The organism is Solimonas terrae (genome assembly GCF_011067135.1).
Classification (GTDB): Bacteria; Pseudomonadota; Gammaproteobacteria; order Nevskiales; family Nevskiaceae; genus Solimonas; species Solimonas terrae.
In genome coordinates this window covers 284,162-336,718 of record NZ_JAAMOW010000007.1, presented here as the reverse complement: position 1 = coordinate 336,718, position 52,557 = coordinate 284,162, and the positions used below count along the sequence as shown (strand labels likewise).

Sequence of the window (52,557 nt, the reverse complement as noted above, 5' to 3'; positions counted from 1 at the left end):
AAATGGTGATGCCGGGTGACAACGTGCAGATGACGGTGGAGCTGATCAACCCGATCGCGATGGAAGACGGTGTGCGCTTCGCGATCCGCGAAGGCGGCCGCACCGTCGGCGCCGGCGTCGTCACGAAGATTCTCGCGTAAACCCGTTTTTCGTCTTTACTTTTCCCGGGGGCGCGACTAATATTCGCGCCCCTTTTGTTCCTCGCTCTTTAAACCGGAAACCACAGCATGGCCGCGACCAGCCAATCTATTCGCATCCGGCTCAAGGCTTTTGACCATCGCCTGATCGACAAATCGGCGAAGGAAATCGTCGAGACCGCGAAGCGCACCGGTGCCGTCGTGCGCGGGCCGATTCCTCTGCCCACGCGCAAGGAACGTTACACCGTTCTCGCTTCGCCGCACGTCGACAAGGACGCGCGTGACCAGTACGAAATCCGCACGCACAAGCGGCTCATGCAGATCGTCGATCCGACGGAAAAGACCGTCGACGCACTGTCCAAACTCGACCTGCCTGCGGGCGTCGAAGTCCAGATCTCGCTGAGCTAAGGAGATAACGGACATGACGATTGCAATCGTGGGCCGCAAGGCAGGCATGACGCGCATCTTCACCGAAGACGGCGCATCGATTCCGGTAACTGTCATCGAGTGCACGCCCAACCGCGTTGCGCAGGTGAAGACGGTGGAAACCGACGGCTACCGTGCTGTACAGGTGGCGGTGGGTGAGCAGAAGCCGGGTCGCGTCAACAAGGCGCTGACCGGGCATTACAAGAAGGCGGGCGTTGCCGCCGGCCGTGGTCTCTGGGAAATCCGTCTCGCCGATGGCGAGGGTGCGGACCTGGCGACCGGCGCCGAGATCAAGGTGGATCAGTTCGACGGCATCAAGGCCGTTGACGTCACCGGCGTCTCCAAGGGCAAGGGCTTCGCCGGCGTGCAGAAGCGCTGGAATTTCGGTGGCGGCCGCGCTACCCACGGCAACTCGCTGTCGCATCGCGCTCCCGGCTCCATCGGTCAGCGCCAGGCACCGGGTCGCGTGTTCAAGGGCAAGAAGATGGCCGGACACATGGGTTCAGATCGCGTCACCGCGCTGAACCTGGACTTGGTCCGGATTGATGTGGATCGCAACCTTCTGCTGGTGAAGGGCGCGGTGCCGGGTGCCACGAATGGTGATGTCATCGTGCGCCCCACGGTGAAGGCATAACGTTCACTGGGGAAAAACGGCCATGGATATTCAAGTACATAACAGCACCAACAAACTGAACGTTTCCGACGTCGTCTTCGGCGCCGAGTACAACGAGCCTCTGATCCACCAGGTGGTCAGCGCCTACATGGCGGCTGGCCGCTCGGGCACCAAGGCCCAGCTCGCCAAGGGCGAAGTACGCGGCGGCGGCAAGAAGCCGTGGAAGCAGAAGGGCACCGGCCGCGCGCGCGCCGGCAGCATCCGCTCGCCCCTGTGGCGTGGCGGCGGCACGACCTTCGCGGCTTCGCCGCGCGACTATTCGCAGAAGGTCAACCGCAAGATGTATCGCGGCGCGATCCGCTCGATCGTCGCCGAGCTGGCCCGCCAGAACCATCTCGTGATCGTCGAATCGATCACGACGGCAGCCGCCAAGACCAAGGATCTCGTTGCCCGGCTCAAGCAGCTTGGCTCCGACGACATCCTGATCGTCACCGGCGAGCTCGACCAGAACCTGTTCCTTTCGGCGCGCAACATTCCGCATGTCGCGGTTTGCGATGTCGAAGCCCTCAATCCGGTCTCGCTGCTGCGCCATGAAAAGGTGCTGATGACGGCGGACGCGGTCAAGAAGCTGGAGGCGTGGCTGCAATGAACGTCGATCGTCTGCACCAGGTGATCATCGCCCCGGTCGTTTCCGAGAAGAGCACGCGCGTCGCCGAAAAGGCGAACCAGGCGGTCTTCAAGGTCGCCCGCGATGCCGAGAAGCCGGAGATCAAGGAAGCCGTCGAGAAGCTCTTCAACGTCAAGGTTGACGAGGTTCGCACGCTCATGGTCAAGGGCAAGAGCAAGCGTTTCGGCCGGTTCTCGGGCAAGCGCTCGGACTGGAAGAAAGCGTATGTCACGCTCGCGAAAGGTCAGGAAATCGATTTCCTGAGCGGCGCCGGCGCATAACAAGGACACGACGATGCCATTGGTCCAACTCAAGCCGACATCCGCGGGCACGCGCCACCAGGTCAAGGTGGTCACCCCGGGTCTTTGGAAGGGCGAGCCGTACGCGCCGCTGCTGGAAAAGCAGAAGAGCACGGGCGGCCGCAACAACAACGGTCACATCACCACGCGTCACAAGGGCGGCGGTGAGAAGCAGCACTACCGTCTGATCGACTTCAAGCGCAACAAGGATGGCGTTGCCGCCAAGGTCGAGCGCGTCGAATACGATCCGAACCGCAGCGCCCATATCGCGCTGCTGTGCTACAAGGATGGCGAACGCCGGTACATCATCGCGCCGCGCGGCGTGAAGGCCGGCGATGTGCTGCAGTCGGGCACCGACGCGCCGATCAAGCCGGGCAATGCCCTGCCGCTGCGCAACATCCCGATCGGTTCGACCGTGCACTGCGTCGAGATGCGTCCGGGCAAGGGTGCGCAGATCGCACGCTCGGCCGGTGCCGCCGTACAGCTGGTCGCCCGTGACGGCGAGTACGCGACGATCCGTCTGCGTTCCGGCGAAATGCGCAAGGTGCTCGCGGAGTGCCGTGCGGTCGTCGGTGAAGTCGGCAACAACGAGCACAACCTGCGCCAGTACGGCAAGGCCGGCGCCAAGCGCCACAAGGGCATCCGTCCGACAGTCCGCGGCGTGGTCATGAACCCGGTCGACCATCCGCACGGCGGTGGTGAAGGCCGCAGCGGCCAGGGCAACCCGCATCCGGTGACGCCGTGGGGCCAGCAGACCAAGGGCCTCAAGACCCGCAACAACAAGCGCACGCAGAAGTTCATCGTGCGTAGCCGCCATTCGAAGAAGTAAGCAGGGACTGTCATGCCTCGTTCCGTCAAGAAGGGTCCGTTCGTCGACCACCACCTCGCCAAGAAGGTGGAGGCTGCGGCTGGCCAGCGCGTGAAGAAGCCGATCAAGACCTGGTCGCGCCGTTCGATGATCACCCCGGATTTCGTCGGTCTGACGGTCCAGGTCCACAACGGCAAGACGCATCTGCCGGTTTTCATCACTGACAACATGGTTGGCCACAAGCTCGGTGAGTTCTCGCCGACGCGGACCTTCAAGGGTCACGCCGACAAGAGCACCAAGAAGTGAGTGCCATGCAGACGCAAGCCATCCTCAAGTTCGTTCGTCTCTCGCCCAAGAAGGCGCGGGCCATTGCCGATCTGGTCCGCGGCAAGCCCGTCGACGAGGCCCGCAACATCCTCAAGTACTCCACGCGCAAGCCGGCCCGCATCCTGTTCAAGGTGCTGGAGTCCGCGATCGCCAACGCCGAGAACAATCACGGCGCCGACGTCGACGAGCTGCGCGTCAAGGAGATCTACATCGATCAGGGTCCGGTCCTGAAGCGCATCATGCCGCGTGCCAAGGGCCGCGCCGATCGCATCGTCAAGCCGACCAGCCACATCACGATCAAGGTCTCGGACGGCCAGTAGGCCGCCGCGTCGGACAGAGAGAAAACGCATGGGTCATAAAGTCAATCCGAACGGTTTCCGCCTTGGCATCACGACGTCCTGGACGTCGAACTGGTATGCCGAGCGCAAGGCATATGGCGAAAATCTGCTGAAGGACATGCAGGTCCGCACCTTCCTGCGCAAGAAGCTGGCGCAGGCCTCGGTGTCGCGTATCCAGATCGATCGCCCGTCGAAGTCGGCGCGCGTCACGATCCACACCGCCCGCCCCGGCATCGTCATCGGCAAGAAGGGCGAGGACATCGAGAAGCTGAAGCAGGAAGTCGCCAAGCGCATGGGTCTGAAGGCCGATTCCGTGCACATCTCCGTCGAGGAAATCCGCAAGCCGGAACTCGATGCACAGCTGGTGGCCGACAGCATTGCCCAGCAGCTCGAACGCCGCATCATGTTCCGCCGCGCGATGAAGCGCTCGGTGCAGAACGCCATGCGCCTCGGCGCCGGCGGCATCAAGATCCAGGTTGGCGGTCGTCTGAACGGCGCCGAAATCGCCCGCACCGAGTGGTATCGCGAAGGCCGCGTGCCGCTGCACACGCTGCGCGCCAATGTCGATTACGCCGTCGGTGAGGCGCGTACGACGTACGGCATCATCGGCGTCAAGGTCTGGGTATTCACCGGCGAGGTGTTCGACACCAGCCGCCAGGAAAAGACTGAAACCACCGAAGCCCGCGCGGCCTGAGGTCGGAGAACACAGCCATGATGCAGCCTAAGCGAACCAAATTCCGCAAGCAGCGCAAGGGATCCAATACCGGTATGGCCTTGGTGGGTAACAAGGTCAGCTTCGGTGAATGGGGCCTCAAGACGATGGAGCCGGGCCGTATCACGGCTCGCCAGATCGAAGCAGCCCGTCGCGTCATCACGCGTTACATCAAGCGTGGCGGCAAGGTGTGGATCCGCATGTTCCCGGACGTGCCGGTCACCAAGAAGCCTCTCGAAGTCCGCATGGGCTCCGGCAAGGGCAACGTCGAGTACTGGGTCGCCAAGGTGCAGCCCGGCAAGGTGCTCTACGAAATGGAAGGCGTCGATGAAGTGACTGCGCGCGAGGCCTTCCGCCTCGCCGCCGCGAAGCTGCCGGTCAAGACCAGCTTCGTCAACCGGACGATCATGTGATGAACAACTCCGAATATGTGAAGAGCCTGCGCGGCAAGGACGCGAAGGCGCTCGACGAGGAACTCGCCGCGCTGCGTCGCGAGCAGTTCAACCTGCGCATGCAGCAGGCCGCCGGGCAGGCCACCAAGCCGCATCTGATGCGCGACGCGCGCAAGAAGATCGCCAAGGTGAAAACGATTGCGCGTCAGGTGAAGGCGTCATGAGCGAACAGAGCGAAAAGAAGTCGGGCGGCCATCGCGTCGTCGGCCGCGTCGTCAGCGACAAGGGCGACAAGACCATCACCGTGCTGGTCGAGCGCATCGAGCGTCACGCGCTGTACGGCAAGATGCTGCGCCGTTCGACCAAGCTGCGTGCGCACGACGAAAGCAATCAGGCGAAGGAAGGCGACATGGTGGCGATCGTCGAGACGCGCCCGCTGTCGGCGACCAAGCGCTTCCGTCTCGTTGAAGTGCTCAAGACCGGCCACGCCGGCTAAGCGGAGAGCGAAACCATGATCCAACAGGAAAGCTTTCTGCTCGTCGCCGACAACAGCGGCGCCCGCGAAGTGCAGGTCATCCAGGTCAAGGGTTCGACCTATCGCCGCTATGCCGGCGTCGGCGACCTGATCAAGGTCACCGTCAAGGACGCGATCCCGCGCGGCAAGGTCAAGAAGGGCGAGGTGCACGACGCCGTCGTCGTCCGCACGCGCTTCCCGATCAAGCGCGCCGACGGTTCGGTGATCCGCTTCGACACCAATGCCGCCGTGCTGCTGACCAACAAGCTGGAACCGCTGGGCACCCGTATCTTCGGGCCGGTGACGCGCGAACTGCGTGACCGTTTCATGAAGATCGTGTCGCTGGCGCCCGAAGTGATCTGAAGAGGCCATAGATCATGAGCAAGATCCACAAAGGCGACGAAATCGTCGTCACCACCGGCAAGGACAAGGGTCGTCGCGGCAAGGTCGCGCAGGTCCTGGCTTCCGGAAAACTCGTCGTCGAAGGCGTCAATGTCGCGAAGAAGCATCAGCGCGGCAACCCGAACGCGGGCGTCGCCGGCGGCATCGTCGAAAAGGAAATGCCGATCGACATTTCGAACGTCGCGATCTGGAACGCGAAAACCGGCAAGGGCGACCGCGTCGGCTACAAGTTCGAAGGTGAAGGCGAAAAGCGCCGCAAGGTGCGCGTGTTCAAGTCCAACAGCGAACTGGTGGACTAAGGTAGAAAGCCATGGCGAACCTGCAAACTGTTTACAGCGAGAAGCTCGCACCCGCACTGAAGGCCTCGCTCGGGGTCGGTGCGATGGAAGTGCCGCGCATCACCAAGATCACCCTCAACATGGGTGTCGGTGAAGCAACGGCCGATCGCAAGATCCTGGAAAAGGCGGTCGAGGAAATGACCGCGATCGCCGGCCAGAAGCCGGTCATCACCAAGACCCGCATCGCGATCGCGGCCTTCAAGGTCCGCGAGAACTACCCGGTCGGCGTCAAGGTGACGCTGCGCCGCGAGAAGATGTACGAATTCCTGGAGCGCCTGATTGTCGTCGCGCTGCCGCGCATCCGTGACTTCCGCGGCATTTCGGCGCGCGGTTTCGACGGCAACGGCAACTTCAACTTCGGCGTGACCGAGCAGATCATCTTTCCGGAAATCGAGTACGAAAAGGTCGACGCGCTGCGCGGCATGAACATCACCATCACCACGACGGCGAAGAACGACGAGCAGGGCAAGGCGTTGCTCGACGCGTTCAACTTCCCGTTCCGCAAGTAAGGCAGGCGAGACCCATGGCCAAGACCAACATGATCGAGCGCGAGAAGAAGCGCGCCGCACTCGCTGCCCGTTACGCGAAGAAGCGTGCATCGCTGAAGGAAACGATCTCCAGCGTGACCGCGTCGGACGAAGAGAAGGAAAAGGCGGTCGTCGCGCTGCAGAAGCTGCCGCGCGACTCGAGCAAGAGCCGCCAGCGCAACCGTTGCCAGCTCACCGGCCGTTCGCGCGGTGTCTACAAGAAGTTCGGCCTCGGCCGTCACAAGCTGCGTGAAGCGGCCAACCGCGGCGAAGTGCCGGGTCTGAAAAAGGCCAGCTGGTAAGAGGATTATTGATTATGAGCATGACCGATCCTATCGCCGACTTCCTGACCCGCATCCGCAACGCGCAGGCCGCCCGCAAGAAGCAGGTGTCCGCGCCGTCGTCGAAGGTCAAGGAAGCGATCGCCGCCGTCCTCAAGGACGAAGGCTACATCACCGACTTCAACGTCACCGCCGATGGTGCCAAGAAGACCATCACGCTGGCCCTCAAGTATTTCCAGGGCAAGCCGGTGATCGAGCACATCCAGCGCGTGTCCAAGCCGGCGCTGCGCGTGTACAAGGGCAAGGACGAGCTGCCGAAGGTCCTCGGCGGTCTCGGCGTCGCCATCGTCTCCACGCCGAAGGGTGTGGTCAGCGACAGCAAGGCGCGTGCGGCCGGTCTCGGCGGCGAAGTGCTCTGCATCGTTTCTTAAGGAAAGCACCATGTCCCGCGTAGCCAAAATGCCGGTGAAACTACCGGCCGGCGTCCAGGTCAGCAAGGCCAATGGCCAGCTGACCGTCAAGAGCGCCAAGACCAGCCTGACGATCAACGTGCCGCCGAAGGTCGAGATCGATGTCAACGGTGACGTGATCACCGTTGCGGCCGCCTCGGTGACCGCCGACAAGATGCAGGCCGGCACGTTCCGCGCGCTGCTGAACAATGCCGTGGTCGGCGTGTCGGCCGGTTACGAGAAGAAGCTGCAGCTGGTCGGCGTCGGTTATCGCGCCGCTGCCGCGGGCAGGAAGGTCAATCTCTCGCTCGGCTTCTCGCACCCCATTGAATATCCGGTTCCGGACGGCATCACGGTGGAAACGCCGACGCAGACCGAAGTGATCGTCAAGGGTGCAGACAAGAAGATGGTCGGCCAGGTTGCCGCCGACATCCGCGGTTTCCGCCCGCCGGAGCCTTACAAGGGCAAGGGCGTGCGTTATTCCACCGAGAAGGTGGAACTCAAGGAAGCGAAGAAGAAATAACGCGTTCGCGTGGCGGGTCCCCCTTCGGACCGCGCTGCGCACATGGACCGGATTACTTCTCGCAAACATTTTGGTATCGACCAGAAAGTTGGAATCATGAAGGACAAGAAGCAGACCCGCATTCGCCGCGCCCGCCGCACGCGCGCTCATATCCGCGAGCTGGGCGTGCATCGCCTGGCGATCCACCGCACGCCGCAGCACATCTATGCGCAGATCATCGCGCCGGACGCGTCGGTCACGGTGGTCAGCGCCTCGACCGTGGAAAAGGCGGTTGCCGAAGGCCTGGAGGGTACGGGCAACGTCGCCGCCGCCAAGAAGGTTGGCGAAGCGATCGCGACGCGTGCCAAGGAAAAGGGCATCACCAAGGTGGCCTTCGACCGTGCGGGTTTCCAATATCACGGCCGCATCAAGGCCCTGGCCGATGCCGCGCGTGAAGCCGGCCTGGAGTTCTAAGAAATGGCGAACCAACACAGCTACGACAGCCAGCAGGGCAGCGATTTCAAGGAAAAGCTGATTACCGTCAATCGCGTGTCGAAGACGGTCAAGGGCGGCAAGCAGTTCGCGTTCACCGCGCTGACGGTCGTCGGTGACGGCGCCGGCCGCGTCGGCTTCGGCTACGGCAAGGCGCGCGAAGTGCCGCAGGCCATCTCGAAGGCGATGGACCAGGCTCGCAAGAACATGGTGTCGGTCGCACTCAAGGGCCTGACCGTGCAGCACGAGATCTGGGGCCAGCACGGTGCCGCCAAGGTGTTCGTGCGTCCGGCCTCCGACGGTACCGGCGTGATCGCCGGTGGCGCGATGCGTGCCGTGTTCGAAGTCGCCGGTGTGCAGAACGTGCTCGCCAAGGCGCTCGGCTCGCGCAACCCGATCAATCTGGTGCGCGCGACGATGGATGCGCTGACCAAGATGAACATTCCGTCGGAAATGGCCGCGAAGCGCGGCAAGACCGTCGAAGAACTCCTCGGCTAAAGAACGAGAACGACCATGACCGCTCCCAAGCAGATCAAGCTGACGCTGATCCGTAGCCTTGCCAAGCGTCTGCCCAAGCATCAGGCCTGCGTGCGCGGCCTGGGCCTCAGCCGCATGCACCAGTCGCGCATTGTTGCCGCCACGCCCGAGAACATGGGCATGGTGAACAAGGTGTCGTACATGCTGCGCATCGAAGAAGTCGCCTGAACGCGACCTCGACAGGATCCACGGAAATGAAACTGAATAGCATCAAGCCGGGCAAGGGCGCCAAGACCAAGAAGGTCCGCGTTGCCCGTGGTATCGGCTCGGGCCTGGGCAAGACCGCAGGCCGCGGCCACAAGGGTCAGACCGCGCGCTCGGGCGGCTATCACAAGGTCGGCTTCGAGGGCGGCCAGATGCCGATCCAGCGCCGCCTGCCGAAGCGTGGCTTCAAGTCGCCGATCAAGTCGCTGACCGCGGAAGTGCGTCTCTCGGAAATCGAGAAGATGACCGTGACGGAGATCGATCTCGCCGTGCTCAAGGCGGCGAACATCGTGCCGGCCGGCACGCAGACCGCCAAGATCATCAAGTCCGGCGAGCTGAGCCGCAAGGTCGCGCTCAAGGGCGTGCTTGTCACCAAGGGTGCCCGCGAAGTGATCACCGCCGCCGGCGGTTCGATCGCCGAGTAAGGACGAACCACGGTCATGGCCAAGAACCCGGGCATGTCAGGCGGCGCGATGCCGGACCTGAGCAGAATGAGCGAGGTGCGCAATCGCCTGCTCTTCCTGCTCGGTGCGATCATCGTCTACCGCATCGGCAGCTTCATCCCGGTGCCGGGTATCGATCCGGTGCAGCTGGCGGCCCTGTTCAATCAGAGCAAGGGCACGATCCTGGACATGTTCAACATGTTCTCGGGTGGTGCGCTGCGGCGCCTGTCGATCTTCGCGCTCGGCGTGATGCCGTACATCTCGGCCAGCATCATCGTGCAGCTGATGGCGACGGTCGTGCCGCAGCTCAAGGATCTGAAGAAGGAAGGCGAGTCCGGTCGCCGCCAGATCACCAAGTACACGCGCTACGGCACGTTGGGTCTGGCGATCTTCCAGTCGTTCGGCGCGGCGCTGGCCCTGCAGAAGTCCGGCGTGGCAATCAACGTCGGCTTCGGCTTCCTGTTCGTGGCGACGATCAGCCTCGTCACCGGCACCATGTTCCTGATGTGGCTCGGTGAGCAGATCACCGAGCGCGGCGTCGGCAACGGCATCTCGATGATCATCTTCGCCGGCATCGTCGCCGGTTTTCCGCGGGCGCTGGGTGCGACCGCGCAGCTGGTCAGTGAAGGCTCGATCGGCGGCTTCACGGTCATCGCCGTGCTGGGTCTGGTTGCCGTGGTGACCTGGGGGGTGGTGTTTTTCGAGAGTGCGCAGCGGCGCATCCCGATTCACCATGCGCGTCGCCAGCAGGGTCGCAAGATCTTTGCCGCGCAGACCCAGCATCTGCCGCTGAAGCTGAACATGTCGGGCGTCATTCCGCCGATCTTCGCGTCGTCGATCATCCTGTTTCCTGCCTCGCTGGTACAGTTCTTCGGCAACGGTGGCGCCTCCGGTGCGAGCGGCGTGCTGCAGAAGGTGGCCAATGCGCTGTCGCCGGGCCAGCCGCTGTACACCTTGCTGTACGGTCTGCTGATCATTTTCTTCTGCTTCTTCTACACGGCGCTGGTGTTCGACTCGCGCGAAACCGCCGACAACCTGAAGAAGTCCGGCGCCTTCATTCCGGGCGTGCGTCCGGGGGCGATGACGGCGAAGTACATCGACACGGTGCTGACGCGCCTGACGGTGGTCGGATCGCTGTACATCCTGGTGATCTGCCTGGTGCCGGAAATCCTGCGGACCTTCGTCAGCAGCATTCCGTTCTACTTCGGCGGCACGTCGCTGCTGATTACGGTGGTGGTGGTGATGGATTTCATGGCGCAGCTGCAGGCGCACATGACCTCGCACCAGTACGAAGGCCTGATGAAGAAGGCCAACCTGAAGTCTCTGGGACCGGCGCAGAGCCGTTAGTCCCGATTACCTAGTCCAGAGGTCAGTCATGAAAGTCCGTGCATCGGTCAAGAAAATCTGCCGGAACTGCAAGGTCGTCCGTCGCAATGGCGTCGTGCGCATCCTCTGCACCGATCCGCGTCACAAGCAGCGCCAGGGCTGAAGCCCGTCGCTGTTTGATTCGGTCCCAGTGAATCAATATAATGTGCGGCTTTTCGCGCGTTAGGCATCAATCGAGGTAGGACATGGCACGTATCGCGGGCGTCAACATCCCGGATAGAAAGCACACGGTGATCGCGCTGCAGTCGATCTACGGCATCGGCAAGACGCGCAGCAAGCAGATCTGCGCGGCGGCCGGTATCGATCCGGCAGTGCAGATCCGTTCGCTGACCGAAGGCGAGCTGGAAAAGCTGCGCACCGAAATCGGCAAGCTCATCGTCGAAGGTGACCTGCGCCGCGAAGTGTCGATGAGCATCAAGCGACTGATCGACCTCGGTTCCTACCGTGGGCTGCGTCATCGCCGTGGTCTGCCGGTGCGCGGTCAGCGTACCCGTACCAATGCGCGCACCCGCAAGGGTCCTCGTCGCGGCACCGTCGCGACCGCCAAGAAATAATCTGAGAGCCGGACAAGTACATGGCTAACCCGTCTGCCGCCAACACGGCCAAGCGCAAGAAGGTCAAGAAGAACGTCACCGATGCGGTGGCGCATATTCATGCCTCTTTCAACAACACGATCATCCTGATCACCGACCGCCAGGGCAATGCCCTGTCGTGGAGCACGGCCGGCGCGGCGGGCTTCAAGGGTTCGCGCAAGTCGACGCCGTTCGCGGCGCAGGTTGCAGCCGACAAGGCCGGCCAGGCGGCCGCCGAACACGGCGTCAAGAACATCGAAGTCCGCGTCAAGGGCCCTGGCCCGGGTCGCGAATCGGCCGTGCGCGCGCTCAATGCCGCCGGTTTCAAGATCACCAACATCACCGACGTCACGCCGATTCCGCATAACGGCTGCCGGCCGGCCAAGCGCCGCCGCGTGTAAGGAGAGAAACCATGGCTCGTTACATTGGACCGAAGTGCAAGCTGTCCCGCCGCGCCGGCACCGATCTGCTGCTGAAGTCGCGTGCCCGTTCGATCGACAGCAAGTGCAACATGGAGACCCGTCCGGGTCAGCATGGTGCCGCCAAGACCCGTCTGTCGGATTACGCCCTGCAGCTGCGCGAGAAGCAGAAGCTCAAGCAGATGTACGGCGTGCTCGAAAAGCAGTTCCGCAACTACTACCTGAAGGCTTCTTCGAAGAAGGGCTCGACGGGCGTGCTGCTGCTGCAGATGCTCGAGTCGCGTCTCGACAACGTCGTCTACCGCATGGGGTTCTCGCGTACCCGCGCCGAAGCCCGTCAGCTGGTGTCGCACAAGTCGGTGGTCGTCAACGGCAAGCTCGTCAACATCGCGTCGTACCAGGTCAAATCCGGTGACGTCGTCGAGATCCGCGAAGCGTCGCGCAACCAGTCGCGCATCGTCGAAGCGCTGTCGATCGCCACGCAGGCCGGTCTGGCCGACTGGGTCGACGTCGACGAGAAGGGTCTGAAGGGCACCTTCAAGGCCGTGCCGACGCGCGATCAGATCCTGCCGGACATCAACGAGGCGCTGGTCGTCGAGTTGTACTCGAAGTAGTCGTTCGAGTCCTCGTCAGCCAAGCCCGTTTCACGAATAGAGGTACATCATGCAGAACGTTGTCGCAGACCTGCTCAAGCCGCGCCAGATCGACGTCGAAGTCGTTTCGCCGAGCCACGCGCGTGTCGCGCTGGAACCGATGGAACGCGGCTTCGGCCATACGCTGGGCAATGCCCTGCGCCGCATCCTGCTGTCGTCGATCCCGGGCGCCGCGATCACCGAAGTGCAGATCGACGGTGTCGTGCACGAGTACAGTGCGGTCGAAGGCGTGCAGGAAGACGTCCTCGACATCCTGTTGAACATCAAGAACATCGCGATCCGCATGCACTCGCGCGAAGAAGCGACGCTGCGTCTCGAGAAGTCGGGCACGGGCCCGGTCACCGCCGGCGACATCAAGCTCGACCACGATGTCGAGATCGTCAATCCGGAACTGGTGCTCGCCAACCTCACCGGCGGCAAGCTGAACGTGACGCTGAAAGTCACGCGCGGCCGCGGCTACGTGCCGGCCGCCAGCGCGACGCGCGAAGAAGATGTCCGCGGCGTTGGCGTGCTGAAGCTGGATGCCAGCTACAGCCCGGTGCGTCGCGTCAGCTACGCGGTCGAGCGCGCCCGCGTTGCCCAGCGCACCGACCTCGACAAGCTGATCCTGGATGTCGACACGAATGGCGGCATCGAGCCGGCGGAAGCCGTGCGCCTGGCGGCGCGCATCCTGCGTGACCAGCTGTCGGTGTTCGTCGACCTCGAGGCCGAAGCTGCGCAGGCCGCTGCGGTGCCGGGCAAGAAGGAGCTGTCGCCGATCCTGTTCCGTCCGATCGATGATCTCGAACTGACGGTGCGTTCGGCCAATTGCCTCAAGGCCGAGAACATCTACTACATCGGTGATCTGGTGCAGCGCACCGAGATGGAACTGATGAAGACGCCGAACCTCGGCAAGAAGTCGCTCAACGAAATCAAGGAAGCCCTTCGCTCGCACGAACTGGATCTCGGCATGAAGCTCGAGAACTGGTCGTCGCCGAAAGTGCCCGCCTAAGTAGAAGCTTTTAGGGAAACCCAGCCATGCGTCACAAGATGTCGGGCCGCGCTTTCGGCCGCACTCCCAGCCACCGCAAAGCGACGATGCAGGCGATCGCGGTTGCGCTGTTCGAGCACGAGCTCATCAAGACCACGCTGCCGAAGGCCAAGGAGCTGCGCCGTCTGGCCGAGCCGTTGATCACCCGCGCGAAGACCGATTCGGTCCATAACCGCCGCCTGGCGTTCGCGCGCCTGCGCGATCGCGATGCGGTGCAGAAGCTGTTCAATGAGCTGGGCCCGCGCTACAACACGCGCCCGGGCGGCTATCTGCGCATTCTCAAGTGCGGCTTCCGTGCCGGCGACGATGCGCCGATGGCCTACGTCGAGCTCGTCGACCGTCCGGCCGGTGCCGGGGCTGCTGCTGCCGAGTGATATCGGTTTTTGCGGTGCAAGGAACGGGCGCTTCGGCGCCCGTTTTGCTTTCTGCACTTCCTTCAGAACCCGGCGATCGGCCGCCCCGGGCGTCACAGCGCGGGGCCGGCCGCCGCGTCGTCAGCGTGTGCCCGGGACGCCCGCGGCCAGCGCGCTGCGCAAGCTGAGGTTCAGGGCCTGCGCCGCAGCGGCGTAGGCAGCGCGGTCGCCACGATCAAGGCCGGCGCTCAGTTGTTCGAGCCGTTGCGCGATCTGCGTACGCTGTGCCGGATCGAGCGCATGTTCGTCCGCCAGCAGCGCGCGTACCGCAGAATCGTTGAGCCGCGGGCGAGTGCGCCCCGCCGTGTCGCGGGCTTCTGCCGGGCGATGACAGCTGTCGCAGCGGAAGAAGCTGAACTCGGGGAAGACGCCGTTCACGCCGGCCGTCGAGCGTGCCAGCGCGCCCGCCCAGTCGGCCGCGTGCTGCAAGCGATCGAACGAAGCCTGCACCCCCGCCTCCGGCGGATGCTTGCGCGCGATGTAGTCGGCGTCCACCGTGTAATGCTTCGGCCACTTCTCCAGATAGCTCGCCAGATCGTCAGCGAATGCCGGGTGGCCGGCGGCCATCAGCCGGTGATCGGCCCCGCGCGCGCCGAACTCGTGGCAGCCAGCGCAGAGCTGCGCGCGTGCGGCGGGCGCTGCGGTGGGATAGAAACCCTGGCCGAGCAGCGACGCCATGTCCGCGTCTGGCGCGGTATGCATCCCGATCCATTTCTGCGCGGCACCGTGGCAGGCCTCGCAGCCAACACCTTCGCCGATGCTGAACTGCGGCCCGCGTTGTGCGGCCGGGATGTTTTCTGCGTGGCAGCCCAGGCAGAGCGGCATTTTCGTGGCATCGCCGGCGCCGAGCCGCGCGGCAATCGCCCGGCCCCGGTCGCCATCGAGGACCGAGAATGCCTGGGCATGCCGGTCGTGGTCACGCCAGACGAAATACTCGTTCTGTTGCACGGGCGACACGAGCCAGGGTTTGACCGAGCCGTGGCAGGTGCTTTGTGCGCAACTGCCGACTCCAACGTGCGCGTAGCTGTCGCTCGGCAGCGCATCCGTGGCGCCGGCGACACCGGCGGCCAGTGCTGCGGCGAGAATCAATCCGGCGCGCAGGAATCGGTGGGCATTCTTCATGATTCGCGCTCCTATTCGACCTCGAACTCGGTCGCCTGCGGATGAATATCGATCATCCATTGGTTCATGCTCCGTTCCATTTCCGGGGTGGCGCCGCAGAAACGCATGAAGTAGATCGGCTCCGCGCGTGAACGCAGACGCACCTGCAGGACATATTTGCCGGCTTGCTTCATCAGTTCGGCGGGCACGGTGTAGCGCGCTTCGCGCTGACCGAGTGGCGGGATGCTGCGCTGTTCCATGCGGATCAGCGGCGGATGATTGAGCACGGTGGTGGGTACGCCAGAGGGGCGGATGAACGGCAACTGGTCCACGTCGAAGTTGACCGGCAGATACATTTCGCGATCAGTGCCGACCACGTTTGTGGTGAGGAACTTGGTCTGCAGATTGAACAGCTGGTCGTCGAGCGCGATCTTGCCCTTGGCATAGTCCAGCGAGTGCAGATCGGCCATGTCGCCGTTGGAGTCCACATAACCCGATTCGAAGACGCGTCGGCCGTCCGGTCCGACCAGTACGACGTCCAGCCAGATTTCCGGCTGCGCGCCGAGCGAACCGGACGGCAGGTTGTGCCCGGGGTCGATGTTCACGACGTTGTAGTGGAATCGCAGCGCATGACCGCTGCGCGCCACCGTATCGAAGATCGGGCCGTCGAGACGCGAGCCGTTCTCCAGCACCGCAATGCGAGAGCGGCGCTTGGCTTCAAGCAGCTTGCTGTTGTCGTCGATGATGCTGCGTGCCGCTTCGCGTTGCGCGCGCTCGGTCCACGGCGCCGGGAAATCCGGTGCCGCGATGCGACCCTGTGCGACTGCGTCCTCCCACTCCGCCTTGCCCCAGTCCGAGCGGTAGTCGAACTGCAGCCATTGCTCGATGCTCCAGTGCAGCGCTTTGGGGTTGAACGGAAACAGGCCCGGATGGGCGATCGGATAGCCGGGGCCGAAGAACATGTGATTGGAATGCTTCTGGCTGTCCGATCCCACGACCTGGCCGTTGACGATCGCAATTGGCCAGGTTTCGTAGCCAAGCGATCGTCCCGGCACTTTGCCCATGTGACAGTCCTGGCAGGTGACGCCTTTGGCGAACGCGGGAGAGTCCCGGTACTGGTCCCAGACGACTTCCAGCTTGATGCCGGGATGCACCGCCACCTGATGGCAGGACACGCAGAATTCCGAACGCGAGATCGTCTCGAAACGGATCGGCGCCGAGTGGATGGGGCGCCCTTCCTGCCCGGGTGACAGCGCGACGTCGTAGCGCTGCGAATCCGCCACGACTTCGCCGTAATGGGTGCCGCGTCCGGCGCCGTAGACCGGGTCGTTGATGCTGCCCGGCAGTACTTCGCGCTCGCCGTTGACCTTGTTGAATTCCTTGTTGACGCGATGGCAGGTGACACAGGTGATGCCCTCGCGCGACACTTCGCTGCGCTGCCACAGCGGCCGTTCGCGCGGTTCGCCGAGCTGTGTGCCGATCTGCTGGTGGCAGCGTACGCAGAACGTGCCGATGGTGCCGGACGAAAGCGTGCTGATGGTCTGCTCGAACTTGTGGAACATCGGCGAGATCGAGGCATAGGCGTGGTTGGAGACCGACCACTCCCAGAACACCTTCGTATGGCAGGCGCCGCACTCGCGGGCACTCGGAAAGGGGTTGTTGGCGAACACCGCGGCATGCGGATCGACTGTCGGCGCCGCGGTCGCCGCAGTTGCGGCATCAGGTGCGGGTGCGGTGTCGGCCGATTGCGCGAGCGCGCCGTCGCCGTAACCGGCGAGTGCCAGCAGAACCGTGCAAAGCAGTAGGAACCTGTTCATGTCGGAGCCTCAGAACTTGCGCCGGAATTCGAGGCGGATGCCGCTGAAATCCGGCTGACCCTCGCTGCGCAGGCCGTAGTTGAAGTCGGTGCGCATGATCCATGCCTTGGTGAGATTCTGCTGGTAGCGCAGACCGAACGCGCTCTGGCGGATCGGACGCTTGCCGCCATCATCGTTGCCGTGCGGAATCACGCTGGCGAATTCGGCCACCACCTGACGGTCGAGGCTGAACAGATATTCGATGCCGAGCGCGCCGCCCAGCGTGTCCTGTGCACTGGCATCGAGATTGGGAAAGCCGGTGAGTCCGTCGGTCTGGAAGTTGATGCCGGTGTTCGCGAGCAGCCCACCGGCGTCGGCGGCGCGCGCCAGCGATTGCGGGTGGTGTTCGCCGAACCAGAGATTGAGATAAGGCACCAGCGTCAGCTCGTGCGCGGTGACGAAGGAATTCTCCACCAGGAGCACGTAGCCGTCGGCCGTGTGAGCGGCGCCGGGCGGCGGTTTCTGGCCGAAGTTGACGATGGCTCGGACGCTGTTCGACAGCACGCCGGCGTAGCGCCGCGTGAAGGCCAGGGTCAGATTGTGATAACCGAAATCACCACCGCCGGCGAAGTGCCGCGTATCGCGCGTGTAGCCGTAGCCTGCTTCCAGATAGCCACGCAGCAGCTCCGCGAATATCGCGGTGCCGACGATCTGCCCGGCGCTGTCGTCCAGCGTACCGTCGGCATTGCGCAGGGCCCCACTGGCGACGATGCCGCCGGCGCCGAACACCGTTATGTCCATGTTGCTGATGTTCAGCGCCGCGCTGTTGCGCGCCGGAATCGTGAATGCCGCACCGGTCATCGCATCGTTCATCCAGATTCCGTTCTGCACGAAAAACGGCACGAAGCCGGCAGTCACCGGCAGATCCCAGTGCTGGTCGCGACCGGTGAAGCCGGCCATCATCGCCGCCAGATCGCCTTCGAAGAATGCGGTCTTGAGGTTGCCGTTGAGTTGGCTGTGAAATCCGTCGTCGTCCGGCTTCTTCTGTCCGGAGAACTGATAGCGGGTAAAGCGGCCGCCGCGGTCCAGCGGCCGCATCGACCAGTGGAAGCGCTCGGTTGACGTGACCGCCAGATCGAAGTCCAGATTCAGACGCGTCGCCAGTTGCGAGATGCGGTTGTCGCCGGCATCGTTGGCGGCGATCGCGCTGCGCCAGTCGCCGAACACGAGGAACTGTGGGCGCGCCAGATTCTTCGCGCCGAACCAGTCGCGCGCCGGCGGCAGCGGGCCGGCCTCGTACTGCGGATAGCCGAACTCGAACAGCGGCCGAGGGCTGTTTTCGATTTTGGATTTGCCACCGTAGATCACACGTTGCGCCTCGGCGTCGTAGTCCTCTCCGTAGTGCGGGTCCGCCGAGAAGCGCGAAGGGTCGTAGGGCACGGTCCGCAGCGCGCCGTAGGACTCCGTGTCGGCGTCGTCTGTCGACGTCGGGGCGGTATCAGCCGGGGCCAGCAACTCGGGCGGCGCTTCGCTCAAACGGAAGGGCGATGCCGACACGTCGTCGACCTCGTCGGCCACGGCGGCCAATGGCGCCAGCAGCCAGCAGCCTGCGAGCATTCCCGCTGCACCGAGTTGCCGAAGTTTCATGGCTGTTGCGCCTCCCGCGCCGTGAGCAGCTTGCGTGTGCGCTGCGCCAGCGGATCATCCCCGCCCCCAGGGTGATAGCGGTGACAGTCCAGACAGGTCGACTGGATGATCGCCCCGCTGCCGGGATCGCCGTGGCAGGTCTGACAGCGGGACAGCGACGGCAGCATCAGCTCATTGCTGGTGTGCGACTGGCTCGCGGCGTGGCAGCTCTCGCAACTTTCGCCGCGATGGGCCGTGTGATCGAACGCCGTGGCGTGCGCCAGGCGCTTGCCCGCCGGTGGTGTCACCGGCGCCACGCGCCAGGGCATTGCGATATCGCCGGTCGGCTCCACCGCATGACAGACCTTGCAGGTGCGTTGCGTGAACACCTCGTCGATCACCTGCGTTGCGCGCTGATCGGCCCACGCGCGCGTCGGGCGAGGCGCACCGGCATTGCGCCGGTCGCCGCTCAGCGCCTCGTGCGCGTAGAAGCCGCGAATCTCGGCGACGACCTGCTCCGACGCGCCGTGCGTCAGCGTGCGGTCCGGGAAGTCCGGATCGAAATCGAGCCGATGGCATTGCGAGCAGTGCTTTTCCATGCTCACAGGCTTGAAGGCGCGGCCTTGCTCGTCGGGCTCGTGACAGTTCGAGCATTCCAGGCGCCGCATGCCGTCCGGGCTGCGTATGCCGGCGCTGGCCAGATGCAGGTCGTGCGGGAACTTCAGACTGTTGTCGTCGTGCAGCGCCTGTGCATCGTTCTGGCTGACTTCAATCCAGTCGAACGACGCAGTCCGATCGTCGAAACGCGCCACCTGCGGCCGGAAGGCCGGGTGCTGGCTCGTGAAGCTCGGTGCCGCTGGCGATCCGGTGGCCGCCGCCGTCGCGCTGCCGTGGCAGCTCATGCAGACGCTGTTGTCGTGGACGGCAGCCTGCTGCGGACTCTCGTGCATGCGGTGACAGTCACTGCAGGCCAACCCGGTAGCCGCAGGCAGATCGTGATGCGCGTTGCGCATGTGGTCGGCGGCGGTCTGCACATGACATTGCCGGCAGGTTTCGTCGTTCACCTTGATGAAAGCCTGGCGGTGGCACGCGCCGCAATCCTTGCCGAGAAAGGCATGGGCCGGCGTCAGCGGCGAGGGCATCCATGCCGCATCGGTCGGCACGGGCAGCTTTGTGTGCGGCGATGTGTGCAACGCATAGCGCAGCAGCAGCGGGCTCAGCAGGCAGGCGACCAGCACGAGCAGAAATGCACTCCAGCCGATTGTGCGCATCGGCATTTGCGGCGTGAGCCGCGCGCGCAGCGCGTCCAGCCGTTCGCTGCGCGCGGATTTGGCGCTCAGGCGCTCCTCGATATCGATCGTCAGTTCGGCATCGGATGTGCCGCTGCCCAGCGTGAGGCGGTAGCGCCCGCAGTCGACGACATCGCCGGGTCCAAGCAGCGCTTCGGCGACCATGCGCTCGTTGACGCGCAATTCGGGGCGGCCGCGCGCGCGCAGCAGATAGCCATTGGCAACGCGACTCAGCTCCGCGTGTGCCAGGCCGAGTTGCAGGTCATTGAGCTCGATATCCTGATCGCTGCCGCGGCCGATGCGCAGCAGTCCGGTGTCGACCAGCCGGCCGAGTGCGACGGTCTGGTCGGCGGCAGCGTGCAGTTCGCGGATCAGAATGCGCATCGGCTCACCAATAGATGAAGACCGCGACAATGTGCGCGATCAGGGCGGCGAGCAGCGCCAGCGTCAGCGGGACGTGCAGGTAAAGCCAGACCCGCATGCGGGCATGCAGCCGCAGATCCTCGTTGATGCGTTCGACCAGCGCATTGCGCTGCGCGAGCACATCGAGCAGCTGCCGGGCATCGCCGACGCCGCTCCGCAGTTTGTCGGCGCGGGTGATCCGCGAGGCCATGAACATCACCGTCGAGGTCGCGGGCAAATCCTGCGAGCGCTCGCCTTCGAGCTTGCTGCGGAACATGGGGGGCAACAGGCTTGCGACGTCGGTCTGCGGTCTGATGCCGCGCAGCTGCTGGAGGAAGTTTCCGCCGATGCGCAGGCGGTCATTCGAGCGCAGCACCACGCGATGCACGTCGGCCCCCAGGCGGTCGGCGATCGCCAGTGCCTGCTCTCCGAGATCGAAGACTTCGGCCAGCCAGGCGTCGCGATTGCCCTGTGCGTGATGGCGCGTGATCGCCGACGGGTAGCGCGAGTAGGCGATCACGCCGTAGGCTCCGCTGGCAATCACGCACAGCATCAAGACGTACGCCAGCGTGTGAATGTTCCAGCCGAAATGCAGGCCGGTGTGCAGCGTGCCGACCAGCAGCAGGGCCAGACCCAGATAGACGTGCGCCGACAGCCATCCTTGCACCGGCGCGCCACTTGACCGATAGCGGCGTTTGCGAACGCCGAGCCATGCCAGCCACACAACCAGCGCCGCGCCGATCGTGCCGAGCGCATAGCCGAGCCAGGTTCCGCCGTTTGGTGCACCGTGCGGGTGGTGCAAGACATAGGCGAGACCACTGATTGCCGCCAGCGCCGCGGCGACATACGCCCATCGTCCGCGTCGATAGAGCAGAAAGCCCGTATGCATCTGCGGCGTCGGAGCGCTCATGATGACGTCAGCCTTCGCGCGCGAGTTGCAGGAAACTTGCCGGATCGACGCGCAGCGCCGCACCGGTCGGGCAGGCGCGGACGCAGGCCGGGCCACCCGACTGGTCCTTGCACATGTCGCACTTCGCCGCCTTTTTGGCGGGCGCGTCACCGGATTTCGTCTTCGGTGGTGTCCAGCGGCCGGGCTCGTCGCCGCCGAACATCATCCAGCGCCAGAGGCTGGGGCTGGTCTGGCTCTCGGCGCCCATCTGGATGACCCCGTAAGGGCAATTGCGCTGGCAATTGCCGCAGCCGATGCAGGCATCGCTGATGTAGACCTCGCCACCGGGCGCACGATGGATGGCGTCCGGCGGGCAGTCCTTCATGCAGTGCGGGTGCTCGCAGTGCCGGCACGAGGTCGGTACGTGAAGATCGCCGAACGTCGGGCCGGCCTCGCGGTCGAGGCGTCCGACGTTGCCGTGGGTATCGGCACAGGCGCGCTCGCACTGATCGCAGCGAATGCACAACGACTCGTCGATCAGCAGCACGTCGGTCGCCTCGCCGAGCCCCTGCGACATCAGAAAGCTGACGACGCCGCTGTGCGCGCTGTCCTGCTGGCCCTCGACGTTTTGCGTGACGCGGTCCTTGTAAACCGCGCGCAGATCTTCACGCAGCCCGGTGCGGCGCGCCATCACGGCCTGCACCAGTTCGCCGTCGAGGCGGATGGCATCGACCGCCACGGCCGCGCGCACGCTGGCCGAACGTCGCTCGCGACTGATCAGTGCCATCTCGCCGACGTACTGTCCGGCGGCAACGTACGCGAGCACGACTTCGCGACCACCGATCTGTCGCGACACCATGACCGAGCCGCGCCGGATCAGATAGAGAGCGTCGCCCGGGTCCCCTTCATTGAACAGGATCTCGGAGGCCTTGAAGCTGACCAGCGTGGCGCTGGCGGTGAACTGCTCGATGTCTTCGTCGGTGAGGTCGGGCGTAAGGCGGGCCCGCAGCGCGCGCTTGAGAAAGGCCTCGTCGATGACGCGCTTCACCGCGCTCACCGAGTTGATGAGCTTGTTCATCGAGCGACGCGGCGTTTCGACCAGCACGCAGGCCCGTCCGGCATAGACCGTGGCCGAGCGACGACGCCCGGAAATCAGGCTCATCTCGCCGAAGAATTCACCCTGGCCGAGCTTGAGGCGACGCTCGGGGTGCTCGGCATCGATCTCGATTTCGACCTCGCCGTTGACGACCGAATAAAAACTGTCCGTGTAGTCGTTGAGCCTGAAGATCACATCGCCCGGTTTTGGCGTGCGAATTTCCGAATCGAGCAGGAACTCACGCAGCTGCAACGGTGTCAGCGGTGTCAGCACGGGCGCACGGCGGCGGATACTCGCCAGTGCCGCTTCCGGATCGCTCGCCCACTGGGACACGCCGGCGAACTTGGCGCGCAGCAGTGGCGCATCCGCCGGTTCCACGGCGCGGCCTTCGATGAATTCGATGACCTCGTAGCCCTGATTCATCGCCTGCTTGATCAGCGGGAACCCGGCCAGTGCGCCGATGATGTAAAGACCCTCGACATTGGATTCGTATTGCGGCGAAACCGCCGGCACTGAATTGGGGTCCTGGCTCGGAAAAACCACGCCGCAGGCTTCGACGAACTTGCGGGGCGGCACGGCGCCGAGGCGCGCGATCACGCGATTGCACTTCAGTTCGACTTCACCCTTCGCGCTCGACAGTTTCAGGACGCCACCGCGGCCTTTGCCGGCGTCGGTCACGCTGTCGACGCCGCTGTCGTAGAAGCACTGCACGCGACCGTCCTCGATCGCCTTGAGGATGGCCGTGTTGTTGGCAGGCTTTGCACGATCGAATTCGTCGCGTCGATTGACGATGTAGACCTTGTTTTGCGATGCCAGGGCGAGCGCGTTTTCGATCGCGGCGTCGCCGGCGCCGATCACGACGATGGTTTCGCCGCGATATTCGTCCGGGTCGTCGAGCTGGTATTGCACCCAGGCGAGGTCTTCGCCCGGACAACCGAGCTTGCGCAGATTGCCCTGCAGTCCGATCGCCAGTACCACAAATTCGGCGCCGATCGTTTCGCCGTTGCTCAGCGAAATCCTGAAGTCGCCCCGCCGGCCGGCAATGGCCGTGACGGTGGCCTGGTGACGGACCGAGACGCCGTGATCGCGGACGCCGTCCGCCCAGGCCGACAGTATCTGTTCGCGCTTGCCGGCCCCGAACGGCAGGTCGGCGCGCAGAGGCAGCACGTCCGGCTCGGCCATGACGTGCTTGCCTTTCTGATAGCGATGAATGGTGTTGGAGAGATGGGGTTCGGCCTCGAGCAGCAGGTGCGAAACCTTCGTGGCTGCGGCGCGAGCCGCTGCAGCCAGTCCCGCCGGCCCGGAGCCGACGATCGCGACTTTTACTGCGTTCCCCCCCACGGAGACCCCCTGTCCGGCAACAGACACTGCCCGATCCCAGTCTATCCTGACGGATGCGGTCTTCGCCTCCGGGCGTGACGGCCTTGGAACTTGAAAACGGTGACGGACGTCACACTCGCCTGTGGCCATCGTGCGGTCCGGGTCCGGCCCGGTTCGTGATCCGGGCAGGGCGGCATCGGTCGATCCGCCCCTGCGGGCTGCGGACGGTTCAGCGTGCCAGCATCACGCCGACACCGATCCGCGTGACGCTGCGGTTGTAGTCGATCAGGCTGTCGCCGTAGCCGTTGAAGACGTAGACGTTCCAGTACAGGTAGTCGCCGAACGGCACGCTGTAGTTGAATTCGACAGCGCCTTTGTGTGTGGCGGGGTTGCCGCGCACCATCAGTGCCGCCAGATGCTTGCTGGCGAACAATTCCTGTTGAAGGCGGATTTCGCCGTAGCCGTAGTAGCGCGAGATGTCCGGATTGTCGTCGCCGCTGGCATCGTCCGGACTCTTCTTCCTGCTTTCCGGAATGCGGTACCAGGTCTTCAGGTACAGCAGCGTGCGATCCCATTCCTTGTAGGCCGTGAAGTACAGCCGATTCCAGGAGCGCGATTCGGCCACGTCCTGCCCGTTCGACTCATGTTCACCGCCGATATCGAAACCGCAGTTCGGACAGAGATCGAAATGCGGCTTCCAGCGGTAGAACAGCTCCGGGTTGTAATCGGTTTCGCGAAACGGCCGCGATTCGCTGGCGTTGTAGATCTGCCAGAAGGAGCGCTGCGTATACGCGAAGAACAGATTGCTGCTGAACAGGCGCAGCTTGAGACTGATGTCGAAAACGAACTCGCTTTCGTCACGCTTGTAGCGATTGCTGTAAGTGACCGGCAGCAGAAACATCGGTTTGTGAAAGGACACCCGATGCTTGTCGTTGATCAGCGTGAACTCGTCCGGTTCGCGCTGCAGGCTGCTGAACAGGAAGCTGCCGGGGGCCGTTGGCGTCGACGCGCCGGCCGAAGGCGAGCTGCCTGCCGGGTCCGACGTCTCGAAATCGGCCGGGGCGGCATCCGGCGATGCCGGCGGCGCAGCGACGTACGGCACGCTCGGCGTGGGCGCAATGCTGGCGGCGGGGTCTGGCGGCGGCGCCGACTGCGCCCAGGCCGCCGAGCTCAAGAGAAGGGCGACGATCAGCGTGCCGCCGTGACGGATGACAAGCCTGTGCGGGAGCGGCATCGCGAATTCGTATGATGTCATTGGCCGGCGAGCGCATCGACATAGGGTTTCATGACCCGCTCGACGCGATCGATCTGCGCGTAGTGCCGCAGCGCTTCGAGATCGACACGCCCTGCCGCCAGCGCCGCGCGCAAGGCATCGACTGCAAGATGCGGGCCGATCTTGTTGCGGAACTTGAACAGGTCGGCGAGCGTTTTCTCGAGGCAGTAGATCGCCACGTCCACATGTTCGATCAGATGTCGTTCGACGCCGTCGGTAAACGCGGCGTCGCCGAGACGGGCGATGCGCAGGGCCGGGAACTCGACGCGCGGGCGTGCCGCCCTTCGCTCGATCGCGACCGAAATTTCCCGCGCCCGGGGTTCGGCAAGCTTGTGGAATGCCAGCGCCGACTGCAGGCAGATCACGCCGTGCGGCACGGCGCGTGCGACGAGGGCGAGGCTCAAGGGGAAGGACAGCTTGCGCGTTGCCGGCACATAGCTGCCGCGGCCGAGCTTCTTGAGCTGGCCGCGATCACAGAGCCGGCGCAGGTACTCGGCCTGGATGTCATGCGGCGCGAGATCCTTGGGCCGCAGCACGCCCATCTGCTGCGCGAGGGCTAAGATGCGCTCGGACTTGGTCTGTTCGTCCACGCTGTGAATAATCGGCAGCATTCTGAATATCTGTATACATTAAAAAACATTGTTGCTTCCAAGGCAAGCGAAAGATTCGTAAATTCAAGATCGGATATTTCTTGTAACGCAATGAAAAAAATAAAAATAATTTACAAGGCTTGGGATGCTCGCTGACATTGCCCTGTTCCTGGCCGCCGCGGTGCTGTTCGTGCCGCTGTTCCGACGCCTCGGTCTGGGGGCCGTGCTCGGCTATCTCGCCGCCGGCGTGGTGATCGGTCCCGCCGGAATCGGGGCCATCGGCGAACCGGAGCAAGTACTGCATTTCGCCGAGTACGGCGTGATCCTCTTGCTCTTCATCATCGGTCTGGAGTTGCAGCCAAGCCGGCTGTGGGCCATGCGCCGCTCGGTGTTCGGCGTCGGGGCGGCGCAGGTCTTCGTGAGCACGGCGGCACTGGCCGCCGCCGGCCTTGCATTCGGGCTGGATCGGCGGGCCGCGCTCGTGGCCGGATTCGGCCTGGCGATGTCCTCCACCGCACTGGCGCTGCAGATGCTCGGCGAACGTCGTGAGCTGACGACCCGGCATGGCCGCGCAGCTTTTTCCATCCTGCTGTTCCAGGACCTCAGCGTGATTCCGTTCCTCGCCCTGATCCCGCTGCTTGCCGACCGCGGCATGCATGTCGGCGGCGGCAGCTGGGTCAACGCGGCAAAGACGCTTGCCATGTTTTTCGTGGTGGTGCTCGGCGGTCGCTACGCCGTGCGCCCGGTGATGAAACGCGTCGCGGCGGCCGAGACTCCGGAGCTGTTCACGGCAGCTGCGCTGCTGATCGTGATCGGCACGGCATTGGCGATGGCGGCGGTCGGTCTGACGATGTCGCTGGGCGCGTTTCTCGCAGGGGTGCTGTTGTCGGAATCCGAATTCCGTCACGAACTGCAGGCAGACATCGAACCGTTCAAGGGCTTGCTGCTCGGCCTGTTCTTCATCGCGGTCGGCATGTCCGCCGACCTGCATCTGCTGGTCACCAGGCCCCTGCAGATTCTCGGTCTGGTCGTTGCCCTGCTCGCCATCAAGGCCCTAGTCCTGTGGCTGCTGGCGCGTCTCTCCGGTCTCGGCGACGACGCGGCCGGCGCGCTCGCGGCGGCGCTCGCGCAGGGCGGCGAATTCGCGTTCGTGCTGTTCTCGGTCGCGGTCGGCGCCGGCGTGATGCACGCCGATCTGTCGGTGCTGCTGGTGCTGGTGGTGACTATCTCGATGATGGCGACGCCGCCGCTGTTTTCGTTGCAGATGCGCCTTCGTCGACGTCGCGAGGCGCGGCCGTACGACACCATCGACACCGACGAGCACGAGGTACTGATCGCCGGCTTCGGGCCGTTCGGCCAGATCGTCGCGCGCATCCTGCGCGTCAAGCGCATAGGTTTCACGGTGCTCGACAAGGATTTCGAGCATGTCGATTTCGTCCGCCAGTTCGGCAACAAGATCTTCTACGGCGATGCGAGCCGGCTCGATCTTCTGCGCGCCGCGCACGCCGACAAGGCACGTGTGTTCGTGCTGGCGATCCCGGATATCGACGCCTCGTTGCGCACGGCGCAGACGGTGCGGCGACATTTTCCGCAGCTGCGGATCTTCGCGGCCGCGGTCAATCGCCAGCATGCCTTGCAGCTGATGGCGCTAGGCGTCGAGGTCGACGATGTCATCCGGCGCAGCTACTTCTCGTCGCTGGAGATGACGCAAAGGGTACTGACCAGCCTCGGCGACAGCGACGAGGCCGCCCATCATGCGATCGACGTGTTTCGTCGCCACGACGCCGAGGTTCTGCGGCGGCAGTTCGAAGTGCCGCAGGGCGATCTGCAGAAAATGCGGCAGACGACGCAGGATGCCGCGCGCGAGCTCGAAGAGCTGTTTGCCGCCGACCGTGCGCCCGTGGCCGGCGAGGACGCTGCACGGTGAACGGCGATCTGGTCGCGAACACGGTGGTGGCGCTGGTCGCGCTCGGCATGGGCCTGGCGTTCGTATCGGCCGACCGGCGTTCGCCGACCTCCCGCGCACTCGCTGCGACCTACGCCTACATCGGCCTGTCGATCTATCTCAATCTGGCGTGGACCGGCGCCGACATCGACCTGCCGCGCTGGGCGGCCTGGTTCGCGATGCCGGAGGCGGCGGCGACCGTGACCATGCTGGAATGGGTGATCCGCGTCCGGCGCACCGTGCCGGTCAACGCCGATCTCGACACCCGCTTCGGCGATCGCGTGCTGCGCTCCGGACAGGTCGCCGGCGTGCTGTACGGTCTGTTTTCGCTGCTCTGGCCGGAGGTGCGCGTTTCGCATTTCCTGCGCGCAAGCGCCCATCCGGGCGTGTTCCTGAGTGGCGGGTTCTGGCTGTTTGCGATGCCCCTGCTGTATGCCGTGGCAAGCGGCACGGTCGGCATCCTGTTGCTGTTGCGGCGCCGTCCGGAACGGGCGGAAACCACGCGCGTGCTGGCGATGGCGATCGCCGTGCCGTTTCTGGTCGCCAGCTTCGTGCTGCCGGTCGAAGGTGCCGCGGTCTCCGTGATCATCGGCGAGATCATTTTCTTCATCGGCTCCACGCACTATCACGTGCTGCAGGGTCAGCGCGGCCAGTTCATGTCGCGTTTCCTGTCGCCGCAGGTGGCCAAGCTGGTTGCCGAGCAGGGTCTGTCGCGGGCCATGCAGGAAAGTCATCGCGAGATCACGATCGTCTGCTGCGATCTGCGCGGGTTCACGCCGTATGCCGCATCGCATTCGTCCTCGCAGGTGCTGCAGGTGCTGCGCGAGTACTACGACGCGGTCGGCGAAGTCGTGTCCGACTACGGTGCGACGATCAAGGACTTTGCCGGCGACGGCATCCTGATCCTAGTCGGCGCGCCGCTGCCGGTTCCCTACCACGCGCGCCGCGCGCTGGAGATGGCGCGCAACATCCGCGAGGTCGGCCTTGCGCTGACGCAGCGCTGGAGCACGGCGAATCACGCCCTCGGCATCGGTGTCGGCGTCGCGACCGGCATGGTTACGGTCGGCGTCATCGGCTCGGCGTCGCGACTCGAATACACCGCAGTCGGCTCGGCAGTGAATCTTGCCTCGCGGCTTTGCGAACAGGCAGGCAACGGTGAAATTCTGGTCGACGCACGCAGCGCCGATCTGGCAAATCTCGACAGCCTGCAATTGCGCGACGCCCTGCCGGTCAAGGGCTTCTCCGAACCGGTGCGGCGCTACGCGCTGCGCTGAGCGGCGCGGCGTTCAGTCGCGGCCGACCGCCACGCCGATCGCGCCATCCTCATCGACCCACGCACGGAACATCGCGCTGGAATTGAAAGGGAGCACGATGTGGCCGCGCGCATCGATCGCGATGCAGCCGCCGCGGCCGCCGAGCATCGCCACGGCGTCGAGCGCGTGAGCAGTGGCCTTGATCAGAGAGGTTTCGCGATAACGCATTTGTGCATCGACTTCGAAGCCGAAGCCGACGCGGATGAAACTCTCGCCGGTGCCGGTGCAGGAAATCGCGGCGCTGCGATTGTCGGCGAAGGTGCCGGCGCCGATGATCGGCGTGTCGCCGATGCGGCCCGGATGCTTGTTGGTCAGGCCGCCGGTACTGGTGGCCGCAGCCAGATGTCCGTGCACGTCGCGCGCGACCGCGCCGACCGTGCCGAAGCCTCCGCCGGCCTCGGGCGGCGTGCCGTCGTAGGCGGAGTCATGATCGAGGACGATGACATTGTGCTGCTGCGCCTTGCGGAGCTGGCGACGACGCAGCTCGGTGATGAAGTATTCGGGTTCGACCACGTCGAGTCCGAGCTCCGCATTGAGTTCGTCGGCGCCGACGCCCATGAACATCACGTGCGGCGAGCGCTCCATGATCGCGCGCGCCAGACGCACCGGACTCCTCGCGCGACAGACGCCCGCGACTGCGCCGCAGCTGCGATCGCGGCCGTCCATGATCGCGGCGTCGAGCTCCGGGCGGCCGTCGCGATTGAGCACGCCGCCGACACCGGCATTGAACAGCGGGCACAGTTCCAGCAGCACGACCATGTGCTCGACGGCGTCGAGGCTGCTGGCGCCGTCGCGCAGCATTCGCAGTCCGGCAGCGGCGATGCGCTGCAGCTCTGCGCGCTGCTCGCGCGTGTCGACGCCGGCATCGAGTTCGCCGGCGCCGCCGTGGATGGCAAGACGGATCATGTCGCGGGTTCCGTAACGGGGCTGCAGAGCCTAACGCGGCTGGCGGCGCGCCGACAGCGCGCAAGCACGCCGCTATGCTGCGCGAGGGAACAAGGGGCGGGGGCGAGATGATTCTGTCGGCGGTGCTGATCTACATCCTGTTGCAGCTGGGGATTGCATTTGCGGTGTCGCGTCGGGTCGTCAGCGAATCCGACTATCTGCTTGCCGGGCGGCGGCTGGGTCCGTGGCTGGCGACCTTCGGCGTGTTCGCCACGTGGTTCGGTGCCGAGACCTGCATCGGTGCGGCTGGCGAAGCCTATCGCAGCGGACTGCAGGCCGTGGCCGCCGATCCGTTCGGCTACTCGCTGGGGCTGGCTTGCGCCGGCCTGTTCTTCGCGGCAACGCTATGGCGGCGTGGCCTGGTGACGCTGGCCGACCTGTTCCGGCAACGCTATGGCGGCGGCGTCGAACGCTTTGCGACGCTGGTGATGATTCCCGGTTCCCTGCTGTGGGCGGCGGCGCAGGTTCGCGCCTTCGGCGAAGTGCTGGCGTCGACCGGCACGCTGGGCGTCTTCGCGGCGACCACCCTGGCAGCCGTGGTCGTCGTCGCCTACACCGCGATCGGCGGCATGTGGGCGGACTCCTGGACCGATCTTGTGCAGGGTCTCGTGTTGATCGCCGGCATCGCCGTGATCGGCGTGCTGTTCGCGCACGACGGTGGGCTCTCGCATCTGGCCTTGAACGGCGTCGGGGCGCCGGCCGACGCCGCCGATCCGCCACGGCCATTGATCGAGGCGCTCGCGGTGCCGATCTTCGGCAGTATCGCCGCCCAGGAGCTGGTCGCGCGCTTTCTTGCCGTACGCAGCCCGCAGCTGGCACGCGGCGCGACACTTGCCGGTGCCGTCCTGTATCTGCTGGTCGGTTCGATTCCGGTCGTGATCGGCCTGGGTGCCGCTGCCGCGCTCGGCCCCGGCATCGATCCCGAGCAGCTGCTCGCCCATCTGGCGCATACGCACCTGCCGACCGCGCTCTACATCCTGTTCCTCGGCGCGCTGGTGTCGGCGATCCTGTCGACCTTGTCCGGCACCTTGCTGGTCGCCGGTTCGCTGGCCGCACACAATCTCGTCGCACCGATCGCGGAACGCCGTGGACATGCGCTCGGCGAGCGCGGGCGCCTGCGCTGGAACCGCGTTGCGGTCGTGCTGTTTGGTCTGCTGTCGTACGTGATCGCGCTCGGCTCCGACAACATGTACGAACTGGTCGAGGAAGCGTCGGGCCTGGGTTCGTCCGGCGTCTTCGTGATGATGGTCGCGGCGCTGTGGATGCCGAAGCTCGGCGGCAGCGCGAGCGCCGTTGCGGCGCTGATTCTCAGCGTGCTGATCTTCCTGCTCGGCGAGCATGTGCTGGCCTGGCCGTATCCCTACATGGCGTCGCTGGCCGCTGCAGCGGCGGGATATCTGCTGTTTGCGCCGCTTCGCGCGCGCGAAGCGTTTGCCTCCGCCTGAGTTTCAATGCAGGGCGTCGACCACCAGATCCGGCGTCAGCAGTTGCGGCAGGACTTTCGGTTCGCCGCCGTGCACGTAGACCAGATAAAGCGGGACGCCGTTGCGCTTGAAGCGCGCCAGTTCGGCGGTGATCGCCGGGTCGGCGCGCGTCCAGTCGCCAACCAGCACGGCAACGTCGTCGTCGCGGAATGCCTGTTCGACGCGTGACGAACGCAGCGCGACGCGTTCGTTGACCTTGCAGCTCAGGCACCAGTCGGCGGTGAAGTCGACGAAGACCGTGCGGCCCTCGCCGCGCAGTTCCGCCACCCTTTGCGTCGACCAGGCTTCGGACCGCAACGCGCGGTCGGTAACGGCAGCGGCTGCCGTCGTGTCCGGCTTCGGCAGCGTCAGCAGCAGCGCGACGACCAGCGCCGATGCCGCGAGCTTGCTCAGCGACGCGATCAGGCCATGTGCCGACCACAGCCACAGGATGAACGCGATCAGCACCAGACCGACCATCAACTGCGCGGCCGCGCCGGCGTCGAGCTGGCGCGCCAGCACCCAGAGCAGCCAGACGACGCTCAGGTACAAGGGAAATGCCATCAACTGCTTGAAACGCTCCATCCATGCGCCGGGTCTGGGCAGCAGCCGCGCGGCGCCCGGCACGAAGCCGATGACGAGAAACGGCAGCGCGAGACCGAGACCGAGGACGGCGAACACGGTCAACGCGAGCAGTGGCGGCTGGGTGACCGCATAACCGAGCGCGGTGCCCATGAACGGCGCCGTGCAGGGACTGGCAACGACCACGGCCAGCACGCCGGTGAAGAATGCGCCGCTCAAGCCCTTCTTCTCGGTGAGGCCCTGACCGACATTCATCAGGCTGGTGCCGAACGTGGCCACGCCGGACAGCGACAGCCCGAGCGCGAACAGCAGATAGCCGAGCAGGCCGACGAACATCGGCGACTGCAGCTGGAAGCCCCAGCCCACCGCCTGTCCCGCGCGTTGCAGCGCGAGGATGGCGGCTGCGGCTCCCACGCAGGACAGGATCACGCCGGCGCTGTAGGCAAGCGACTGTGCGCGCTGACCTTCACGTCCGGCACGCGTCAGCGAAAGGGCTTTCAGCGACAGCACCGGAAACACGCAGGGCATGAGGTTCAGCACCAGACCGCCGAGCAGCGCAAGCAGCAGCACTGGCAGCAGGCTCAGCGAAGTCTGGCTCCGGTCGGTGGCAGCGGTCGGGGTCGCAGCCAGCACGGCGCTGCCGTCGGCCGGGCTCTCGTCGACCACGGCGACGCTGCCCGCCCGCGCGCTGATTTCGTAGGCGTGACTCTGGTGCCGATCGTCGTCGACCACGAGCACGCCGTCGACGGTCGGCGGAGCGTCGACGTAGTAGCTGCTGATCGCCTGACTGAGTCGCAGGCGCTCGCCTTCGATCGCGATTCGCTGCGGCCGGGCGTGATTGACCAGGTCACTGGCATATGGAAAGAAGCGGATCGAGCTGGCGTTCCGCAAGGGTGCGGCGGCGACCGACAAGGACAGCGTCTTGTCCTTGATCATGAACTGCGCCGGCCAATCCGGCTCGGCGGTCGGGACTGCGGCTCGGGTGCGTGCGAATGCTGCCTGCCAGCGCGCGTCAGGCGTGGCGTTCGCGGCGACCGGCATCGTCAGTTCGAGTTCGGTGCTGCCGGGAATGCAGACATCCTTGCAGACCAGCCATTTCGCGGTCGCGCGCAAGGTCTGCTGCCCATGCACTCCCGCAGCGACGTCCAGCGGCACCAGGTGCAGGGTTTCCTCGCCGTAGCCGTAATTTGCCAGGTCACCGAGTCTCTGGATTTGCGGGTAAGGCCAGACGATGTCGCCGGCGCTGATGCCGTGCGGCAAATGCCATTCGAGCTTGGTTGGAATGCCGGAGTCGCCGGGATTGCGCCAGTAGACATGCCACTGCGGATCTGGCTTCAGGCGCAGTGCAAGCCAGTTGCTCTGGCCGGCGACCAGCGCGTCGCGCTCGGCGATCAGTTCCGCCTCGACAGGGCCGACGTGCACCGCCGCGGCGCGCGCCAGGGGCGCCGCCAGCAGCAGGAGCACGGAAACGAGTATGCGTGCGTTCATGGAGGAGTACGGAAAAAAGCGCTCTAATGACCGGCAATCACTTGCGAAGGTTCGCAAGCATAACCATGAAGCCGCTTTCCATCCTGCTCGCGCTTTGCGTGCTGCTGCTGCTGCTGCCGCTGCCTTCGCGTGCGGCGGATTCGATGCGTTGCGGCTCGCGCATTGCAAGCGTCGGCATGACGGCGGCCGAGCTGCTGGCGGTGTGCGGCGATCCGAGCTATCGCGACGTCTGGGCGCAGCCTGGCGGCTACGGAGGCGGTTATCTCGGCAATGTCGAAGAGTGGACCTACAACTTCGGCTCCAGCCAGTTGCTGCGTGTGCTGCGATTCCGGCAGGGGCGTCTGCTGAGCATCGACGACGACGGTTACGGCTTCGCGACGGACGGGCCCGGTGACTGTTCGCAGAGCGGCATCGTGCGCGGCATGAGCAAGTACCGCCTGCTCATGCAGTGCGGCGACCCGGTGACCAAGGTGGCGGACGTCGTGCAGGCGCCGGTCGACCGCTATGACCGTGGCTACGATCTGCGCCGGTCGTACAACAGCTGGGAAATCGTCTACCGCGAGGAGTGGGTCTACAACTTCGGTCGCGGGCGGCTGATGCGCATCGTGCATCTCGACAATGCGCGTGTGACCGACGTCGAATTCGGCGACCGCGGCTGAGCGGATCGTCACCGCCCCGTCGCATCTGCCGTGCGGCCTGCGCAGTCTTTATGATGACACCATAACGAGGAGCCGCCGGCATGGCGAAACGACGCAAGTACGAGCTTGTCCTGCTGGGCGCGACCGGCTTCACCGGTCAGCTGACAGCCGAATACCTGGCCGCCAACGGCGGGCCGGATCTGAAGTGGGCACTGGCCGGTCGCTCGCTCGACAAGCTGAAGCTGGTGCGCGCGCGGCTGGCCGACCAGTACCCGGCGATGCAGTCGCTCGATCTGCTGCAGGTCGATGTCGACGACACGGCATCGCTGGACAAGATGGCGGGCAGCACGCGCGTCGTGATCACCACGGTCGGCCCGTATCTCGTGCACGGCGAGCCGGTCGTCGCGGCGTGCGCCGCTGCAGGCACCGACTACGTCGATCTCACCGGCGAACCCGAATTCGTCGATGCCATGTGGCTGCGGCATCACGATCGTGCCCGCGAGACCGGCGCGCGCATCGTCCATTGCTGTGGTTTCGACAGCATTCCGCATGATCTCGGCTGCTGGTTCACGGTGCAGCAATTGCCGGTCGATGTGCCCTTGCGGGTCCAGGGTTTCGTGCGCGCCGGCGGCCAGTTTTCCGGTGGCACGCTGCACTCTGCGGTGCTGGCGATGTCGCGGCTCGGAGAATCGGCGAAGCTGCGCCGCGAACGGCGCCAGCGCGAGGGCTGGCCGGTCGATCGTCGCATCGGATCCTTGAGTCACGGTCTTCGCTATGTGCCGGCGCTTGGCAGCTGGGCCTTGCCGATGCCGACGATCGATCCGCAGATCGTGCGACGCAGCGCTGCGGCCCTGGATCGCTACGGGCCGGACTTCCGCTATGGCCATTACCTGCAGCTCAAGAAGCTGCGCTCGGCGGTGCAGCTCGTCGGCGGTGTCGCCGCAGTTGCCGCGGCCGCGCAGTTCAAACCGACGCGCGAGCGTCTGTTGAAGATTCGCGGCAGCGGCGAGGGCCCCAGCGCGGAACAGCGCGCCAAAAGCTGGTTCAAGGTCAATTTTCTCGGCGAAGGTGGCGGCAAGTCGGTGCGCTGCGAGGTGTCCGGAGGCGATCCGGGCTACACCGAAACGGCGAAGATGCTGGCCGAGTCGGCGCTGGCGCTGGCGTTCGACAAATTGCCGCATACCTCAGGTTGCGTGACTCCGGTGCAGGCGATGGGCGATGCCCTGATCGAACGCCTGCAGGGGCGCGGCATCCGTTTTCGCGTCGTCGAGGGTGCCGCATGAGACTGTGGCTCGGGCTCGGCGCGCTGTACGGGTTTCTCGGCGTGGTGCTCGGCGCTTTCGGCGCACACGGCCTCCGCCATCTGCTGTCGACGGAGGCGCTGGCGATCTGGCACACCGCCGTCGAATACCAGTTCTATCATGCCCTCGCGCTGCTGCTGCTCGGGCTGTGGACCGCTCAGCGATCGACGCGGGCGCTGAATGTCGCGGGAACCTGTTTCGCTGTCGGCATCCTGCTGTTTTCAGGCAGCCTCTACGCGCTGGCCCTGAGCGGTGTACGCAGTCTCGGCGCGATCACGCCCTTCGGGGGGCTGCTGTTGATGGTCGCCTGGCTGACGCTGGCGTGGACCGCGTTCCGGCCGGCGCGCTGAGTTCCAGGCCCGCGCGTTTCAGGCCCCGTGTGGACGACTGGCCTTCAACAGGCTTTGTGCAAATTGTTCGAGGGCCTTGCGGCCGGCCTCATCAAGTTCACGCGCGAACTGTGCGCGCAGTTCGGCGAGTTCGCTATCCAGACGCTGCTCAAGTGCGCTGACGCGTGCGCGCAGCGCCTGCAGTTCAGCGTCTGCCGCCGGAGCCGGCACCGCGGGTGCTTCGACGAGGAAGCCTGCGGCTGCCGGGGTTGCGGCAACCGGCGCATCGAGCAGGACGTCGGCCTCGTCCACGGCATCGCCGTTTTGCGCGGCGCTCAGGCTCGCCTCGATTTCCAGTTCGCGCTCGCGCAGTTCGATCGACGTCAGCAGGCGCTGCAGATGTTCCGGAGTCGGCGGTTTGGGCAGGACGTCGGCTGCGCCCTGATCGCGCGCTTCGCTGATGAACGCTTCGCCTTCGTTCGAAGAACAGATCACGATCGGGATCGCCGCCGTTTCCGGGTCCTGCTTGAACTTGCGCATGGCTTCGAAGCCGTCGATGCCCGGCATGATGTGATCGAGAAAAATCAGGTCCGGACGCTGTTCGTGGACGATGCGATAGGCGTCCGTCGCGCAGTCGGCGGTGTCGACCTTGAACGCATGGCTTTCCAGGTGCCGGCGCAGCGCAAAGCGTGCCGATTTCGAATCATCGACGACCAGTGCGGTCCTTTCCATGCAGTTGCGTTCCTCGAAAGTGATCGGACGAAATGGGATCATCGCAATCTAGCATCGCCGCCGATCGCTTTGCAGTGCGCTGGCGCGGCGGCGCATGGCGGCGGACCGGCGGTCCGACGAGAAACGGCGACGTGAAGACGCCGCCGTTCAAAGACAAAACAGGCGCGGTGCCTCGCGGCGCCGCGCCTGAGTTGTGGATCTGGAATTACTTTTTCTTCGCAGCTTTTTTGGGAGCAGCTTTTTTCGCTTTCTTGGCAGCAGCCATGTGAATCTCCTTCAAGCCGTAGAAATATGGCGGCTTCATAAGCCCCACGACTTACGATTCGCCAGCCACGACTGATCGTGTCACCGCCCCTTTCCAAACACAATAGGTTGTATTTGATGAGCCGACGAACGGTTGGTACGGGGCCAAAGCAGGACGGCATGGCGGCGCCTTCTTCGGCGGTCACCCGGATCCGGGCGGCGCACTGGCAGGCTGCCGCGCTGCTGCTGGAAAAGATCCGCGACGATCGGCAGGCGGCGGACGTGGCGCTCGGCCACTGGTTTCGCGAGCACCGCCAGATGGGTGGTCGCGATCGTGGCCATGTCACGGCGCTGGTCTATGGCGTGCTGCGCGATGCGATGCGCTTGCAGCGCATGGCCGGCCCGCAGCCCCTGTCGTGTCGGGACTGGCTTTGCATGCACGCCTTGTCGACCGGTCTTCTCGACCATCACGCCTTGCATGCACTGGCGGGGGACGCCGCCGATGCCGCCCGGACCCGTTTGCAGGCGTTCGATGACGCCGCGCTCGGTGATGCCGAGCGGCACAACGTTCCGGAGTCGATCTGGCGGCACTGGCAGACGCACTACGGGCACGAGGCGGCGCTGCTGGCCGACGCCCTGAACCGGGAGGCGCCTGTCGATCTGCGCGTCAATCTGCTGAAGGCGAGTCGCGAACGTGCCAGCGCAGTGCTGCAGGATCTGGGTCTGGAGCCAACTACGACACCACTGTCGCCGTGGGGGCTGCGCCTGCCGCGTCGTGCCGCCCTGCAAAGCGCCGCGCCCTATCGCGAAGGCTGGGTCGAGCCGCAGGACGAGGGCAGCCAGTTGCTGGCACTGCTGGTCGATGCAAAGCCCGGCGAGCGGATCGCCGATTTTTGCGCCGGCGCCGGCGGCAAGACCCTCGCGCTGGGAGCGGCAATGCAGAACCGGGGCGAGCTGTGGGCGCTCGACATCGCGGCCTCGCGCCTGTCGCGGATCGGCAGTCGCGCACAGCGTGCCGGTCTGTCGATCGTGCAGGCCTGCGTGTTGCCGGATGACGCATGGCTGACGACGCAGCGCGGACGCTTCGATGCCGTGCTGGTCGACGCACCGTGTTCGGCGACCGGCACCTGGCGACGCAATCCGGAGCTGCGGCTGAGGGACATCGACTTCACCGCATTGGCGCTTCAGCAGCGTGGGATTCTCGCCGCCGCTGCCAGGCTCGTGCGCCCCGGCGGGCGCTTGATCTACGCGACCTGCAGCCTGATGCGTGATGAAAACGAAGCTGTGGTCGCGGACTTTATTGCGCGAAATGCCGGCTTTGACGTTGAAGATGCATCTACTGTCATCAATTGTGGGGATTCTGGCCCTTTCCTGCGTCTGCTCCCGCATCGTCACGGAACCGATGGTTTCTTCGCGGCGCGCATGCTGCGGCGCAACGACACTTGATCATTTCATGAATTGAATTCAAAATTCGCGCCTTCCTCAAAAGCGCACAAATGGGAACCCGGGAACGACGCCAGCGAGAGGTTGCGGAGCGCGAACAGCTGTTCCTCGACGCTGCGCGCAGCCTCATTCGTGAAGACGGCCTGCTCAATCTGCAGATGAGTCGGGTCGCCGAAAAATGCGATTACGCGGTGGGCACGCTGTACCAGCACTTCGTCTCCAAAGAGGATCTGCTGGTCGCTCTGGCCAGCGATCAGGCGCAGGAACGGGTCGATTTGTTCGTGCGCGTGTACCGGGCGAAAGCGAGTACGCGTGACCGCATGCTCGGATTTGCCGTTGCCGACATCGTCTATGCGCGCCGGCGACCGGAACATTTCCGGCTGCTGCAATTCGTGTTCACGGACGTGATCTGGGGGGCGACGCCACCTGCCCGCCGACAGGCCTGCATGGAGGCGCATGCGCCCTTGCGGCAGGCCGCGCTGGACCTGATCGACGAGGCGATCGGCGCCGGCGATCTCGATCCGCGTGGTCTGACGCCATCCGAGATCTGCCTGGCGCCGTGGGCGATGTCGACCGGACTGCACGCCATCGTTCACAACGAAGGGTTGGTGGAACAGCATCAGTTTGCCGAGCCTTATCGGCTGATGCTGCGTTACATCAATGATCTGCTGAATGGCCTGGGCTGGAAGCCATGGACCGATTCCACCGATGCCGCGGCGCTCGACGCGCTGGCGGAACGACTATGCAAAGAGGTGCTGCATGAAAGCTATTGCGCATGACAAGACGCTGCTGACGCTGGCCGTTGCCGGCCTTGCGACCACCCTGGCTGCCTGTGCGGTAGGGCCGGATTTCAAGACGCCGGAGGCGACCAAGGGCGAACGCTATACGGCCGAGGTGCTGCCGGACAAGACAGCGGCGACGCCGGTGGCCGGTGGTGAAGCGCAGACGCTGAAGAGCGGCGCACAGCTGCCGGCGCAGTGGTGGCAGCTGTTCGGCTCCGAGCTGATCAGCAAGCGCATCGAACAGGCCTTTGCGCACAGCCCGAGTCTGGCGGCGGCGCAGGCGGCGTTGCGGCAGGCGCAGGAGAACGCCAAGGCGGCCAACGGTGGCTACTGGCCGAGCGTCGATCTCAAGGGCCAGGCATCGCGGCAGAAGGTCAACACCGCGGCCTCCGGGGCCGGCGCGGGGGCGAACAGTTACATCTACAACCTGTACGGCGCCTCGGTCGGCGTCTCGTACACCTTCGACCTGTTCGGCGGCGTGCGTCGCTCGGTCGAAGCGCAGCGTGCGCAGGCCGACTACCAGCGGTTCCAGTACGAAGGCGCGTATCTGACGCTGGCTTCGAACGTCGTCACCGCCAGCGTTCGCGAGGCGTCGTTGCAGACGCAGGTTGCGGCAACCGAAGACATCATCAAGGCGCTCGAAGAGCAGCAGCGCATCACCGAAAAGCAGTACGAGCTGGGTGCCGTCGCCCTGACCGACGTGCTGTCGACGCGCACGCAGGTTGAAGCCACGCGCGCGACGCTGCCGGCGCTGCGTCAGCAGCTGGCCGAGACACGCAACCAGCTGGCCATCTATCTCGGCCAGATGCCCGCCGAACAGGACGACGCGACGCTCGATCTTGGCGCGCTGACCCTGCCGCAGGAAATTCCGCTGTCGTTGCCGTCGCAGCTGGCACAGCAGCGTCCGGACATTCGTGCTGCCGAAGCGCAGCTGCATCAGGCCTCGGCCAACGTCGGCGTGGCGACCGCGAATCTGTTTCCAAGCCTGACGATCAGCGGCAGCTACGGCGCGCAGGCGACCAGCGGCAACCTGTTCGACGCATCGAACGAGATCTGGAACATCGCGGGCGGCCTGACCGCGCCGATCTTCCATGGCGGCGAACTGCAGGCGCGCAAGCGCGCGGCAGTGGCGGCGTATGACGAGGCGTTTGCGAACTACAAGCAGACGGTGTTGCAGGCGTTCGCCAATGTCGCCGACAGCCTGCACGCGCTCGACAACGACGCCCAGGCCCTGCAGTCGCGCTACACCGCGCAGCAGAGTGCCGACCAGAATCTCGATCTGGTGCAGCAGTCGTATCGTGCCGGTGCAGTCGGTTATCTGAACGTGCTCGATGCTCAGCGTCAGCAGCAGGAAGCGAAGATCAATTTCATCACTGCGCAGGCCGCCCGCTACAGCGATACCGCCGCGCTGTTCCAGGCGCTCGGCGGCGGTTGGTGGAATCGTGACGGGCAGGGCGATGCAGCGGCAACGGCCGCTGCCACGACTGCTGCCGCGACGCCGTAGCGCGCGGGCATCAGGTCAACAGAATCGAACTCAGGGAAGAACATGAAACGTTGGGGAATCCTCGCCCTCGTCGTTGTCGCGCTGGTGCTCGTCATCGGTGGCATCAAGGCCTGGTCGGTGTACAGCATGATCCAGGGCTTCAAGGCCCAGGGCGTGCCCAAGGAGACGGTCTCGACCTACAAGGCCAGCTACCAGCAATGGCGGCCGACGCTGGATGCGGTCGGCAGCCTGCGGGCTGTCCAGGGTGCTGATCTGAGTCCCGAACTGGCCGGCATCGTCGATGAGATCGGCTTCAAGTCCGGTGACGACGTCAAGGCCGGCGCGGTGCTCGTGAAGCTGCGCGCTGCCGACGACGTTGCACGCCTCGATGCCCTGCGCGCCAGTGCCGATCTCGCGCAGACGGTGTACGAGCGCGACAAATCGCAGCTCGCCGCGCACGCGATCAGCCAGGCCGCGCTCGACACCAGCGATGCCAATCTGAAGACCGCGAAGGCGCAGCTGGCCGAGCAGCAGGCGCTGGTCGCCAAGAAGATCATCCGGGCGCCGTTCTCCGGCCATCTCGGCATTCGCGCCGTCGATCCCGGGCAGTACGTCGCGCCGGGCACCAAGCTGGTGACCCTGCAGCAGCTCGATCCGATCTACGTCGACTTCACGCTGCCGCAACAGCAGCTCGCGCAGATCGCGGTCGGCCAGAAGGTCAGCGTCCACAACGACAGCTATGCCGACACGCAGTTTGCCGGCGAGATCACCGCGATCGATCCGAAGGTCGATCCGGACACGCGCAATGTCAGCGTGCAGGCGACGCTGAAGAACCCGCAGCATCGATTGCTGCCCGGCATGTACGCCGATGTGCAGATCGAAGTCGGCGAACCGCAGCGTTATCTGACGCTGCCGCAGACCGCGATCACCTTCAATCCGTACGGCGAGACCGTGTTCGTCGTGACGACCGCGGCCAGGCTCAAGGCCGAGGCGGACGAGAAGGCGAAACAGGCCGGCGAGAAGCCGGACGACGACAAGAGCAGCGATTCCGGCGCGCCGGAAGCCGCAGGCGATCAGCTGGTCAGCAAGCAGGTGCTCGTCACCGTCGGCCCGACGCGCGGCGATCAGATCGCCGTGCTCAAGGGCGTTCAGGAGGGGGACGAAGTCGTCACCAGTGGCCAGATCAAGCTGAAGAATGGTTCGGCGATCGAGATCAACAATGACGTGCAGCCGCTCAACGACGCCGATCCGAAGCCGACCGAAGAGTGAGACGGCAGAAGCCGCATGAAATTCACTGACATCTTCATCCGCAACCCGGTCCTCGCGACCGTGGTCAGCCTGCTGATCCTCGTGCTCGGCCTGCGTGCGCTGGCCCAGCTGCCGATCCGCCAGTTTCCGAAGTCGGAAATCGCGACGGTCACGATCACCACGCAGTACTACGGTGCCAACTCCGATGTGATCGCCGGCTTCGTCACCACGCCGATCGAAGCGGCGGTCGCGCAGGCGCAGGGCATCGACTACATGAACTCGATCAGCCAGGCCGGCACCAGCACGGTGACCGCAAGCCTGCGGCTGAACTACGACGCCAACAAGGCGCTCACCGAGATCAGCACCAAGGTCAATTCGGTGCTGAACCAGCTGCCGCCGCAGTCGCAGCAGCCGATCATCACGCTGTCGACCGGCGAATCGACCGACTCGATGTACATCGGCTTCTACAGCGATACGCTGGCCGGCAACCAGATCACCGATTATCTGCTGCGCGTGGTCAAGCCGAAGCTGCAGACCATCCCCGGCGTGCAGACCGCCGAGATTCTCGGCGAGCGGCAGTTCGCGCTGCGCGCCTGGCTTGATCCCGACAAGCTCGCTGCACACGGCCTGACCGCGCAGGACGTCTATACGGCGCTGGCGGCCAACAACTACATCTCCGCGCTCGGCAGCACCAAAGGCCAGATGGTGACGGTCGACATCACGGCCGGTACCGACCTGCACAGCGTCGACGAGTTCAAGCGCCTGATCATCAAGCAGAAGGGCATTTCGGTCGTTCGCCTCGAAGACGTCGCCAACGTCACGCTCGGCGCCGAGAACTACGACTTCGACGCCCTCATGAACGACAAGCAGGCCGTGTTCATGGGCATCAAGGTCGCGCCGGACGCCAACGTGCTGTCGGTCATCAGCGGCGTGCGCGATGTCTTCCCGGAGATCCAGTCGCAGTTGCCGGCCGGCCTCAACGGCAAGATCAACTACGACTCGACCGACTACATCAACAATGCCATTCACGAAGTCGAGAAGACGCTCGTCGAGGCACTGATCATCGTCACACTGGTGATCTTCCTGTTCCTTGGCGCGCCACGCTCGGTGCTGATCCCCGCCGTCGCGATCCCGCTGTCGCTGGTCGGCGGCTTTTTCATCATGCTGGTGCTCGGGTACTCCGTGAACCTGCTGACACTGCTGGCGCTGGTGCTGGCGATCGGGCTGGTCGTCGACGACGCGATCATCGTCGTCGAGAACGTCGACCGACATCTCAAGGAAGGCAAGACGCCGATGCAGGCGGCGCTGATCGGCGCGCGCGAGCTGGCCGGGCCGATCATCGCGATCTCCGTCGTGCTGATTGCGGTCTATGTGCCGATCGGGTTCCAGGGTGGCCTGACCGGCTCGCTGTTCTCCGAGTTTGCGTTCACGCTGGCCGGTGCGGTCGCGGTTTCGGCAGTGGTCGCGTTGACCCTGTCACCGATGCTGGCGTCGCGCTTTCTGCGCGCAGAGCACCAGCAGGGTCGGTTGGTGAAGCGGATCGACCGCAACTTCGAATGGACGCGCCATCAGTACGAACGACTGCTGAAGATCGGACTGCGCCACTGGGCCGTGGTCGTCACGTTCGGCTTCATCGTCATCGTGCTGATCTTCGTGATGATGAAGTTCACGCAGCGGGAACTGGCGCCGAACGAGGATCAGAGTTTCATGATCGTCTACGGCTACGCGTCGCCGAACGCCGGTACGCAGCAGATGCAGCGTTACGCCAAGCAGGTCTACGACATCGTCGCCGGGCACCCCGAGCACGATCAGGTCTTCCAGTTCACCGGCATCAATGGCCAGAACACGACGCTGACCGGCGTCATTCTCAAGCCCTGGGATCAGCGAACGAAGGACGCCGACACGCTGCAGAAGGAACTGCAGGCACAGGTGAACCACGTCGCCGGCGCCAAGATCTATGCCTCGCTGCCGCCGCCGTTGCCCACCGGTACCGGCGGCAACAACACGCCGGTCGTGTTCGTGCTCGGCACGACCGAGCCGTTCGCGAATCTCAACGACGTGATCCTGCGCATGCTCGACAAGGCGAGGAAGAGCGGCAAGTTCTACTTCATCGATACCGACCTCAAGCTCAACAAGCCGCAGGTGACGGTCAATGTACAGCGCGACAAGGTGGCGGCGCTGGGCCTGACCATGCAGGATGTCGGCGCCTCGCTGGGCGCGATGCTCGGCGGCGGCTACGTCAACTACTTCAGCATTTCCGGGCGCTCGTACAAGGTCATTCCGCAGGTCGAACAGTATGACCGTCTGAATCCCGAGCAGCTGAAGGACTTCTATATCCGTGCCGCAAACGGCGTGATGGTGCCGGCGTCGACGGTCATCTCGCTGAAGACCGAAACCATCCCGACCCGCATCAGCCATTTCCAGCAGCTGAATTCCGCGACCTTCTCCGGCGTGCCGGTCGGCTCGCTCGGCGATGCGCTCGCCTACCTGAAGAAGATCGCCCGGGAAGAAATGCCGCAGGGCTACTCGATCGACTACGCCGGCCAGTCCCGGCAGTACATCCAGGAGTCAAGTTCGTTCGCGCTGACCTTCGCGTTCGCGGTCGTCATCATCTTCCTGGCGCTGTCCGCGCAGTTCGGCAGCTTCCGTGATCCGTTGATCGTGATGATGTCGGTGCCGATGGCGATTTTCGGCGCGATGATCTTCATCTTCCTCGGCATCAAGAAGGCGACCCTGAACATCTATACGGAAGTCGGACTGGTGACGCTGATCGGCCTGATTTCCAAGCACGGCATCCTGATCGTGCAGTTTGCCAACGATGAGCAGAAGGCCGGTCGCTCGAAGTGGGATGCGATCATGATTGCCGCCGGCATCCGCCTGCGTCCGATCCTGATGACGACGGCGGCGATGGTGCTCAGTGTCGTACCGCTGGTGATCGCCAGCGGTGCCGGCGCCGTCGGCCGCAATCACATGGGTCTGGTGATCTTCACCGGCATCTCGATCGGAACCTTGTTCACGCTGTTCGTGGTGCCGGCGATGTATCTGTGGCTCGCCGCCGATCACAAGGGTACGCCACGGCTGTTGTCCGACGAAGGTGTCGATACGGTGAAACCGAAACCGGGCGTTCCCTGACACGTCATGTTCCATAACCCCGCCAGTCGCAAGTCTGGCGGGGTTTTTCGTTGATCGCGCTAAAATGGCTGTCCGGCCGCGGCGTACGGCCTCACAATCCCCAGCGAGAGAGCGATGGCGTATTCCCGTATTGTCGGTACCGGCAGCTATCTGCCCGCGCAGGCCTTGAGCAATGTGCAGCTCGAAAGCCGGATCGACACCACCGACGAGTGGATCTTCTCGCGGACCGGCATCCGCAGCCGTCACGTCGCCGCGCCGGACGAGAAGACCTCCGATCTGGCCTTGCACGCTTCACGCAAGGCGCTCGAAGCTGCGGGCGTCGATGTCGGCGAAATCGATCTGATCGTCGTTGCCACGACCACGCCGGACATGATGTTCCCGTCAACCGCCGCCCTGCTGCAGCACAAGCTCGGCGTTCGCGGCTGCGCGGCGATGGACGTGCAGGCGGTCTGCACCGGTTTCGTCTACGCGCTGGCGGTGGCCGACAAGTTCGTCGCCAGCGGCCAGAGCAAATGTGCGCTGGTAGTCGGGGCTGAAGTGTTTTCGCGGCTGCTCGACTGGAGCGACCGTCGCACCTGCGTGCTGTTCGGCGACGGCGCCGGCGCCGTCGTGCTCAGGCACAGCGAGACGCCCGGCATCCTGTCGACCCATCTGCATGCCGACGGCAGCCAGAGCGGCATTCTCAATGTCGAAGGTTCGGTGCAGAACGGTGTCGTTCAGGGGCGCGCCTTCGTGCACATGGACGGCGGCGCCGTGTTCAAGTTCGCGGTGCGGGTGCTCGATGAGGTCTGTCGCGAGACGCTGGCCGCCAACAACATGACCGGCGCCGACATCGACTGGCTGGTCCCGCACCAGGCCAACATCCGCATCATCCAGGCCACCGCCGACAAGCTCGGTCTGCCGCGCGAGCGCGTGGTGACCATGGTCGAAAGTCAGGGCAACACCTCGGCTGCCTCCGTGCCGCTCGCGCTCGACGCCGCAGTGCGTGACGGTCGCATCCAGCCGGGGCACAAGGTCATGCTCGAAGCCGTCGGTGGTGGCATGACCTGGGGCTCCGCGCTTCTCATCATGTGAGAGCGAATTCGCCTGCTGTGCGGGCCGATCTCGCATTCGCCGTGTTCGCTGTGCTCCAGCACAGCTGTACGCGGTGAATGCGACCTTGGTCCGGCTCACAACGGTGACTTCTCCGTGCGGCGAGCTCCCGGTCGGACCGCGCGGCGCTTCGCGCGCGCGGCGTCAGGACGGCTCGCGATGCTTCTCCAGCGCTTTCAATTGCCGCCACAGCGTCGTGCGCGAAATGCCGAGGGCGTCGGCGGCGCGTTGGCGGTCGCCGTTATGCACGCGCAAGGCTTCGGCAATCGTTGCGGCATCGGCCGATGTTCGCGCGGGCCTGGGGGGCGGGCTCGGCGTCTGATGCGTGATCGCGAGCGGGGCGGTGGCCGATTGGCCGATCTCCGGTGACGAGCGCAGCAGCAGCGGTCGGGTCAACGCCGACAATGGCGATTCGGCGTGCGCGAGCACGGCGATGCGCTCGGCGAGATTGCGCAACTCACGCACATTGCCCGGCCAGTCGTGCCGGCGCAGCGTTTCCTGCGCCGGCGCGTCGATCACCATCGCGCCGGCACCGGCGGCGCGCAGGAAGTTCATCAGCAGCAGGGGGATGTCGTCGATGCGTTCGCGCAGCGGCGCGAGCGCGATGCGCAGGACATTGAGGCGGTAGAACAGGTCGCGCCGGAAGCGGCCGTCTGCGGCCAGGGTGTCGAGCGGATTGTGCGTGGCGGCGATCACGCGCACATCGACCGGCACCGGCCGCACGCTGCCGACGCGCAGCACTTCGCGTTCCTCGAGCACGCGCAGCAGGCGCGTCTGCAGGGTCAGCGGCATTTCGCCGATCTCGTCGAGGAACAGCGTGCCGCCGTTCGCCGCTTCGATCAGGCCGACGCGACCGCCGCGACGCGAGCCGGTGAATGCACCGTCGGCATAGCCGAACAGTTCCGCTTCGAGCAGCGATTCGGTGATCGCGCCGCAGTTGATCGCGACGAACGGTGCCGTGCGGCGCGGGCTGGCGCCGTGCAGGGCCTGTGCGACCAGTTCCTTGCCGGTGCCGGTTTCGCCGCTGATCAATACCGTGCGATCGCTGGCGCCGTAGACGCGGACCTGGTCGCGCAGTTCGATCATGGCGTCGCTGTTGCCGATCAGGCGCCGCAGGCTGTAGCGCGCGTCGGTCGCGACCACGCTGCGTCGCGTACCGCTGCGGGCGCTGGCCAGCATGCGCGCCAGATCGATCGCCTGCTCGAACGCGCGGCGTATCGATTCCGGCGAGTACATGAGGATGGCCGCGACGCCGGCGCGATCGGCGAGTTCGGAAATGAAGCCGGTGCCGACGATCGCGCCGCAGCCCTGGGCGACCAGCTCGCCGACCAGATCGCGTGCTTCCTCGGTCGTCGAATACGAGCGCTGCTCGATCTTCAGATCGAACTGCTTCTTGAACGCGGCGAAGGCCGGCAGTTCGCCGCCGTAGGTGATGATGCCGATGCGCTTGGCATGGCGGCGCGCGCGCGTCAGCGCCTGCATCAGGTCGAACCCGTCCGGGCGCACCAGCACCACCGGCTTGTCGATGCGGTTGCGCAGGTACTCGCCGTTCGATCCGGCCGACAGCACGACGTCGCAGTCTTCGGTCTGCAGGCGTTCTCGTATGCGGGTGACGGCCTCCTCGAAGCCGAGGTCGATGGTGTCGATCTGCGCGCGACCGTCGAATTCCGGCGTGACCTCGCGCATCAGGCTGGAGAGGCGGGTGACGCTCGCCGTCCAGATCGTCGGCAGGGAGCTGTCCTGAAGGTCCATGTTGCAGATTATGTTTCATTTTCGGCCTTTCGTGTTTCGTGAAACGTAAAAATGAAACAAGGTGCCTGACCGAGGTCGGCGGCTCGATGGCCGCGCTGGGCTTTTCTCGATGAAATACAAGGTCATATCGGACCGCGGCCGAGACCGCCGCGGACCGACGACGCTGGCACGTCCCTTGATCGCGAAAGGGCCACCACACAGACGCGCGGATCATCGGCGGTCTTGCCGAAGCGCTGCGCCGATCAACAGGAGCCGCTCATGACGCCTTCCGCCGGTGCTGCCTTCCGCGCCGCCCTCGCCGCCGAAAAACCCCTGCAGGTCATAGGCGCGATCAACGCCAATCATGCGCTGCTCGCCAGGCGCGCCGGCTTCAAGGCGATCTACCTGTCGGGCGGTGGCGTTGCCGCCGGCTCGCTCGGTCTGCCGGATCTGGGCATCAACAATCTCGACGACGTGCTCGTCGACGTGCGGCGCATCACCGACGTCTGCGACCTGCCGCTGCTGGTCGACATCGACACCGGCTTCGGCGCCAGCGCATTCAACATCGAGCGGACGATCAAGACGCTGATCAAGGCCGGCGCCGCGGCCTGCCACATCGAGGATCAGGTCGGTGCCAAGCGTTGCGGTCACCGCCCGGGCAAGGAGATTGTCAGCAAGGGCGAGATGGTCGATCGCGTGAAGGCCGCCGCCGATGCCAGGACCGATCCGGACTTCTTCCTGATCGCGCGCACCGATGCCATCCAGGCCGAAGGCGTCGATGCCGCGATCGAACGCTCGATCGCCTGCGTCGAAGCCGGCGCCGATGCGATCTTCGCCGAAGCCGCCTACGATCTGCCGACCTACAAGCGCTTCGTCGACGCCGTGAAGGCCCCGGTGCTTGCCAACATTACCGAATTCGGTGCGACACCCCTGTTTACGCGCGAAGAACTCGCGTCGGTCGGCGTCGCCATCCAGCTGTATCCGCTGTCGGCTTTCCGCGCAGCGAACAAGGCGGCCGAGGCGGTTTACACCTCGATCCGCAGCAACGGCCACCAGAAGGACGTGATCGATCTGATGCAGACTCGCGCCGAGCTGTACGACCGCATCGGCTATCACGCGTTTGAAAGCAAGCTCGACGCACTCTTCGCGTCGAAGAAGAAGTAAGTCCGCGTCGCCCACACAGGAGAACTTCCCGATGACTGAAACCACCGCCCCGACGTTCAAGCCGAAGAAGTCCGTCGCGCTGTCCGGCACGGCTGCCGGCAACACCGCGCTGTGCACGGTCGGCCGCAGCGGCAACGACCTGCATTACCGCGGCTACGACATCCTCGATGTCGCCGCCCAGTGCGAGTTCGAGGAAATCGCACACCTGCTCGTGCACGGCAAGCTGCCGACGGTCGCCGAACTGGCGGCGTACAAGGCAAAGCTGAAGAGCCTGCGCGGCATACCGGCAGCGGTGAAGACTGCGCTCGAACAGCTGCCGCCGTCCGCGCACCCGATGGACGTGATGCGCACCGGCGTGTCGGTGCTCGGCTGCGTCAAGCCGGAGAAGGACGATCACAATCATGCCGGCGCGCGCGACATCGCCGACAAGCTGATGGCCTGTCTCGGCTCGATGCTGCTGTACTGGTACCACTACGCCTACAACGGCAACGTCATCGATGTCGAAACCGACGACGATTCGATCGGTGGTCACTTCCTGCACCTGCTGCATCAGGAAAAGCCGAAGGACAGCTGGGTCAAGGCCATGCACACCTCGCTGGTGCTGTACGCCGAACACGAGTTCAATGCCTCGACGTTCACCTCGCGCGTGATCGCCGGCACCGGTTCCGACATGTACAGCTGCATCGCCGGCGGCATCGGCGCGCTGCGCGGCCCCAAGCACGGCGGCGCCAACGAAGTGGCGTTCGAAATCCAGAAGCGCTATGACTCGCCGGACGAAGCGGAAGCCGACATCAAGGCGCGCGTCGAGAAGAAGGAAGTCGTCATCGGCTTCGGTCATCCGGTCTACACGATCGCCGATCCGCGCAACAAGGTCATCAAGGAAGTCGCGCACGAGCTGTCCAGGGAAGCCGGCAGCACCAAGATGTTCGACATTGCCGAGCGTCTGGAAACCGTGATGTGGGACATCAAGAAGATGTTCCCGAATCTCGACTGGTTCAGCGCCGTCAGCTACCACGTGATGGGCGTGCCGACCGACATGTTCACGCCGCTGTTCGTGATCGCCCGCACCTCCGGCTGGAGCGCGCACGTCATCGAACAGCGCATCGACGGCAAGATCATCCGTCCGTCGGCGAACTACGTCGGCCCGGAAGATCTGAAGTTCGTTCCGATCAAGGATCGCAAGTAGCACTGCGAGTAGCGTGGGGATCCCAGCGTTACGAGTCAGTGCATCGGCGTCTCGCGATAGCGAGACGCCGAGCGTTGATAGATCCTTCATTTTCTTCTGCTATTGCCAGCATTCGGTGCAAGCCATGACCAACACCGCCTACCGCAAGAACCTCCCGGGCACCAAGCTCGACTACTTCGATGCGCGCGCCGCTGTCGATGCCATCAAGCCAGGCGCCTGGGCGACGCTGCCCTACACGGCGCGCGTGCACGCCGAAAACCTCGTGCGCAAGGCCGAGCCCGAGAGGCTGAACGCGTATCTCGGTCAGTTGATCGAGCGCAAGCGCGACCTCGATTTTCCGTGGTTTCCGGTGCGCGTCGTGTGTCACGACATTCTCGGCCAGACCGCGCTGGTCGATCTCGCCGGCCTGCGTGATGCGATCGCCGACATGGGCGGCGATCCGGCGAAAGTGAACCCCGTCGTGCCGGTGCAGCTGATCGTCGATCACTCGCTGGCCGTCGAGCACGGCGGTTTCGAGAAGGACGCGTTCGCGAAGAATCGCGCGGTCGAGGATCGTCGCAATGACGATCGCTTTCATTTCATCAACTGGACAAAGGAGGCGTTCCGCAACATCGACGTCATCCCGCCCGGCAACGGCATCATGCATCAGATCAATCTGGAGCGGATGTCGCCGGTGATCTACACCCAGGACGGCGTCGCGTTTCCGGACACCTGCGTCGGCACCGATTCGCATACGCCGCATGTCGACGCGCTCGGCGTCATCGCCATCGGCGTCGGCGGCCTTGAAGCCGAGAACGTCATGCTCGGTCGCGCGTCGTGGATGCGCCTGCCGGACATCACCGGCGTGGAACTCTCCGGCAAGCCGCAGCCCGGCATCACGGCAACCGACGTGGTGCTGGCGCTGACCGAGTTCCTGCGCAAGGAAAAGGTGGTGGGTCACTACCTCGAGTTCTACGGTGACGGCGCTGCGGCGCTGACGCTCGGCGACCGCGCGACGATTTCCAACATGGCACCGGAATACGGCGCGACCGCGGCGATGTTCTTCATCGACCAGAACACGCTCGACTATCTGACGCTGACCGGCCGCGACGCCGAGCAGGTCAGGCTGGTCGAGACCTATGCGAAGCAGACCGGCCTGTGGGCCGATGCGCTGAAGACGGCGCAGTACGAGCGCACGCTGAAGTTCGACCTGTCGACCGTGGTGCGCAACATGGCCGGCCCGTCAAATCCGCACAAGCGTCTGCCGACCTCGGCGCTCGCCGAGCGTGGCATCGCCGCGCCGTGGCAGCTGCCGGCCGACGGCAAGATGCCGGACGGCGCCGTCATCATCGCCGCGATCACCAGCTGCACGAACACGTCCAATCCGCGCAACGTCATCGCCGCCGGCCTGCTCGCACGCAACGCCAACGCCAGGGGCCTGACGCGCAAGCCCTGGGTGAAGTCGTCGCTGGCGCCGGGCTCGAAGGCGGTGCAGCTGTATCTGGAAGAAGCCAAGCTGCTGCCGGAGCTCGAACAGCTCGGCTTCGGCATCGTCGCGTTCGCCTGCACGACCTGCAACGGCATGTCCGGCGCGCTCGATCCGAAGATCCAGCAGGAGATCATCGAGCGCGATCTGTATGCGACGGCCGTGCTGTCCGGCAATCGCAACTTCGACGGCCGCATCCATCCGTACGCCAAGCAGGCCTTCCTGGCTTCGCCGCCGCTGGTCGTCGCCTACGCGATCGCCGGTACCGTGCGCTTCGACATCGAGAAGGACGCACTAGGGCTCGACCAGGACGGCAAGCCCGTTACGCTCAAGGACATCTGGCCGAGCGACGAGGAAATCGACGCCGTCATCAAGCAGAGCGTCAAGCCGGAAATGTTCCGCAAGGTCTACGATCCGATGTTCACCTTCAAGATCGTCGAAGGCGAGAAGATCAGCCCGCTCTACAACTGGCGTCCGCAGAGCACCTACATCCGCCGTCCGCCGTACTGGGAAGGCGCACTGGCCGGCGAGCGCACGCTCAAGGGCCTGCGCCCGCTCGCCGTGCTGCCGGACAACATCACCACCGATCACCTGTCGCCGTCGAACGCGATCATGATGAACAGCGCCGCCGGCGAATACCTGCACAAGATGGGCCTGCCGGAAGAGGACTTCAATTCGTACGCGACGCATCGCGGCGATCACCTCACCGCGCAGCGCGCGACCTTCGCCAACCCGCAGCTCGTCAACGAGATGGCGGTGGTCGACGGCCAGGTCAAGAAGGGCTCGCTGGCGCGTATCGAACCGGAAGGCAAGGTCGTGCGCATGTGGGAAGCGATCGAGACCTACATGGAACGCAAGCAGCCGCTGATCATCATCGCCGGCGCCGACTACGGTCAGGGCAGCTCGCGCGATTGGGCGGCCAAGGGCGTGCGTCTTGCCGGCGTCGAGGCGATCGTCGCCGAGGGCTTCGAGCGCATCCACCGCACCAACCTGATCGGCATGGGCACGCTGCCGCTGGAGTTCAAGCCGGGCACGACGCGCCTGAGCCTGGGCATCGACGGCACCGAAACCTTCGACGTCGTCGGTGCGCGCAAGCCGCGTGCGACGCTGACGCTGGTGATCCACCGCAAGAACGGCGAAACCGTCGAAGTGCCGGTGACCTGCCGTCTTGATTCGGACGAGGAAGTGTCGGTCTACGAGGCCGGCGGCGTGCTGCAGCGCTTTGCGATGGACTTTCTCGCGTCGACGAAGGCGGCCTGAGCGAAACCGGCATGACGTCGATGTCGAATTCTCCGCGGCCCATTCGTCGCGTCATCAGAGGGCGGCACATGGTGTGTCGCCCCTTGATGAGCTGTCACAGGAGATAAGTCATGCCCGGAACCGTCCGTCTGCACCGCGTCCTCAAAGCGCCGGCCGCGCGCATCTACAAAGCCTTCCTTGATCCGCAGGCGATGGTGAAGTGGCTGCCGCCGCACGGCTTCACCGGGCAGGTGCATGAAATGGATGCGCGTGTCGGCGGCGGCTACAAGATGTCGTTCACCAACTTCGGCACCGGCAGCAGCCATTCGTTCGGCGGCACCTATCTCGAA

58 protein-coding genes (1 of these 58 running past the window's edge) are annotated in these 52,557 nt (G+C 64.9%); 46 read left to right on the top strand and 12 right to left on the bottom strand.

Features of this window, described 5'->3' with window-relative positions; all coding sequences use genetic code 11:
* The 29 genes from G7Y85_RS14990 to rplQ form a co-directional block, all read left to right on the top strand.
* Positions 1-140 (top strand): EF-Tu C-terminal domain-related protein (locus G7Y85_RS14990; RefSeq protein ID WP_494546250.1); only part of this gene is annotated, 140 nt, incomplete at its 5' end.
* Between the two features lie 87 nt (positions 141-227).
* Positions 228-545, top strand: coding sequence for a 30S ribosomal protein S10 (gene rpsJ / locus G7Y85_RS14985; RefSeq protein ID WP_166258839.1), 318 nt, complete (start codon positions 228-230; stop codon positions 543-545).
* A gap of 13 nt (positions 546-558) precedes the next feature.
* Positions 559-1,197, top strand: coding sequence for a 50S ribosomal protein L3 (gene rplC / locus G7Y85_RS14980; protein ID WP_166258836.1), 639 nt, complete (start codon positions 559-561; stop codon positions 1,195-1,197).
* Between the two features lie 22 nt (positions 1,198-1,219).
* A complete protein-coding gene (rplD, locus tag G7Y85_RS14975) occupies positions 1,220-1,825 on the top strand; it encodes a 50S ribosomal protein L4 (RefSeq protein ID WP_166258832.1) in 606 nt (201 codons plus the stop codon).
* The gene (gene rplW, locus G7Y85_RS14970; protein WP_166258829.1) at positions 1,822-2,124 is read left to right on the top strand and encodes a 50S ribosomal protein L23; all 303 of its coding nucleotides are present in this window, start codon (positions 1,822-1,824) and stop codon (positions 2,122-2,124) included. The genes rplD and rplW overlap by 4 nt, the downstream gene beginning before the upstream one ends.
* Positions 2,125-2,137: 13 nt before the next feature.
* On the top strand, positions 2,138-2,971 hold the full coding sequence (gene rplB, locus G7Y85_RS14965; RefSeq protein ID WP_166258826.1) for a 50S ribosomal protein L2: 834 nt from the start codon (positions 2,138-2,140) through the stop codon (positions 2,969-2,971).
* A gap of 12 nt (positions 2,972-2,983) precedes the next feature.
* Positions 2,984-3,256, top strand: coding sequence for a 30S ribosomal protein S19 (gene rpsS / locus G7Y85_RS14960; protein WP_166258823.1), 273 nt, complete (start codon positions 2,984-2,986; stop codon positions 3,254-3,256).
* Positions 3,257-3,261: 5 nt separating this feature from the next.
* A complete protein-coding gene (gene rplV, locus G7Y85_RS14955; protein WP_166258819.1) occupies positions 3,262-3,597 on the top strand; it encodes a 50S ribosomal protein L22 in 336 nt (111 codons plus the stop codon).
* A 28-nt stretch (positions 3,598-3,625) separates the two neighbouring features.
* Positions 3,626-4,309, top strand: coding sequence for a 30S ribosomal protein S3 (gene rpsC / locus G7Y85_RS14950; protein ID WP_166258815.1), 684 nt, complete (start codon positions 3,626-3,628; stop codon positions 4,307-4,309).
* Between the two features lie 17 nt (positions 4,310-4,326).
* Positions 4,327-4,740 (top strand): 50S ribosomal protein L16, encoded by a 414-nt coding sequence (rplP, locus tag G7Y85_RS14945; RefSeq protein WP_166258812.1) that lies wholly within the window; start codon positions 4,327-4,329, stop codon positions 4,738-4,740.
* Complete coding sequence (rpmC, locus tag G7Y85_RS14940; protein WP_166258809.1) at positions 4,740-4,943, top strand: 50S ribosomal protein L29; 204 nt, start codon at positions 4,740-4,742, stop codon at positions 4,941-4,943. Before rplP ends, rpmC begins: the two co-directional genes overlap by 1 nt.
* Positions 4,940-5,215, top strand: a complete 276-nt coding sequence (gene rpsQ / locus G7Y85_RS14935) for a 30S ribosomal protein S17 (RefSeq protein ID WP_166258806.1) — start codon at positions 4,940-4,942, stop codon at positions 5,213-5,215. Before rpmC ends, rpsQ begins: the two co-directional genes overlap by 4 nt.
* 15 nt (positions 5,216-5,230) lie before the next feature.
* The gene (gene rplN, locus G7Y85_RS14930; RefSeq protein WP_166258803.1) at positions 5,231-5,596 is read left to right on the top strand and encodes a 50S ribosomal protein L14; all 366 of its coding nucleotides are present in this window, start codon (positions 5,231-5,233) and stop codon (positions 5,594-5,596) included.
* 14 nt (positions 5,597-5,610) lie between these two features.
* Positions 5,611-5,934 (top strand): 50S ribosomal protein L24, encoded by a 324-nt coding sequence (gene rplX, locus G7Y85_RS14925; protein WP_194241187.1) that lies wholly within the window; start codon positions 5,611-5,613, stop codon positions 5,932-5,934.
* Between the two features lie 11 nt (positions 5,935-5,945).
* The gene (rplE, locus tag G7Y85_RS14920) at positions 5,946-6,482 is read left to right on the top strand and encodes a 50S ribosomal protein L5 (RefSeq protein WP_166258800.1); all 537 of its coding nucleotides are present in this window, start codon (positions 5,946-5,948) and stop codon (positions 6,480-6,482) included.
* Between the two features lie 14 nt (positions 6,483-6,496).
* Positions 6,497-6,802 carry a 30S ribosomal protein S14 gene (rpsN, locus tag G7Y85_RS14915; RefSeq protein ID WP_166258797.1) on the top strand — a complete coding sequence of 102 codons (306 nt, stop codon included), beginning with the start codon at positions 6,497-6,499 and terminating at the stop codon, positions 6,800-6,802.
* Between the two features lie 14 nt (positions 6,803-6,816).
* Complete coding sequence (gene rpsH, locus G7Y85_RS14910) at positions 6,817-7,212, top strand: 30S ribosomal protein S8 (protein WP_166258794.1); 396 nt, start codon at positions 6,817-6,819, stop codon at positions 7,210-7,212.
* 10 nt (positions 7,213-7,222) lie between these two features.
* Positions 7,223-7,753, top strand: a complete 531-nt coding sequence (gene rplF / locus G7Y85_RS14905) for a 50S ribosomal protein L6 (protein ID WP_166258790.1) — start codon at positions 7,223-7,225, stop codon at positions 7,751-7,753.
* 96 nt (positions 7,754-7,849) lie between these two features.
* Positions 7,850-8,206, top strand: coding sequence for a 50S ribosomal protein L18 (gene rplR / locus G7Y85_RS14900; protein ID WP_166258908.1), 357 nt, complete (start codon positions 7,850-7,852; stop codon positions 8,204-8,206).
* Positions 8,207-8,209: 3 nt separating this feature from the next.
* Positions 8,210-8,722: a 30S ribosomal protein S5 gene (gene rpsE, locus G7Y85_RS14895; protein ID WP_166258786.1), complete on the top strand. Its 513-nt coding sequence runs from the start codon at positions 8,210-8,212 to the stop codon at positions 8,720-8,722.
* Positions 8,723-8,737: 15 nt separating this feature from the next.
* Positions 8,738-8,929: a 50S ribosomal protein L30 gene (gene rpmD, locus G7Y85_RS14890; RefSeq protein ID WP_166258783.1), complete on the top strand. Its 192-nt coding sequence runs from the start codon at positions 8,738-8,740 to the stop codon at positions 8,927-8,929.
* Between the two features lie 26 nt (positions 8,930-8,955).
* Positions 8,956-9,390 (top strand): 50S ribosomal protein L15, encoded by a 435-nt coding sequence (gene rplO, locus G7Y85_RS14885; RefSeq protein ID WP_166258780.1) that lies wholly within the window; start codon positions 8,956-8,958, stop codon positions 9,388-9,390.
* Positions 9,391-9,405: 15 nt separating this feature from the next.
* Positions 9,406-10,755 carry a preprotein translocase subunit SecY gene (gene secY, locus G7Y85_RS14880; RefSeq protein WP_166258777.1) on the top strand — a complete coding sequence of 450 codons (1,350 nt, stop codon included), beginning with the start codon at positions 9,406-9,408 and terminating at the stop codon, positions 10,753-10,755.
* Positions 10,756-10,783: 28 nt separating this feature from the next.
* On the top strand, positions 10,784-10,897 hold the full coding sequence (rpmJ, locus tag G7Y85_RS14875) for a 50S ribosomal protein L36 (protein WP_020651319.1): 114 nt from the start codon (positions 10,784-10,786) through the stop codon (positions 10,895-10,897).
* 82 nt (positions 10,898-10,979) lie between these two features.
* The gene (gene rpsM, locus G7Y85_RS14870) at positions 10,980-11,348 is read left to right on the top strand and encodes a 30S ribosomal protein S13 (RefSeq protein ID WP_166258774.1); all 369 of its coding nucleotides are present in this window, start codon (positions 10,980-10,982) and stop codon (positions 11,346-11,348) included.
* Between the two features lie 20 nt (positions 11,349-11,368).
* On the top strand, positions 11,369-11,767 hold the full coding sequence (gene rpsK, locus G7Y85_RS14865) for a 30S ribosomal protein S11 (protein WP_166258771.1): 399 nt from the start codon (positions 11,369-11,371) through the stop codon (positions 11,765-11,767).
* A gap of 11 nt (positions 11,768-11,778) precedes the next feature.
* Positions 11,779-12,399 carry a 30S ribosomal protein S4 gene (rpsD, locus tag G7Y85_RS14860; protein ID WP_166258768.1) on the top strand — a complete coding sequence of 207 codons (621 nt, stop codon included), beginning with the start codon at positions 11,779-11,781 and terminating at the stop codon, positions 12,397-12,399.
* Positions 12,400-12,448: 49 nt separating this feature from the next.
* Positions 12,449-13,429, top strand: coding sequence for a DNA-directed RNA polymerase subunit alpha (locus tag G7Y85_RS14855; protein WP_166258765.1), 981 nt, complete (start codon positions 12,449-12,451; stop codon positions 13,427-13,429).
* 26 nt (positions 13,430-13,455) lie between these two features.
* Positions 13,456-13,842: a 50S ribosomal protein L17 gene (gene rplQ / locus G7Y85_RS14850; protein WP_166258762.1), complete on the top strand. Its 387-nt coding sequence runs from the start codon at positions 13,456-13,458 to the stop codon at positions 13,840-13,842.
* A gap of 120 nt (positions 13,843-13,962) precedes the next feature.
* Here the strand turns inward: rplQ and G7Y85_RS14845 are convergent, their stop codons facing one another.
* The 8 genes from G7Y85_RS14845 to G7Y85_RS14810 form a co-directional block, all read right to left on the bottom strand.
* The gene (locus G7Y85_RS14845) at positions 13,963-15,003 is read right to left on the bottom strand and encodes a multiheme c-type cytochrome (protein WP_166258759.1); all 1,041 of its coding nucleotides are present in this window, start codon (positions 15,001-15,003) and stop codon (positions 13,963-13,965) included.
* An 11-nt stretch (positions 15,004-15,014) separates the two neighbouring features.
* On the bottom strand, positions 15,015-16,799 hold the full coding sequence (locus G7Y85_RS14840; protein ID WP_166258756.1) for a multiheme c-type cytochrome: 1,785 nt from the start codon (positions 16,797-16,799) through the stop codon (positions 15,015-15,017).
* A 9-nt stretch (positions 16,800-16,808) separates the two neighbouring features.
* Positions 16,809-18,425, bottom strand: coding sequence for a hypothetical protein (locus G7Y85_RS14835; RefSeq protein WP_166258753.1), 1,617 nt, complete (start codon positions 18,423-18,425; stop codon positions 16,809-16,811).
* Complete coding sequence (locus G7Y85_RS14830) at positions 18,422-20,077, bottom strand: hypothetical protein (RefSeq protein WP_166258750.1); 1,656 nt, start codon at positions 20,075-20,077, stop codon at positions 18,422-18,424. The genes G7Y85_RS14835 and G7Y85_RS14830 overlap by 4 nt, the downstream gene beginning before the upstream one ends.
* A 4-nt stretch (positions 20,078-20,081) precedes the next feature.
* Entirely contained in the window at positions 20,082-21,005 is a 924-nt protein-coding gene (locus tag G7Y85_RS14825) for a hypothetical protein (RefSeq protein ID WP_166258747.1), read from the bottom strand.
* Positions 21,006-21,012: 7 nt separating this feature from the next.
* On the bottom strand, positions 21,013-23,421 hold the full coding sequence (locus G7Y85_RS14820) for a cyclic nucleotide-binding domain-containing protein (RefSeq protein ID WP_206675585.1): 2,409 nt from the start codon (positions 23,419-23,421) through the stop codon (positions 21,013-21,015).
* 208 nt (positions 23,422-23,629) lie between these two features.
* Positions 23,630-24,634 carry a phospholipase A gene (locus tag G7Y85_RS14815; protein ID WP_166258741.1) on the bottom strand — a complete coding sequence of 335 codons (1,005 nt, stop codon included), beginning with the start codon at positions 24,632-24,634 and terminating at the stop codon, positions 23,630-23,632.
* Between the two features lie 17 nt (positions 24,635-24,651).
* Positions 24,652-25,284 (bottom strand): type IV toxin-antitoxin system AbiEi family antitoxin domain-containing protein, encoded by a 633-nt coding sequence (locus G7Y85_RS14810; protein WP_166258738.1) that lies wholly within the window; start codon positions 25,282-25,284, stop codon positions 24,652-24,654.
* Positions 25,285-25,408: 124 nt separating this feature from the next.
* On the opposite strand from G7Y85_RS14810, the gene G7Y85_RS14805 reads away from it, so the two are divergent.
* A complete protein-coding gene (locus G7Y85_RS14805) occupies positions 25,409-27,190 on the top strand; it encodes a monovalent cation:proton antiporter-2 (CPA2) family protein (RefSeq protein WP_166258735.1) in 1,782 nt (593 codons plus the stop codon).
* Positions 27,187-28,482, top strand: coding sequence for an adenylate/guanylate cyclase domain-containing protein (locus tag G7Y85_RS14800; RefSeq protein ID WP_166258732.1), 1,296 nt, complete (start codon positions 27,187-27,189; stop codon positions 28,480-28,482). The genes G7Y85_RS14805 and G7Y85_RS14800 overlap by 4 nt, the downstream gene beginning before the upstream one ends.
* Positions 28,483-28,494: 12 nt before the next feature.
* Here G7Y85_RS14800 and G7Y85_RS14795 read toward each other — a convergent pair whose 3' ends face one another.
* The gene (locus tag G7Y85_RS14795; protein ID WP_166258728.1) at positions 28,495-29,427 is read right to left on the bottom strand and encodes an isoaspartyl peptidase/L-asparaginase family protein; all 933 of its coding nucleotides are present in this window, start codon (positions 29,425-29,427) and stop codon (positions 28,495-28,497) included.
* Between the two features lie 107 nt (positions 29,428-29,534).
* Here G7Y85_RS14795 and G7Y85_RS14790 point away from each other — a divergent pair, with 107 nt between their 5' ends.
* A complete protein-coding gene (locus tag G7Y85_RS14790; protein ID WP_166258725.1) occupies positions 29,535-30,911 on the top strand; it encodes a high affinity choline transporter 1 in 1,377 nt (458 codons plus the stop codon).
* Positions 30,912-30,914: 3 nt separating this feature from the next.
* On the opposite strand, the gene G7Y85_RS14785 is transcribed toward G7Y85_RS14790, so the two are convergent.
* Entirely contained in the window at positions 30,915-32,999 is a 2,085-nt protein-coding gene (locus G7Y85_RS14785; RefSeq protein WP_166258722.1) for a protein-disulfide reductase DsbD family protein, read from the bottom strand.
* A gap of 65 nt (positions 33,000-33,064) precedes the next feature.
* Here G7Y85_RS14785 and G7Y85_RS14780 point away from each other — a divergent pair, with 65 nt between their 5' ends.
* The 3 genes from G7Y85_RS14780 to G7Y85_RS14770 all read left to right on the top strand — a co-directional run bounded on the left by G7Y85_RS14780 (position 33,065) and on the right by G7Y85_RS14770 (position 35,288).
* On the top strand, positions 33,065-33,658 hold the full coding sequence (locus tag G7Y85_RS14780) for a DUF2845 domain-containing protein (RefSeq protein ID WP_166258719.1): 594 nt from the start codon (positions 33,065-33,067) through the stop codon (positions 33,656-33,658).
* A gap of 80 nt (positions 33,659-33,738) precedes the next feature.
* A complete protein-coding gene (locus G7Y85_RS14775) occupies positions 33,739-34,920 on the top strand; it encodes a saccharopine dehydrogenase family protein (protein ID WP_166258716.1) in 1,182 nt (393 codons plus the stop codon).
* The gene (locus G7Y85_RS14770) at positions 34,917-35,288 is read left to right on the top strand and encodes a DUF423 domain-containing protein (RefSeq protein ID WP_166258713.1); all 372 of its coding nucleotides are present in this window, start codon (positions 34,917-34,919) and stop codon (positions 35,286-35,288) included. Before G7Y85_RS14775 ends, G7Y85_RS14770 begins: the two co-directional genes overlap by 4 nt.
* An 18-nt stretch (positions 35,289-35,306) precedes the next feature.
* On the opposite strand, the gene G7Y85_RS14765 is transcribed toward G7Y85_RS14770, so the two are convergent.
* On the bottom strand, positions 35,307-35,999 hold the full coding sequence (locus tag G7Y85_RS14765) for a response regulator (protein ID WP_166258710.1): 693 nt from the start codon (positions 35,997-35,999) through the stop codon (positions 35,307-35,309).
* A gap of 32 nt (positions 36,000-36,031) precedes the next feature.
* On the opposite strand from G7Y85_RS14765, the gene G7Y85_RS14760 reads away from it, so the two are divergent.
* From G7Y85_RS14760 to G7Y85_RS14730, 7 genes are all read left to right on the top strand, one after another.
* Positions 36,032-36,268, top strand: a complete 237-nt coding sequence (locus G7Y85_RS14760) for a hypothetical protein (RefSeq protein ID WP_166258707.1) — start codon at positions 36,032-36,034, stop codon at positions 36,266-36,268.
* A 154-nt stretch (positions 36,269-36,422) separates the two neighbouring features.
* Positions 36,423-37,688, top strand: coding sequence for an RsmB/NOP family class I SAM-dependent RNA methyltransferase (locus G7Y85_RS14755; RefSeq protein WP_166258703.1), 1,266 nt, complete (start codon positions 36,423-36,425; stop codon positions 37,686-37,688).
* Positions 37,689-37,738: 50 nt separating this feature from the next.
* Entirely contained in the window at positions 37,739-38,464 is a 726-nt protein-coding gene (locus G7Y85_RS14750) for a TetR/AcrR family transcriptional regulator (RefSeq protein ID WP_166258699.1), read from the top strand.
* Positions 38,445-39,971 carry an efflux transporter outer membrane subunit gene (locus G7Y85_RS14745; protein WP_166258696.1) on the top strand — a complete coding sequence of 509 codons (1,527 nt, stop codon included), beginning with the start codon at positions 38,445-38,447 and terminating at the stop codon, positions 39,969-39,971. The genes G7Y85_RS14750 and G7Y85_RS14745 overlap by 20 nt, the downstream gene beginning before the upstream one ends.
* Positions 39,972-40,013: 42 nt before the next feature.
* Entirely contained in the window at positions 40,014-41,219 is a 1,206-nt protein-coding gene (locus tag G7Y85_RS14740) for an efflux RND transporter periplasmic adaptor subunit (RefSeq protein ID WP_166258693.1), read from the top strand.
* 15 nt (positions 41,220-41,234) lie between these two features.
* The gene (locus tag G7Y85_RS14735) at positions 41,235-44,330 is read left to right on the top strand and encodes an efflux RND transporter permease subunit (protein ID WP_166258690.1); all 3,096 of its coding nucleotides are present in this window, start codon (positions 41,235-41,237) and stop codon (positions 44,328-44,330) included.
* Between the two features lie 114 nt (positions 44,331-44,444).
* The gene (locus G7Y85_RS14730) at positions 44,445-45,404 is read left to right on the top strand and encodes a beta-ketoacyl-ACP synthase III (RefSeq protein WP_166258687.1); all 960 of its coding nucleotides are present in this window, start codon (positions 44,445-44,447) and stop codon (positions 45,402-45,404) included.
* Positions 45,405-45,566: 162 nt separating this feature from the next.
* Here G7Y85_RS14730 and prpR read toward each other — a convergent pair whose 3' ends face one another.
* On the bottom strand, positions 45,567-47,174 hold the full coding sequence (gene prpR, locus G7Y85_RS14725; RefSeq protein ID WP_166258684.1) for a propionate catabolism operon regulatory protein PrpR: 1,608 nt from the start codon (positions 47,172-47,174) through the stop codon (positions 45,567-45,569).
* A gap of 258 nt (positions 47,175-47,432) precedes the next feature.
* On the opposite strand from prpR, the gene prpB reads away from it, so the two are divergent.
* From prpB to G7Y85_RS14705, 4 genes are all read left to right on the top strand, one after another.
* Positions 47,433-48,317, top strand: coding sequence for a methylisocitrate lyase (gene prpB / locus G7Y85_RS14720; protein ID WP_166258681.1), 885 nt, complete (start codon positions 47,433-47,435; stop codon positions 48,315-48,317).
* 31 nt (positions 48,318-48,348) lie between these two features.
* Positions 48,349-49,503: a bifunctional 2-methylcitrate synthase/citrate synthase gene (prpC, locus tag G7Y85_RS14715; RefSeq protein WP_166258678.1), complete on the top strand. Its 1,155-nt coding sequence runs from the start codon at positions 48,349-48,351 to the stop codon at positions 49,501-49,503.
* Between the two features lie 124 nt (positions 49,504-49,627).
* Positions 49,628-52,228: a Fe/S-dependent 2-methylisocitrate dehydratase AcnD gene (gene acnD / locus G7Y85_RS14710; RefSeq protein ID WP_166258674.1), complete on the top strand. Its 2,601-nt coding sequence runs from the start codon at positions 49,628-49,630 to the stop codon at positions 52,226-52,228.
* Positions 52,229-52,338: 110 nt separating this feature from the next.
* A protein-coding gene (locus G7Y85_RS14705; protein ID WP_166258671.1) for an SRPBCC family protein crosses the window boundary here: on the top strand, positions 52,339-52,557 show its 5' portion. Its footprint extends 231 nt past the window's final position; 219 of the gene's 450 nt are visible here — the first part of the coding sequence; the start codon lies at positions 52,339-52,341; its stop codon lies beyond the right edge, outside the window.

Excerpts from the sequence above, each read along its gene's own strand:
- rpsJ (WP_166258839.1), top strand. The coding sequence starts at position 228 with ATGGCCGCGACCAGCCAATCTATTCGCATCCGGCTCAAGGCTTTTGAC.
- rplC (WP_166258836.1), top strand. The coding sequence starts at position 559 with ATGACGATTGCAATCGTGGGCCGCAAGGCAGGCATGACGCGCATCTTC.
- rplD (WP_166258832.1), top strand. The coding sequence starts at position 1,220 with ATGGATATTCAAGTACATAACAGCACCAACAAACTGAACGTTTCCGAC.
- rplW (WP_166258829.1), top strand. The coding sequence starts at position 1,822 with ATGAACGTCGATCGTCTGCACCAGGTGATCATCGCCCCGGTCGTTTCC.
- rplB (WP_166258826.1), top strand. The coding sequence starts at position 2,138 with ATGCCATTGGTCCAACTCAAGCCGACATCCGCGGGCACGCGCCACCAG.
- rpsS (WP_166258823.1), top strand. The coding sequence starts at position 2,984 with ATGCCTCGTTCCGTCAAGAAGGGTCCGTTCGTCGACCACCACCTCGCC.
- rplV (WP_166258819.1), top strand. The coding sequence starts at position 3,262 with ATGCAGACGCAAGCCATCCTCAAGTTCGTTCGTCTCTCGCCCAAGAAG.
- rpsC (WP_166258815.1), top strand. The coding sequence starts at position 3,626 with ATGGGTCATAAAGTCAATCCGAACGGTTTCCGCCTTGGCATCACGACG.
- rplP (WP_166258812.1), top strand. The coding sequence starts at position 4,327 with ATGATGCAGCCTAAGCGAACCAAATTCCGCAAGCAGCGCAAGGGATCC.
- rpmC (WP_166258809.1), top strand. The coding sequence starts at position 4,740 with ATGAACAACTCCGAATATGTGAAGAGCCTGCGCGGCAAGGACGCGAAG.
- rpsQ (WP_166258806.1), top strand. The coding sequence starts at position 4,940 with ATGAGCGAACAGAGCGAAAAGAAGTCGGGCGGCCATCGCGTCGTCGGC.
- rplN (WP_166258803.1), top strand. The coding sequence starts at position 5,231 with ATGATCCAACAGGAAAGCTTTCTGCTCGTCGCCGACAACAGCGGCGCC.
- rplX (WP_194241187.1), top strand. The coding sequence starts at position 5,611 with ATGAGCAAGATCCACAAAGGCGACGAAATCGTCGTCACCACCGGCAAG.
- rplE (WP_166258800.1), top strand. The coding sequence starts at position 5,946 with ATGGCGAACCTGCAAACTGTTTACAGCGAGAAGCTCGCACCCGCACTG.
- rpsN (WP_166258797.1), top strand. The coding sequence starts at position 6,497 with ATGGCCAAGACCAACATGATCGAGCGCGAGAAGAAGCGCGCCGCACTC.
- rpsH (WP_166258794.1), top strand. The coding sequence starts at position 6,817 with ATGAGCATGACCGATCCTATCGCCGACTTCCTGACCCGCATCCGCAAC.
- rplF (WP_166258790.1), top strand. The coding sequence starts at position 7,223 with ATGTCCCGCGTAGCCAAAATGCCGGTGAAACTACCGGCCGGCGTCCAG.
- rplR (WP_166258908.1), top strand. The coding sequence starts at position 7,850 with ATGAAGGACAAGAAGCAGACCCGCATTCGCCGCGCCCGCCGCACGCGC.
- rpsE (WP_166258786.1), top strand. The coding sequence starts at position 8,210 with ATGGCGAACCAACACAGCTACGACAGCCAGCAGGGCAGCGATTTCAAG.
- rpmD (WP_166258783.1), top strand. The coding sequence starts at position 8,738 with ATGACCGCTCCCAAGCAGATCAAGCTGACGCTGATCCGTAGCCTTGCC.
- rplO (WP_166258780.1), top strand. The coding sequence starts at position 8,956 with ATGAAACTGAATAGCATCAAGCCGGGCAAGGGCGCCAAGACCAAGAAG.
- secY (WP_166258777.1), top strand. The coding sequence starts at position 9,406 with ATGGCCAAGAACCCGGGCATGTCAGGCGGCGCGATGCCGGACCTGAGC.
- rpmJ (WP_020651319.1), top strand. The coding sequence starts at position 10,784 with ATGAAAGTCCGTGCATCGGTCAAGAAAATCTGCCGGAACTGCAAGGTC.
- rpsM (WP_166258774.1), top strand. The coding sequence starts at position 10,980 with ATGGCACGTATCGCGGGCGTCAACATCCCGGATAGAAAGCACACGGTG.
- rpsK (WP_166258771.1), top strand. The coding sequence starts at position 11,369 with ATGGCTAACCCGTCTGCCGCCAACACGGCCAAGCGCAAGAAGGTCAAG.
- rpsD (WP_166258768.1), top strand. The coding sequence starts at position 11,779 with ATGGCTCGTTACATTGGACCGAAGTGCAAGCTGTCCCGCCGCGCCGGC.
- G7Y85_RS14855 (WP_166258765.1), top strand. The coding sequence starts at position 12,449 with ATGCAGAACGTTGTCGCAGACCTGCTCAAGCCGCGCCAGATCGACGTC.
- rplQ (WP_166258762.1), top strand. The coding sequence starts at position 13,456 with ATGCGTCACAAGATGTCGGGCCGCGCTTTCGGCCGCACTCCCAGCCAC.
- G7Y85_RS14845 (WP_166258759.1), bottom strand. The coding sequence starts at position 15,003 with ATGAAGAATGCCCACCGATTCCTGCGCGCCGGATTGATTCTCGCCGCA.
- G7Y85_RS14840 (WP_166258756.1), bottom strand. The coding sequence starts at position 16,799 with ATGAACAGGTTCCTACTGCTTTGCACGGTTCTGCTGGCACTCGCCGGT.
- G7Y85_RS14835 (WP_166258753.1), bottom strand. The coding sequence starts at position 18,425 with ATGAAACTTCGGCAACTCGGTGCAGCGGGAATGCTCGCAGGCTGCTGG.
- G7Y85_RS14830 (WP_166258750.1), bottom strand. The coding sequence starts at position 20,077 with ATGCGCATTCTGATCCGCGAACTGCACGCTGCCGCCGACCAGACCGTC.
- G7Y85_RS14825 (WP_166258747.1), bottom strand. The coding sequence starts at position 21,005 with ATGAGCGCTCCGACGCCGCAGATGCATACGGGCTTTCTGCTCTATCGA.
- G7Y85_RS14815 (WP_166258741.1), bottom strand. The coding sequence starts at position 24,634 with ATGCCGCTCCCGCACAGGCTTGTCATCCGTCACGGCGGCACGCTGATC.
- G7Y85_RS14810 (WP_166258738.1), bottom strand. The coding sequence starts at position 25,284 with ATGCTGCCGATTATTCACAGCGTGGACGAACAGACCAAGTCCGAGCGC.
- G7Y85_RS14805 (WP_166258735.1), top strand. The coding sequence starts at position 25,409 with ATGCTCGCTGACATTGCCCTGTTCCTGGCCGCCGCGGTGCTGTTCGTG.
- G7Y85_RS14795 (WP_166258728.1), bottom strand. The coding sequence starts at position 29,427 with ATGATCCGTCTTGCCATCCACGGCGGCGCCGGCGAACTCGATGCCGGC.
- G7Y85_RS14790 (WP_166258725.1), top strand. The coding sequence starts at position 29,535 with ATGATTCTGTCGGCGGTGCTGATCTACATCCTGTTGCAGCTGGGGATT.
- G7Y85_RS14785 (WP_166258722.1), bottom strand. The coding sequence starts at position 32,999 with ATGAACGCACGCATACTCGTTTCCGTGCTCCTGCTGCTGGCGGCGCCC.
- G7Y85_RS14780 (WP_166258719.1), top strand. The coding sequence starts at position 33,065 with ATGAAGCCGCTTTCCATCCTGCTCGCGCTTTGCGTGCTGCTGCTGCTG.
- G7Y85_RS14775 (WP_166258716.1), top strand. The coding sequence starts at position 33,739 with ATGGCGAAACGACGCAAGTACGAGCTTGTCCTGCTGGGCGCGACCGGC.
- G7Y85_RS14770 (WP_166258713.1), top strand. The coding sequence starts at position 34,917 with ATGAGACTGTGGCTCGGGCTCGGCGCGCTGTACGGGTTTCTCGGCGTG.
- G7Y85_RS14765 (WP_166258710.1), bottom strand. The coding sequence starts at position 35,999 with ATGGAAAGGACCGCACTGGTCGTCGATGATTCGAAATCGGCACGCTTT.
- G7Y85_RS14760 (WP_166258707.1), top strand. The coding sequence starts at position 36,032 with ATGGGATCATCGCAATCTAGCATCGCCGCCGATCGCTTTGCAGTGCGC.
- G7Y85_RS14755 (WP_166258703.1), top strand. The coding sequence starts at position 36,423 with ATGGCGGCGCCTTCTTCGGCGGTCACCCGGATCCGGGCGGCGCACTGG.
- G7Y85_RS14750 (WP_166258699.1), top strand. The coding sequence starts at position 37,739 with ATGGGAACCCGGGAACGACGCCAGCGAGAGGTTGCGGAGCGCGAACAG.
- G7Y85_RS14745 (WP_166258696.1), top strand. The coding sequence starts at position 38,445 with ATGAAAGCTATTGCGCATGACAAGACGCTGCTGACGCTGGCCGTTGCC.
- G7Y85_RS14740 (WP_166258693.1), top strand. The coding sequence starts at position 40,014 with ATGAAACGTTGGGGAATCCTCGCCCTCGTCGTTGTCGCGCTGGTGCTC.
- G7Y85_RS14735 (WP_166258690.1), top strand. The coding sequence starts at position 41,235 with ATGAAATTCACTGACATCTTCATCCGCAACCCGGTCCTCGCGACCGTG.
- G7Y85_RS14730 (WP_166258687.1), top strand. The coding sequence starts at position 44,445 with ATGGCGTATTCCCGTATTGTCGGTACCGGCAGCTATCTGCCCGCGCAG.
- prpR (WP_166258684.1), bottom strand. The coding sequence starts at position 47,174 with ATGGACCTTCAGGACAGCTCCCTGCCGACGATCTGGACGGCGAGCGTC.
- prpB (WP_166258681.1), top strand. The coding sequence starts at position 47,433 with ATGACGCCTTCCGCCGGTGCTGCCTTCCGCGCCGCCCTCGCCGCCGAA.
- prpC (WP_166258678.1), top strand. The coding sequence starts at position 48,349 with ATGACTGAAACCACCGCCCCGACGTTCAAGCCGAAGAAGTCCGTCGCG.
- acnD (WP_166258674.1), top strand. The coding sequence starts at position 49,628 with ATGACCAACACCGCCTACCGCAAGAACCTCCCGGGCACCAAGCTCGAC.